At 56.9% G+C, this 45,325-nt stretch carries 50 protein-coding genes and 2 pseudogenes; 27 read left to right on the top strand and 25 right to left on the bottom strand.

What is annotated here, in order from left to right; all coding sequences use genetic code 11:
• A pseudogene (locus KGA97_RS16665) lies at window positions 1-1,284 on the bottom strand (hypothetical protein); the annotation flags it as partial.
• A gap of 126 nt (window positions 1,285-1,410) precedes the next feature.
• On the opposite strand from KGA97_RS16665, the gene KGA97_RS16660 reads away from it, so the two are divergent.
• Entirely contained in the window at window positions 1,411-1,677 is a 267-nt protein-coding gene (locus tag KGA97_RS16660; RefSeq protein WP_008038842.1) for a ParD-like family protein, read from the top strand.
• Entirely contained in the window at window positions 1,674-2,465 is a 792-nt protein-coding gene (gene map, locus KGA97_RS16655; protein WP_223435616.1) for a type I methionyl aminopeptidase, read from the top strand. The genes KGA97_RS16660 and map overlap by 4 nt, the downstream gene beginning before the upstream one ends.
• A 73-nt stretch (window positions 2,466-2,538) precedes the next feature.
• On the opposite strand, the gene KGA97_RS16650 is transcribed toward map, so the two are convergent.
• The 3 genes from KGA97_RS16650 to KGA97_RS16640 form a co-directional block, all read right to left on the bottom strand.
• Window positions 2,539-2,994: a VOC family protein gene (locus KGA97_RS16650; RefSeq protein WP_207284484.1), complete on the bottom strand. Its 456-nt coding sequence runs from the start codon at window positions 2,992-2,994 to the stop codon at window positions 2,539-2,541.
• Window positions 2,995-3,176: 182 nt separating this feature from the next.
• Window positions 3,177-3,599 (bottom strand): MAPEG family protein, encoded by a 423-nt coding sequence (locus tag KGA97_RS16645; protein WP_008038836.1) that lies wholly within the window; start codon window positions 3,597-3,599, stop codon window positions 3,177-3,179.
• A gap of 72 nt (window positions 3,600-3,671) precedes the next feature.
• Entirely contained in the window at window positions 3,672-4,625 is a 954-nt protein-coding gene (locus tag KGA97_RS16640; RefSeq protein WP_223481120.1) for a diiron oxygenase, read from the bottom strand.
• Between the two features lie 198 nt (window positions 4,626-4,823).
• Here KGA97_RS16640 and KGA97_RS16635 point away from each other — a divergent pair, with 198 nt between their 5' ends.
• A complete protein-coding gene (locus tag KGA97_RS16635) occupies window positions 4,824-5,780 on the top strand; it encodes an AraC family transcriptional regulator (RefSeq protein ID WP_223481119.1) in 957 nt (318 codons plus the stop codon).
• Between the two features lie 47 nt (window positions 5,781-5,827).
• Here KGA97_RS16635 and KGA97_RS16630 read toward each other — a convergent pair whose 3' ends face one another.
• The gene (locus KGA97_RS16630) at window positions 5,828-6,715 is read right to left on the bottom strand and encodes an NAD(P)/FAD-dependent oxidoreductase (RefSeq protein WP_223481118.1); all 888 of its coding nucleotides are present in this window, start codon (window positions 6,713-6,715) and stop codon (window positions 5,828-5,830) included.
• Window positions 6,716-6,856: 141 nt separating this feature from the next.
• On the opposite strand from KGA97_RS16630, the gene KGA97_RS16625 reads away from it, so the two are divergent.
• Window positions 6,857-7,285, top strand: a complete 429-nt coding sequence (locus tag KGA97_RS16625) for an Rrf2 family transcriptional regulator (RefSeq protein WP_223481117.1) — start codon at window positions 6,857-6,859, stop codon at window positions 7,283-7,285.
• 204 nt (window positions 7,286-7,489) lie between these two features.
• Here KGA97_RS16625 and KGA97_RS16620 read toward each other — a convergent pair whose 3' ends face one another.
• The 7 genes from KGA97_RS16620 to KGA97_RS16590 all read right to left on the bottom strand — a co-directional run bounded on the left by KGA97_RS16620 (window position 7,490) and on the right by KGA97_RS16590 (window position 13,810).
• Window positions 7,490-8,071, bottom strand: coding sequence for a hypothetical protein (locus tag KGA97_RS16620; RefSeq protein WP_177318171.1), 582 nt, complete (start codon window positions 8,069-8,071; stop codon window positions 7,490-7,492).
• A 79-nt stretch (window positions 8,072-8,150) separates the two neighbouring features.
• On the bottom strand, window positions 8,151-8,582 hold the full coding sequence (locus KGA97_RS16615; protein ID WP_223481116.1) for a bleomycin resistance protein: 432 nt from the start codon (window positions 8,580-8,582) through the stop codon (window positions 8,151-8,153).
• 158 nt (window positions 8,583-8,740) lie between these two features.
• Window positions 8,741-9,142: a GFA family protein gene (locus KGA97_RS16610; protein ID WP_223481115.1), complete on the bottom strand. Its 402-nt coding sequence runs from the start codon at window positions 9,140-9,142 to the stop codon at window positions 8,741-8,743.
• A 138-nt stretch (window positions 9,143-9,280) separates the two neighbouring features.
• A complete protein-coding gene (locus tag KGA97_RS16605; RefSeq protein WP_223481114.1) occupies window positions 9,281-10,186 on the bottom strand; it encodes an alpha/beta fold hydrolase in 906 nt (301 codons plus the stop codon).
• A gap of 138 nt (window positions 10,187-10,324) precedes the next feature.
• On the bottom strand, window positions 10,325-11,473 hold the full coding sequence (locus KGA97_RS16600; protein ID WP_223481113.1) for a hybrid-cluster NAD(P)-dependent oxidoreductase: 1,149 nt from the start codon (window positions 11,471-11,473) through the stop codon (window positions 10,325-10,327).
• A gap of 3 nt (window positions 11,474-11,476) precedes the next feature.
• A complete protein-coding gene (locus tag KGA97_RS16595) occupies window positions 11,477-12,733 on the bottom strand; it encodes an aromatic ring-hydroxylating oxygenase subunit alpha (protein ID WP_223481112.1) in 1,257 nt (418 codons plus the stop codon).
• A 138-nt stretch (window positions 12,734-12,871) separates the two neighbouring features.
• Complete coding sequence (locus tag KGA97_RS16590) at window positions 12,872-13,810, bottom strand: LysR substrate-binding domain-containing protein (RefSeq protein WP_223481111.1); 939 nt, start codon at window positions 13,808-13,810, stop codon at window positions 12,872-12,874.
• A 414-nt stretch (window positions 13,811-14,224) separates the two neighbouring features.
• Here KGA97_RS16590 and KGA97_RS16585 point away from each other — a divergent pair, with 414 nt between their 5' ends.
• The 11 genes from KGA97_RS16585 (at window position 14,225) to KGA97_RS16535 (ending at window position 26,600) form a co-directional block, all read left to right on the top strand.
• Complete coding sequence (locus tag KGA97_RS16585) at window positions 14,225-14,938, top strand: GntR family transcriptional regulator (protein ID WP_008033405.1); 714 nt, start codon at window positions 14,225-14,227, stop codon at window positions 14,936-14,938.
• Window positions 14,935-15,846 carry a dihydrodipicolinate synthase family protein gene (locus KGA97_RS16580; protein WP_008038810.1) on the top strand — a complete coding sequence of 304 codons (912 nt, stop codon included), beginning with the start codon at window positions 14,935-14,937 and terminating at the stop codon, window positions 15,844-15,846. Before KGA97_RS16585 ends, KGA97_RS16580 begins: the two co-directional genes overlap by 4 nt.
• Window positions 15,839-17,356 carry an aldehyde dehydrogenase gene (locus KGA97_RS16575; protein WP_008038808.1) on the top strand — a complete coding sequence of 506 codons (1,518 nt, stop codon included), beginning with the start codon at window positions 15,839-15,841 and terminating at the stop codon, window positions 17,354-17,356. The genes KGA97_RS16580 and KGA97_RS16575 overlap by 8 nt, the downstream gene beginning before the upstream one ends.
• On the top strand, window positions 17,353-18,699 hold the full coding sequence (locus KGA97_RS16570) for an NAD(P)/FAD-dependent oxidoreductase (RefSeq protein ID WP_223481110.1): 1,347 nt from the start codon (window positions 17,353-17,355) through the stop codon (window positions 18,697-18,699). The genes KGA97_RS16575 and KGA97_RS16570 overlap by 4 nt, the downstream gene beginning before the upstream one ends.
• 72 nt (window positions 18,700-18,771) lie before the next feature.
• On the top strand, window positions 18,772-19,620 hold the full coding sequence (locus KGA97_RS16565) for a glycine betaine ABC transporter substrate-binding protein (protein ID WP_008038804.1): 849 nt from the start codon (window positions 18,772-18,774) through the stop codon (window positions 19,618-19,620).
• A 74-nt stretch (window positions 19,621-19,694) separates the two neighbouring features.
• The gene (locus tag KGA97_RS16560; RefSeq protein WP_008033396.1) at window positions 19,695-20,813 is read left to right on the top strand and encodes a glycine betaine/L-proline ABC transporter ATP-binding protein; all 1,119 of its coding nucleotides are present in this window, start codon (window positions 19,695-19,697) and stop codon (window positions 20,811-20,813) included.
• A complete protein-coding gene (locus tag KGA97_RS16555) occupies window positions 20,810-21,658 on the top strand; it encodes an ABC transporter permease (RefSeq protein ID WP_008038802.1) in 849 nt (282 codons plus the stop codon). Before KGA97_RS16560 ends, KGA97_RS16555 begins: the two co-directional genes overlap by 4 nt.
• On the top strand, window positions 21,655-22,506 hold the full coding sequence (locus tag KGA97_RS16550) for an ABC transporter permease (RefSeq protein WP_008033394.1): 852 nt from the start codon (window positions 21,655-21,657) through the stop codon (window positions 22,504-22,506). The genes KGA97_RS16555 and KGA97_RS16550 overlap by 4 nt, the downstream gene beginning before the upstream one ends.
• A gap of 12 nt (window positions 22,507-22,518) precedes the next feature.
• Entirely contained in the window at window positions 22,519-23,517 is a 999-nt protein-coding gene (locus KGA97_RS16545; RefSeq protein ID WP_223481109.1) for a 4-hydroxyproline epimerase, read from the top strand.
• A 114-nt stretch (window positions 23,518-23,631) separates the two neighbouring features.
• On the top strand, window positions 23,632-24,615 hold the full coding sequence (locus tag KGA97_RS16540) for a GlxA family transcriptional regulator (RefSeq protein WP_008038798.1): 984 nt from the start codon (window positions 23,632-23,634) through the stop codon (window positions 24,613-24,615).
• A gap of 587 nt (window positions 24,616-25,202) precedes the next feature.
• Window positions 25,203-26,600: an MFS transporter gene (locus tag KGA97_RS16535; protein WP_008033386.1), complete on the top strand. Its 1,398-nt coding sequence runs from the start codon at window positions 25,203-25,205 to the stop codon at window positions 26,598-26,600.
• A 94-nt stretch (window positions 26,601-26,694) separates the two neighbouring features.
• Here KGA97_RS16535 and KGA97_RS16530 read toward each other — a convergent pair whose 3' ends face one another.
• Together KGA97_RS16530 and KGA97_RS16525 are read right to left on the bottom strand one after the other, a co-directional pair.
• The gene (locus KGA97_RS16530; RefSeq protein WP_223481108.1) at window positions 26,695-27,396 is read right to left on the bottom strand and encodes a hypothetical protein; all 702 of its coding nucleotides are present in this window, start codon (window positions 27,394-27,396) and stop codon (window positions 26,695-26,697) included.
• Window positions 27,397-27,528: 132 nt separating this feature from the next.
• On the bottom strand, window positions 27,529-28,446 hold the full coding sequence (locus KGA97_RS16525; RefSeq protein ID WP_223481107.1) for a LysR substrate-binding domain-containing protein: 918 nt from the start codon (window positions 28,444-28,446) through the stop codon (window positions 27,529-27,531).
• Window positions 28,447-28,828: 382 nt separating this feature from the next.
• Here KGA97_RS16525 and KGA97_RS16520 point away from each other — a divergent pair, with 382 nt between their 5' ends.
• The 4 genes from KGA97_RS16520 (at window position 28,829) to KGA97_RS16505 (ending at window position 31,824) form a co-directional block, all read left to right on the top strand.
• Window positions 28,829-29,281: an Ohr family peroxiredoxin gene (locus KGA97_RS16520; protein WP_223481106.1), complete on the top strand. Its 453-nt coding sequence runs from the start codon at window positions 28,829-28,831 to the stop codon at window positions 29,279-29,281.
• A 240-nt stretch (window positions 29,282-29,521) separates the two neighbouring features.
• Window positions 29,522-29,980 (top strand): MarR family winged helix-turn-helix transcriptional regulator, encoded by a 459-nt coding sequence (locus KGA97_RS16515; RefSeq protein WP_008033385.1) that lies wholly within the window; start codon window positions 29,522-29,524, stop codon window positions 29,978-29,980.
• Between the two features lie 161 nt (window positions 29,981-30,141).
• Entirely contained in the window at window positions 30,142-30,837 is a 696-nt protein-coding gene (locus KGA97_RS16510; RefSeq protein ID WP_280164027.1) for a tRNA (adenine(22)-N(1))-methyltransferase, read from the top strand.
• A gap of 216 nt (window positions 30,838-31,053) precedes the next feature.
• Complete coding sequence (locus KGA97_RS16505; protein WP_223481105.1) at window positions 31,054-31,824, top strand: GIY-YIG nuclease family protein; 771 nt, start codon at window positions 31,054-31,056, stop codon at window positions 31,822-31,824.
• An 86-nt stretch (window positions 31,825-31,910) separates the two neighbouring features.
• On the opposite strand, the gene KGA97_RS16500 is transcribed toward KGA97_RS16505, so the two are convergent.
• The 4 genes from KGA97_RS16500 to KGA97_RS16485 are packed head-to-tail and all read right to left on the bottom strand — an operon-like array spanning window position 31,911 to window position 33,692.
• Window positions 31,911-32,093, bottom strand: a complete 183-nt coding sequence (locus KGA97_RS16500; protein ID WP_008033373.1) for a DUF1289 domain-containing protein — start codon at window positions 32,091-32,093, stop codon at window positions 31,911-31,913.
• Window positions 32,094-32,095: 2 nt separating this feature from the next.
• The gene (locus KGA97_RS16495) at window positions 32,096-32,452 is read right to left on the bottom strand and encodes a hypothetical protein (protein ID WP_223481104.1); all 357 of its coding nucleotides are present in this window, start codon (window positions 32,450-32,452) and stop codon (window positions 32,096-32,098) included.
• A 39-nt stretch (window positions 32,453-32,491) separates the two neighbouring features.
• A complete protein-coding gene (gene dmeF / locus KGA97_RS16490) occupies window positions 32,492-33,400 on the bottom strand; it encodes a CDF family Co(II)/Ni(II) efflux transporter DmeF (protein ID WP_223481103.1) in 909 nt (302 codons plus the stop codon).
• 16 nt (window positions 33,401-33,416) lie between these two features.
• Complete coding sequence (locus KGA97_RS16485) at window positions 33,417-33,692, bottom strand: metal/formaldehyde-sensitive transcriptional repressor (RefSeq protein ID WP_008033367.1); 276 nt, start codon at window positions 33,690-33,692, stop codon at window positions 33,417-33,419.
• Window positions 33,693-34,196: 504 nt separating this feature from the next.
• Here KGA97_RS16485 and KGA97_RS16480 point away from each other — a divergent pair.
• Window positions 34,197-34,469: a hypothetical protein gene (locus KGA97_RS16480; RefSeq protein ID WP_008030842.1), complete on the top strand. Its 273-nt coding sequence runs from the start codon at window positions 34,197-34,199 to the stop codon at window positions 34,467-34,469.
• A gap of 117 nt (window positions 34,470-34,586) precedes the next feature.
• Here the strand turns inward: KGA97_RS16480 and KGA97_RS16475 are convergent, their stop codons facing one another.
• The 3 genes and pseudogenes from KGA97_RS16475 to KGA97_RS16465 all read right to left on the bottom strand — a co-directional run.
• Window positions 34,587-35,396 carry an NYN domain-containing protein gene (locus KGA97_RS16475; protein WP_192229325.1) on the bottom strand — a complete coding sequence of 270 codons (810 nt, stop codon included), beginning with the start codon at window positions 35,394-35,396 and terminating at the stop codon, window positions 34,587-34,589.
• Window positions 35,397-35,708: 312 nt separating this feature from the next.
• Window positions 35,709-35,900: a hypothetical protein gene (locus KGA97_RS16470; RefSeq protein ID WP_192229324.1), complete on the bottom strand. Its 192-nt coding sequence runs from the start codon at window positions 35,898-35,900 to the stop codon at window positions 35,709-35,711.
• Between the two features lie 155 nt (window positions 35,901-36,055).
• Window positions 36,056-36,178: pseudogene (locus KGA97_RS16465) on the bottom strand (IS5/IS1182 family transposase); the annotation flags it as partial.
• Window positions 36,179-36,578: 400 nt separating this feature from the next.
• Between KGA97_RS16465 and arsN2 the strand changes: the two are divergent.
• From arsN2 to KGA97_RS16445, 4 genes are all read left to right on the top strand, one after another.
• Window positions 36,579-37,025, top strand: coding sequence for an arsenic resistance N-acetyltransferase ArsN2 (gene arsN2 / locus KGA97_RS16460; RefSeq protein WP_192229323.1), 447 nt, complete (start codon window positions 36,579-36,581; stop codon window positions 37,023-37,025).
• Between the two features lie 908 nt (window positions 37,026-37,933).
• Window positions 37,934-38,212: a DUF2790 domain-containing protein gene (locus tag KGA97_RS16455; RefSeq protein WP_008033362.1), complete on the top strand. Its 279-nt coding sequence runs from the start codon at window positions 37,934-37,936 to the stop codon at window positions 38,210-38,212.
• 238 nt (window positions 38,213-38,450) lie between these two features.
• Window positions 38,451-39,098 (top strand): hypothetical protein, encoded by a 648-nt coding sequence (locus KGA97_RS16450; protein WP_223481102.1) that lies wholly within the window; start codon window positions 38,451-38,453, stop codon window positions 39,096-39,098.
• A gap of 89 nt (window positions 39,099-39,187) precedes the next feature.
• Window positions 39,188-39,394 carry a co-regulatory protein PtrA N-terminal domain-containing protein gene (locus KGA97_RS16445; protein WP_008033360.1) on the top strand — a complete coding sequence of 69 codons (207 nt, stop codon included), beginning with the start codon at window positions 39,188-39,190 and terminating at the stop codon, window positions 39,392-39,394.
• Window positions 39,395-39,755: 361 nt separating this feature from the next.
• Here KGA97_RS16445 and KGA97_RS16435 read toward each other — a convergent pair whose 3' ends face one another.
• From KGA97_RS16435 to KGA97_RS16425, 3 genes are all read right to left on the bottom strand, one after another.
• Window positions 39,756-40,376, bottom strand: a complete 621-nt coding sequence (locus KGA97_RS16435; RefSeq protein ID WP_008024109.1) for a LysE family translocator — start codon at window positions 40,374-40,376, stop codon at window positions 39,756-39,758.
• Between the two features lie 48 nt (window positions 40,377-40,424).
• Window positions 40,425-40,919, bottom strand: a complete 495-nt coding sequence (locus KGA97_RS16430; protein ID WP_008044189.1) for a PaaI family thioesterase — start codon at window positions 40,917-40,919, stop codon at window positions 40,425-40,427.
• Window positions 40,920-41,008: 89 nt separating this feature from the next.
• Window positions 41,009-41,413, bottom strand: coding sequence for a RidA family protein (locus KGA97_RS16425; protein ID WP_008024112.1), 405 nt, complete (start codon window positions 41,411-41,413; stop codon window positions 41,009-41,011).
• 132 nt (window positions 41,414-41,545) lie between these two features.
• On the opposite strand from KGA97_RS16425, the gene KGA97_RS16420 reads away from it, so the two are divergent.
• From KGA97_RS16420 to KGA97_RS16410, 3 genes are all read left to right on the top strand, one after another.
• Window positions 41,546-42,472, top strand: coding sequence for a LysR family transcriptional regulator (locus KGA97_RS16420; protein ID WP_223481101.1), 927 nt, complete (start codon window positions 41,546-41,548; stop codon window positions 42,470-42,472).
• 136 nt (window positions 42,473-42,608) lie between these two features.
• Window positions 42,609-43,277: an ATPase gene (locus KGA97_RS16415; RefSeq protein ID WP_223481100.1), complete on the top strand. Its 669-nt coding sequence runs from the start codon at window positions 42,609-42,611 to the stop codon at window positions 43,275-43,277.
• A gap of 121 nt (window positions 43,278-43,398) precedes the next feature.
• A complete protein-coding gene (locus KGA97_RS16410) occupies window positions 43,399-44,181 on the top strand; it encodes a DeoR/GlpR family DNA-binding transcription regulator (RefSeq protein ID WP_008044193.1) in 783 nt (260 codons plus the stop codon).
• 24 nt (window positions 44,182-44,205) lie between these two features.
• On the opposite strand, the gene KGA97_RS16405 is transcribed toward KGA97_RS16410, so the two are convergent.
• Window positions 44,206-45,105 (bottom strand): bestrophin family protein, encoded by a 900-nt coding sequence (locus tag KGA97_RS16405; RefSeq protein WP_223481099.1) that lies wholly within the window; start codon window positions 45,103-45,105, stop codon window positions 44,206-44,208.
• Window positions 45,106-45,325: the final 220 nt, after the last annotated feature.

Below are 45,325 nucleotides of genomic sequence, written 5' to 3'. Positions count from 1 at the left end.
GGGTGGGTATGTTCTGCTGCATTCTTGCCTGTCCTTTGTAAGCGTCACCGTCCAATCCCAGCCTGCAGCCTCATAGGCATCAATCGAATCCTGTTTGGGATGGCCGTAGCTGTTTCCGTCGCCCACTGATAGAACGAGTTTTTTCGGACTGCCTCGCATTGGCTTGGGAACGGCTGCCGCAGTGATCGTTGATCCATGATGGGGGGCCACCATGCCCGCCAATTTAAGCCGGTGGTTGGTCGCCAGGGAGGGAATGGACGGGAAGTCGGCGTCTCCGGTCATGAGAATTGCCGGCCCTTTACCCTTCGGTCGGACAAACATCGCAATACCGGTGTTGTTCCTGTCCCTTGTCTGACGTGTATCGGGCTCACAGGCTTCCAGCCAGCCATCGGCAAAACGAATTCGTTCGCAATTGTCTGGCCATAAAAGCATTGCCGAGATGCCAGGCATTAATTGTTTGCGTGTCAGCGCATCATAAAAACTTCGCGCCAGCGGGCCGATTTGATGTTGTTCTATCTCAGGTGCACGAGCAATCCAGAAACGCTTAAGTGCCTCCTGGTTCCATTCGTGTTTGGTTGTCAGGTTTACGGGATCGTATTTGCTTCTGGCGATTGCATAACACCAGTGATCCATATCCCAATGGGAAAGCACGACAGGGGCAGCCGTATGATGATTGCAAGCGAAGAAAGCAGGCTGGTGGGACGGACGCGTACGCGCGTGAAAGTTCGGCGCCCAGCCCAAATCAAAAAAGACGCGTGGGAACTCGTGTTCGTCGACGATGGCGTTGCAGTTCCCCTGACCCACATCGTACGCAGCAATCGCGAGAGTGCCTGATTCGCGTAGCGAAACATCAAGCACTCCAGCGATAAAGCTTGCAGGTGAGCGCACCTCACCAGCAAGCATGAAGATGGCGCTTTCCCAATTGCTCAACTCAATGGGCGACACGCTGGCAATGTGAAGCAGGACTGGCTCGGCATTGTCTCCAAACATCACAACGTCCGCCGAGATCGTATTTTCCGAAATTTGCGAGGCAACCTCGATTTTTACCCAGCGGCCCTCCGACTCCCCAATGCTTGGGAATAGTCCTGCTACGGACGCAAAAGAGACTCGTAAGGTAAGTAGATCAAGCTCAGTATCGCGGGGAGAGTAACCCCTCGGTTGTTTTCTGCTGAAACAGTCAAAAGTTACCCAGCCGCCATTTTCCTTGTTTTGCTCGTCACGCTCTATTTCAACCAGAGCCGTGAATTCTCTGCGTCTGTACTCAAGCAAATCATGATCCTTCATATCACTCTCTCTCATGGCGCCACCTTGGCCGGATTCATCACCGTCTGGAAATTACAGTATCCGTTCTTGATTTCAAGCTCGAACCGGATAATATACGTTCCATATCCATTTCATATAGTGAGCCTCATGGGCATCGTAAAAATTTCTGAAGACATGCATGAGCATCTGCGCGTCGCGAGCGATGCGTTGAGTCGCTCGATCAACGCTCAGGCCGAGCACTGGATGCGTATCGGGATGCTTGCCGAATTACACCCCGATCTGGATCACAGCGACATTTGCCGCATGCTGATTCGCGCAGAACTGCAAGGCGGTCTTGATTTGAAGAAGCTCTGCGCCCTCGAAGAAAGTTCGCAAGGCCCACAGGTTCATGCAGCCATCGGAGCCAGGAAATGAGGGCGAACGTGCGCATCAATACCCGGGCAGACATCGCCAGCTCGCGTGCCGCTGCAACGCTGGCGGCCGAGGTGCTGGCCATGATTGGGCCTTATGTGAAAGCGGGTGTCACCACCGACGAGCTCGATCAGCGCTGTCACGATTACATCGTCAATGTGCAAAAGGCCATTGCGGGGAATATCGGGTATCTCGGCTACCCGAAAACCGTGCTGACGTCCGTCAATCAAGTGGTCTGCCATGGCCTGCCTTCGGCCACTGTCCTGAAGGATGGCGACATTGTGAATATCGACGTCGCTGTCAAAAAGGACGGTTGGTATGGCGACACCAGTCGAATGTATTTCGTGGGTGAACCCAGTCCGCAGGCTCGGCATTTGGTCAAGACCACCTATGAAGCGCTGTGCGCCGGTATTCGAGTCGTTCGCCCCGGTGCCACGCTGGGCGATATCGGTTATGCCATTCAGTCGGTCGCCGAAAGGGATGGATTCAGTGTTGTGCGCGAATACTGCGGTCACGGTATTGGCAAGGTCTATCACGATGAGCCGCAGATCCTCCATTACGGCTACCCCGGCCAGGGATTGCAGTTGAAAGCGGGCATGATTTTCACCATTGAGCCCATGTTGAACGCGGGTAAGCGTCATGTGAAAACCCTGGCGGACGGCTGGACCGTTGTCACCAAGGATCACTCCCTTTCAGCCCAGTGGGAGCACATGGTGGCGGTCACTGACGATGGCTTTGAGGTTCTATCTGCCTGGCCTGACAGCGTCGAAGAGTTCCCGGCTATCCGATAACCCGGCCCTGGACGGGCCTTTGGCATTTGTGCGGTGGCGGCAGGCCGATGGCGAACATTCACCCCGGCCTCTTTCAGGCAAACGCCTCCTCGATAAATGCTTCCAGCGCCTTGTCTTCCAATATCTCGATGGAAAAGTGCCCGAAGCGTTTGGGCAACCAGATGATGCGGGCCCCGGACGGGGATTGCAGGTTCGCGCGGGCCAGTGGTTTGCCGTTTTCGTCCTCTGGCTGAACACCCGTGGCGATCAATTCGTCATAGGCCTGCTCGATGTCCGGCGTGGAGTAGCAGTGGCGATAAATCATGCCTTCACCCGAAGAATCCAGGAGCTCCTTCAGGTTCCCCGCCAACGGTTGCACCAGCATGAAACGCTCCTGACCAATCAACGCAATCGCGTAGCGCACGTGCAGGCCACCGCGTTCCCAGACGAGCGTTTTAGAGATCCTGGCCTTCAGTGTCCGTGCGTAGTAAGCACAGGCTTCTTCAAGATTCGTGACCAGTACATCGACGTGACTGAACTTCAGTTCCATTGCATTTCTCCTGTCAAACCGGCGTCCATGATAACGACGTCACCCTCAGGATCAGAAGGGGTTACATGGGGTTTGTTTGCGAGCCGAACAGCGTCGCTGAGATGGGGCCGTGCCGCATGCTTGCCGAGAGCGGCAAAGCATTGCCCTCGACGTTTTCGGCAAGTAAACACTTCATCCCTTACTCATACGCCGTAACTCGCCGCTATCACAATGAGCGCAAGGAAACAGACCAACTGAATGCAAAAGAAGGTAAACCGAACCGCCACGAACCTGTTTGTCTGCACATGAGATACGTGAACCAGAGACTGGCACACGCGAGCGATCAGGACGAGCATGGACAAGTAGTCAACGGCGGGTGTGTTGATACCAAGGGCTGAAATCACGAACACGATGGTGCCAAAGACCGGCAGGTTTTCCACACAGTTCGCATGCGCTCGTGTTCCGCGCCGATACCAATCTTCGCCATCGGGCTGATCGCTTCGGAAAGAGGCAATCGGAACATTCGAGAACAGGATTCTGACCCAGCGATACACCCCGACGGTTGCCATCAACAGCAGCAAAGTCCAGGTCGCGAACCCCAGCAACATCCACATCGGTATCGTCATGGCTGCCATCCTCAATCCAGCACCTCATTGCACATCCACGCGGCCGACGCGAGGTCGGCCGCACCCTGTAGATCAGTTGCTCATGATGGGAGCCAGTGCGGTCTGAATCCTGGACATCTGTTCGGGTGTTGTCATGCGCGCAAGCAGTTGGCCAAAATGTGGATGCTGCACGCCCGAGATAATGTACTGCCAGCGGTAGGCGCCCAGCACGGAGGCATTGATTTGCGCGGTCTCGTCAACACTGAACGAGCGTGGAACATTGCGAATGAAGTAGTTGGCATCGGATGCCGATTGCGCCTGCAGGATTGCATCGACGGCTGCCACCAGCGCAATCAGATCGCTCACTGCCTGGTCGCGCTCGACTGGCGAAAGTTTCGCATGCTCCGCTTTCCATTCCAGCTCATCGAGTACGACGTGCCGGCTTTCATCCTTCCAGTGAAATTTGAAGACATCCTTGAAGAGCGGGCACAACTCCTCGCGCGGGGCGATGCTTTTTGCGTAATGCGTTTGAACAAACAGCTCGATATGACAGGTCAGCGCCAGCACCGACCAGGTGCTGGCCGCCAGTACCGCACGCGCCACATCGTTTGGATCGGCCACTTGGCGATATCCCGCCGGCAATTGCGCATCCATCATCGTTTCTATGCGCCGGAACAGCTCCTGATGCTTGATCTCGTCATTGGAAAATCGCACCAGCGCTTCAAGCGCGAGCTGATCGTCAAAGACATGGGCCCGACCTTGATCGAGCATTTTGGCACTGATGAAACGCTCGACCAGGCCAAAGATATACGCATAGGTTCGGCCCTGAATCTGGCTGAGCAGGCGCGCCTCTTCCAGGGTGAGAAAGGTCAGGCGGTCGATCCGCGAGAGTCCGTCGGGCAAGAATTTGCGCGAGAAGTCGAAGCGGCGGTCCTGGAGCAAATCGCGATCGATCTGCCATTCGGCTTTTTTCGAGGACCTGACGAGTTGAGCATAACGGGCGGCGTTGCCCGAATCTGCGTCGGGTAAGGTTGCGACGGTGTTCATATCGATCTCCTGCTTCCTGGTCGAACTGGAAGGGGGCCATTACGGTTAACGTCGGAGCCTGTGACCATGAGTGAAACCTCTGGGGGGCGTCCTGATCACTGAGTCCGCGTTGGTGCTAATCTAGGCCTCGCCGTTCAGGCGCAGAATGACCGGTGCGCCTGATTACATGCTCCGGACTCCGGAAAGGAGGGCTGGCAATTGCTGGATGCGCTTTCTGATGTCTTGCGTGTCATTCGGCTCTCTGGAGGAGTCTTCCTCGAGGCGGAATTCACTGCGCCCTGGTGCCTCAGCGGAAAAATCTCTGCGGACGATTGCAAACCGTTCCTGGCGGCCCCTCGACATGTCATTGCGTCGCATTTTGTCGCTGCGGGGCACATGCAATTGAAAATCGCCGGTGAAGCCCCCCTCGACGTGGGGGCAGGCGAACTCATTCTGCTTCCGCGCAATGACGTTCATACGTTTGGCAGCGACCTGAGCGTTGCTCCCATGTCGGCGCGCGACGTTATTCAGCCGCCGGAAGTCGGTGGCATTTCACGTATCAAGTGCGGCGGGGGCGGCGAGGTCACGCAGTTATTGTGTGGGTTCCTCGGCACTGAAACCCCTTTCAGTCCATTGCTCTCGTCGCTGCCATCCTTATTGAAACTGGACATGCGCGCGACGGCTTCGGGAGCCTGGATAGAAAGCTCATTCCGATTTGCTGTCAGTGAGATCGCGGCGGGGCGCGTCGGCTCGACAACGGTCATCGCCAAGCTATCGGAATTGCTCTTCGTCGAAGCCGTCAGCCAGTATGTCGCGAGCCTCCCCGCTGAACGGCGCGGGTGGCTGGCGGGTTTGCGGGATCCGCATATCGGGCGCGCATTGGCGCTGCTTCATGCTCGCCCAACCGAGGGCTGGACGGCAGAAGCCCTGGCGCTTGAAGTGGGCATGTCGCGCTCGGTTTTCGCGGAACGATTCACGGCATTGGTCGGCCAGCCACCAATGCAATACCTGACGCTCTGGCGCATGCACGTGGCGGCTCAACACCTGCGCGAAGGTCGCGGCAATGTGGCGCAGATCGGCTTTGCAGTGGGCTACGAATCCGAAGCCGCGTTCAGTCGCGCATTCAAGCGCCAGTTCGGCACATCACCCGGCACCTGGCGCAGGCAATCGGCATGAGAAGGTCGGGTGCCGGCGGACGCACTTAATCCGCTTGCGACTCATATTCAGCGAAAGATCAGCGACTGGTGTGCCGCGCCGCCCGTGCGTGCGCCGTCACCCACTGCGACGGCCACATTGCCTGCGGCTACTGCTGCATCCCCGCAGGCAAACACGCCGGGTACACTGGTTTCGCGCATCGCATCTACCTTGATGAACTCACCCGTCGGCCCGGCTTCAAACTCGCAACCAAGCAGCGCTGCCAGCGGGCTGCCCATACGCGTGAGAGGCTGAGTGAACAGCCCTGCAAATTTGATCACACGACCGCTGGCCAGTGTCACATCGGCTTGTTCCCCGCCAACCGACAAGACAGGTTCGCGCTCCACCGCAACCCCACGCCTGGCCAGCTTCGCCAACTGGTCGGCATCAGGCTCGAATACCTCGTTGAGGAAGAGTGTCGTTGGCCCCCAGTCGGGCAACATCAGCGATTGGTGGATGGCAACTGGCGAGGCCGCCAATACTCCAATCGGTCCGCCGTACAGTTCATATCCATGGCAATACGGACAATGAAACACTCGCTGCCCCCAGCGCTCTGACAGCCCGGGAATCGCAGGCAACTCATCCACCACCCCTGTGGCCAGGATCAGACGCCTCGCCGCGAATTGTTCCCCGTTCGCGGCTGTTATCACAAATCCACCATCGCCCGTCTTTGCCTGGACGGCGGGTTGCGAAAGCCACTCGACTGTTGGATAGGCCAGCAACTGGGCACGTGCCTCGCTGGCTATCGTGCCGGGATCACGACCGTCCTGCCCAAGAAATCCATGTGAATTGTGAGCAAACCGATTACGGCGCTGACCTGCATCGATCACCAACACCTTTCGGCGCGCCCGTGCCAGTTGCAAGCCTGCGGAAATACCGGAATAGCTGCCGCCAACGATGATCACGTCGTAAACCATTGATCAGTCTCCCTGGGTCTTCGACCTGCTCGAAAACTCTAGATACAACGTAAGTTACGTGATGTCAGGGTGTCAACAGTCTCGTAACTTATGCTGTGTCGAGCGATACTCGGCACACGCAACTTCAGGAAACCGCCATCCATGAGAAATGACACTCGCTTGTCCCGCATGCTGCACGTGCTGATCCACATGGCTCGCCACGAACAGCCCGCCACGTCCGATACCATCGCGCAGATGCTCGGTACCAACCCGGTGGTGGTCCGGCGGACCATGGCGCTGCTCAAGGACGGGGGGTATGTGCGCTCGGAAAAGGGGCACCGTGGGGGGTGGACGCTGGCGAAATCGTTAGCGGATATAACACTGTTGAACATCCATCAGGCCTTGGGCTCGTCCTCGCTTTTCGCCATCGGTCTGTCGACCGACCATCCAGAATGCCTGGTGGAGCAAGCGGTGAATGCTGCGCTGACCGAAGCGTTTGATGCGGCGCAGGCACTGCTTATAGATCGCTTGGGAAGCGTCACGCTTGAACAGTTGGCCAGTGATTTCGAACGGCGCTACCAACGTCTGTAAACCTGTGGTCTACAAAGTGGCGTCTGGAAGTAGCTGTATGTTTGGTTCTAGCCGGAAAGCGACGGTCCAGTAGACTAAGGATCGCATCCTTGGGCATTTCCCATTTGGGCCACTTAATCTTGTAAAAAAGATGAATGGTTTCGCCCGATGGGCAAATTATGTTGCTCAAAAAAGCACCTCCAGCCTACCTCCACTTTGTCTGTACTACGTTAGCTGAAAACGCTCTAACGCATAATCCTTGCCTGCCAAGGTAAGTTCAAAAGTGGTGGCGCCAAACGTGCCCCGTGTCACTTTTTGTTTGATAAGGCGTTTGTCTTGAAGTTGCTTTAGATCGGCTTCAACTTCTGCTGTGCTGAGTGAGACAAGTTTGCAAATTGAGTTCAGGTTTGCAACTTTCCTGAAATTTGCATGATAGGCCAAAGCTTCCATTAATAGCGTTTGGTTATCTGTTAGTCGTGGGAACTGAGGGTTGTTCATTTTGTAAACTTTTCGCTCTATCTCATGTAGCTCGTCGTAAGCTCCATCAGTGTTGCGGGCGTAGTAAATCGCTGCAGACAGAGTGCTGATTAAAATCGCGATTATCATCAGCAGCGACCAATTCGGCATTGGCGTTTCCAGCGAAAGCCAATCCGAAAAACGTTGCGGCCAGCTCGTGCTATCTGCCAACAATCTCAGGTCCAGGTGAGTGTCGAGCAGCTTTATGACAGCCCAAGCGACAAGGAAAATCCCAGCCCAGCAGGCCATAACCTTGAGCGTGAATGGGGAATGCTTGCCTTGTGCTGCCATGCTACTCGTCCCCAGTGCAGAAACAGGTCTTATCAGCATAGCAGTGGAAAACTGGTCGTCAGGCAGCTGACCTGCAAGGTCAGCTTTTGGCCGCCGGCCGCTCACCCAACCGCTCAACCAATCTGACGAGATAACCATCGGGATCCTGGACGATGAACTCGCGCTGGCCTACTTCTACGTTATCAGCCCGATACCAGGTGTCTTTGCATGCTCGATAGAGTGGAAATCCGGCTTGGCCAAGTTTTTGGGTGATGGGGGCGACAGCGGCAACGTCGATCTGCAGGTTGATTCCTCTTCCAAATGGCTTCGTCAGGGGGGCCGTAAGCCATTGGCCTGCGTCCGGATCAATCTGCTCGAGCATCACCTGAGCACCGTTCAAGTCGAGGTAAGCGAATCCATCTTCGGGGCGTTGATACGCTACTTCGAAGCCAAGGCAATGCACCCAAAAACCCAGGCTGTTACCAAGGTCGGTGACCATTAACTCTGGAACCAGTTTGCTACGTTCAAACATGAGATGACTTCCATTTCGATAGGTTTCTCCCCTGGGGCTGGCAGTGTAAATGCCTGATGCGTGGTAGCAGGCTCTGCACTGTTGGCACGAGTGCCTCGGGAAAGGGGAGCGAGCGGCATGATGCAGGGGGGGATGAGTATTCTCGAGCCACAAAGCGATTATCGGGACTGCGGCCAGTGATCCTGAATGTCATGCCATACAGCCTTGGACGTCACCTCGACATGCTTTTGTTTATCGCAAGTAAAGGGCGTGTCCAGCGTACCGAGGGCTATGGAGATCCAGTCGGAGTACTCGCCCTGGCTATTTGACCAGAAGAGCGACGAGCCGCAGCGAGCGCAAAACTGGCGCTCGACAGATTCAGAGGAAGGGTAAGAACGGATGTCGTCGTTACCCTGTACCAGATCAAAGTCGCCCCTCAAGACACTGCCGTAGCTCGCAAATGCGGCGCCATGGCTTTTGCGGCATTGGCTGCAATGGCAGTGCGAAACAGCTTTGGGTCGTGACCGGAGTTGGTATTGGATGGCGCCGCAAAGGCAACTGCCCTGGAAGGTCTCAGTCATTTTTGGTGGCAATCCATTGTTGAGGGGGCAGCACTTTAAGTGGTGGGTAGATGCAGTGTCGAGCGAGTGCCCGTCGAACAGGCAGGGCGGCAGGCTTCGACAACGATCCGTAGACAGTTTTTGCCCTGCCACAGACGGTCACTGCAAAAAGTCGCGAATCGCCCGAATAGTCTGCGTAGGTGCCTCTTCCATCAACCAATGTCCTGCCCCCGGAATCACCACTTCCGTGACATTGTCCGCGGCGTTGCGCATGACGATGGCTTCGTTGTTGCCAAAGGATTTTTCCCCGCCGACGGCCAGCACGGGCATGGTCAGGCGTGTCTTCATCGATGCTTCGTTGTCCACGGCGTCCTGGCGAATGCTGCGGAACTGCGCGAACGCCGCGTGCATCGCGCCGGGGCGGGCGTAGAGCTTGGCGTAATGCTGGCGGGTGGCTTCATCCACTTTGCTCGGGTCGCCGGCGAACTCGTTCCAGAAGCGGTCGAGGTAGATACGCTCACGACCGGCCACCAGGCGCTCGGCATCCGGACCGCCAAAATCGAAGTGCCACAGCATCGGTGAACGCACAATCTCGTTCCACGGCGGAATGCCCGGTACGGGCGCATCCATGACCACCAGGCGATCGGTTTGCTGCGGATAACGCGAGGCGTAGGCGAAGGCGACCATGGTGCCGATGTCGTGGCCGATGACCACCGAGTGGTCGATTTTCAAGGCTGCGAGTACCGCGCGTATGTCGCCCGCTTGCGTCTTCTTGTCGTAGCCGCCGTCCGGGATCGACGACAAGCCCATGCCGCGCAGGTCCGGCACCACGACCGTGTGGTCCTTGGCCAGGTCGGCAGCGAGAGGCGCCCACATGTCGCCGGTGTCGCCGAAGCCATGCAGCAGCACCACGGCAGGCCCTTTGCCGCCGACGCGCACGTGGATTTTCGCGCCTTCCACGGCGATGTCCTGGGTGCGGAACGAAGTGGGGAATGGCGTGACGCCGGCATGGGCGGGCAGGCTTAGCGCAAGCAGCAAAGAAGCAGTCAGCAGGGTGCGGATCATGTGGTTTTCCCGGAAGGATGCATGGAGAGTTGCGTACCGCATCCGCTGCAAACCACCGTGCCGAAAACGCACGTCGCCCGGGGCAGAACAAGGTACCCAAGGCTGGAGCGTAGACCACATTGAGCGTTCTGATGGACCCTACAAATCGATGACCAGGTCTGACGTTGGCTTACTGCAGCACAGCAGGCGCAATCCCTTGTCGATTTCACGCTGGCGAATGCCGCCGTTGTGGTTCATCGCCACCGTGCCTTGCAGCACCGCCGTTTTACAGGTGCCGCAGACCCCTTGGCTGCAAGAGGAGGGGATGATGGCGCCGGCCTTCTTCGCTGCGGTCAGCACGGTCTGGTTGCCCGGCATGCTGAAGGTTTTACCGGAGCGGGACAGCGTGATCGTAAACAGGCTCTCCGGCTGATCGAGGACGCAGGCCGTTTCGATCAGAGGGGCCTCATCCAGCGCCGTGATATCGAAGCTTTCCTGGTGATAGTGCTGGAAATCAAAGTTTCCCTGTTTGAGTAGCGACTTGACCGCGCTCATGTAGCCTTGCGGCCCACAAGTGAACACTTCCCGCTCCTTGAAGTCCGGCACCTGTTCGCTGAGCAAGGCCAGATCCAGGCGGCCAATCGGCCCGGCCCAATCCGTGCTGTCGCCGTGTCCTTCGCAGATATTCACGACACGAAGTCCCGGCATGCAGGCCTGCATCCGTGTCAGTTCTTCATGGAAAATAATATCGTCGGGGGTTCGAGCACTGTGCACGAAGACGATATCCAGTCGGGCTGCCAGGTCGAAACCCGCACGGGTCATGGACATCAGCGGTGTCACGCCGGAGCCCGCCGATAGATAAAGCAGCTTGTCGGCTGGACGGCCTATCGGTGTGAAGCTGCCCGCAGGGCCTGAGGCAAGCAGCCTGTCGCCTTCGCGCAAGTGATCGTGCAGCCAGTTCGATACGGTCCCGCCGGGAACACGCTTGACCGTGATCGACAGCGCAAAGGGGCGGGTGGGCGACGATGACAACGTGTAGCAGCGCGACACGCGTTGCCCCGAGATGGTCGGCGATACAGTAATGAACTGTCCTGGCTCAAAACTGATGGCGCTGAAATCCGCACTTCGAAAGGTAAAGGTTTTTACGTCGTGGGTTTCGTCGCGTACGGCGCAACAGTGCAGCGCTTTTTGCTCGCCACTGTTCCACTGCGCACCGTAGGTGGCCCACGTGTCCGGATGGGCAAATACGTTCGGTGCAGACACGGCGCTCGCTGTAACCGGCGGCTTTTCAAGGAGGGTCATGGTCATTGCTCACACTCCCTGTGCGGCAAGCCGCGCGGCGTACCAGCGAGAAAATTGATCCACGTAGGATTCGGTAAATGCCGAGAATGGGCCAGGCGAGTAGCCGGGATCTTGCGTACCGCTGTGGGTGATCGCGACAAGGTTGGCGTCCTGCTGATTGGTGGCTTTCCAGACCTCGGTCAGTTTTTCGATGTCGTAATCCACGCCCTCGATGGCGTCGGCATGGACCAGCCATTTGGTGCGCACCAACGTCTTGTCGGGCGCGAGCGGGATGATGTACGAAATGACGGCGTGATCGCTCATCACATGCGTCCAGGAGTTATGAGTCCACAGGTGCACGTCGCCGAGATCGCGGCGGGTCAGGTCACCAAACAGCCGCGTGCAGGCCACCCGAGTGTCGAGCGTTTGCGATTCGCCATTGCCGGCAATGACCAGCCGCTGCGTGCGGAACTGGGTCACCGCGTCTGTGTCCAGGTGCTCCACTGCGTCGCAGATAAACCCGTCACGTTCCCAGCTGCGTTTGGCCGCCGCATTGCGTTCTTCATACTCATCCAGCGCTTGCAGCGATTCCTCACTCAGACCTTCAGCGCAGAACCCAAAATCCTCCGGCAGGAATGAAGCGGTTAATTCAGGGTGCGTCGCAGAGCAGTGATAACACTCGCGATTGTTTTCGATGACCAACTTCCAGTTACCGTCTTCAATGATCTCGGCTTCATAAGCAATCTTCGAATACGTGAGGTTGTAGGGTGCCAGCCGGGGCGCCATGGTTTGTTCCAGATAGGCGATGTCTGCCGGTGGTTGGTCACCCAGGCAAACAAACACATGAGTGCCGACCACTTTCGTATGAACACGAGTCAGGCTTTTGCAGGTCGGATCGAAATCCTTGCCCATGTGAGCGGCATGCTTGAGGCTGCCATCAAGGTCGTAGGTCCACTGGTGATACGGGCACACGAGCATGCCCACCGTTGATTTGCCGGCCTGCTTCAGGCGTGCCCCGCGATGGCGGCAAACGTTGCGAAACGCTTGCACCTGCTCGTCGTCATCACGCACGAGGATGATCGAGGATTTGCCGATGTCTATGGTCGAAACATCCCCAGGCTCCGGGATGTCCGCCGTCACGCCGACCAGAATCCAGTGCCGGGTGAAAAAGATATCGACGTCGCTGTCGAAAATGTCCTGACGCCCGAACAACGCGCCATGCATGCCATGGCCTGGGGTGCGTGCAGTCATCAGTTCTTGTTGGGATTTCGCGACAGTAGTTGTCATCTGTTGCCTCACGGGGGCGATGTTGAATCGTCAGCAAGTGACGGTGAGGCAAGTATCAAAATGGTCCGGATTTGCGTCAATGCGCTTTAATTTCACCCTCGCATAGCTAAAAGTTATGCGAAGAATCGACAACTGACCTTAGTGTGAAAGTAGCGACTCATCCCGTAACCAATCGACGATGGCGTTCACCAACGGGGTTATTTCCCGGCCGTTCGGAACAATCAGGTAATAGGCATCTTTCGGTTTCACCGCATAGTCAGTAATCCGCACCAGTTCGCCGCTCTGCAATAGTGGACGCAACAAACGGTTCCAGCCCAGCGCGACGCCATAGCCCTGCAACGCGGCCTGCACCGTGTCGTTGTAACTGCTGCAGCGCAGGCAGTAATTCACCTTGGGACGACTCTCGCCCAGTTCCTTGAACCAGCTGTTCCACGTCATCCAGCCTTCGAGCGTGGTGTCCGAATCGATCAGGTCAATGTGCAGGAAGTCGTCGACTGATAGCGGGGCAGGGTGCGTGGTCAGCCAGGAGGGGGAACACACCGGGAACACTTCTTCGTCAAACAGGAATATCGCGGTGCCGTCCTCCCATTTTCCATTGCCGAAGCGCACGGCGATGTCGACGTCCTGTCGGTGCACGTCCGGATTGTGGACTTGGGTGATCAGGCGCAATTGCAGCTTGGGTTGCGACAGGCGCAATGCAGCCAGCCGGGGCAGGATGCGCAGGTGTGAAAACGCCGCGGTGCAGGCGAGCACCAGTTCCTGCTCGGGAATCCCCTCGGAAATCTTGTCGAACACGTTCGCCATGCGCTGCATGGATTCGGCGACCACCGAATACAGCACGTAGCCTTCGCTGGTCAGTTTGATCGCCCGGTGCAGTCGATGAAACAGACGGGTGCCGAGGGTTTCCTCCAGGTATTTGACCTGCTTGCTGACGGCCGCCTGGGTCACGCCCAACTCTTGCGCCGCCAGCGTGAAGCTGCTCAACCGCGCAACGGCCTCGAATTCCATCAAGGCCGTCATGGACGGTATCAGTCGGCGGTAACCCTTGACCTTCTTACTGGTTTCTTCACTGCCCATCTTGGTCGATCCTGAAGGAGAACGGAGCCGCTCAACCGGCGACACACTATCGCCTGTTCCGTTACTCGCCGGGAAGTGCTCGCAAAGCCGTGTCGCAAACGCCTTGCGCCATGTCGCTACGGGTCAACCGGGCTGCTGGCAAAGTGCGCTTGGCAATAAGCTTTATGATGGAATGTTCTAGAAATAAGCATTCCAAAAACGACGTGTTTCTTTTCTGTAACCGACTAGTTCATTTTTGAGGTGAACGCATAACTAAATGAATTAAAAAGAAATTACTCGAAATTTCGTTGTGTTTTTCCTGTGTTTTCTATGTATACACAAGAAATACAATCTATTGACCGACCCAAAAACCCGTGCGAGTCTCGACTCATCAGTCAGCCGCACCTGACCGCAAAACTGCCCTTGGAGGTCGTTGTGAAAAACGGCAAAACCAGTCTTTACGAAGATCTGAAACGTCAAATCCTGACGATGGAACTGGACCCTGACGAAGCGCTGGATGAGGTCATTCTCAGCGAGCGATATGGCTTGTCCCGCACGCCGGTCCGGGAAGTATTCCGACGCCTGGCCGGTGAAGGTTATGTCGACATTCGGGAAAACCGCGGTGCCCGGGTGATTCCAATGAATCACTCGACCCTGCGCAATTTCTTCCTCGTCGCACCGATGATTTACGCAGCCGTTGGCCGTCTGGCCGTTCAAAACTACAAGCCGCGCCAACTGGTCGACTTGAAGGACACGCAGCACCGGTTCCGCATCGCCACTACCTCAAGGGATGCGCTGGCCATGGTCGTCGAGAACAACCGCTTCCACGCGATCATGGGCGAAATGGCCGGCAATCAATACCTCCAGCCCAGCCTGGAAAGATTGCTGATTGATCACTCCCGTATCGGCAATACCTTTTTCCGGCCTCAAAACGAGGACATGGAAGAGCGTCTTGAGCTGTCGGCGGGGCACCACGATTTGTTTATCGAGGCGATTGAACGCCGCGATGAATCCGCAGTAGTCGATCTCGTGTTTGAACACTGGGAACTGTCCCGGGAAAACATGGAGATTTTTATCGCGCCCCAAGGCATCAAGGCGGACGCGCTCGTTGATCTTCCACGCAATTCATTTCCGGAGAAATCATCTTGAAATTTGAAGGCATCTACACACCCGCAGTGACACCTCATAAACCGGATGGGGAAATAGACTGGAGCGTGTACTCCGAAGTACTGGAGTCGCTGATCGAGGCGAAAGTGCACGGCATTATCATCGGCGGCTCGACCGGCGAATATTATGCGCAGACCTCGGAAGAGCGTACCGAGCTTGCCGCTTATGCCAAGGATGTCATCGGCAGCCGGGTCCAGTTGATCGTCAGCACCGGGGCCATTCGTACCGAAGATTCGGTGCAATACGCCAAGGATGCCAAAGCGATCAAAGCGGACGCCATTCTCGTCACCAGCCCGCCGTACGCGCTGCCGACTTCCCAGGAAAACGCGATTCACGCGCTGACCATCGATCGCGCTGCCGACCTGCCGATCATGCTTTACAACTACCCCGGCCGCATGTCCGTTTCGATGGACGAGGATTACCTCACCCGTGTGAGCGCCTCCAAAAATGTAGTTGCCATCAAGGAAAGCTCCGGCGACATGGGCCGCGTTCATCTGCTGGCCCGTGAGTTCCCGAACATCGCGCTGTCCTGCGGTTGGGATGATCAGGCACTGGAGTTTTTTGCCTGGGGCGCCCGAAGCTGGGTGTGTGCCGGCTCCAACTTCCTGCCGACCGAACACGTGGCGCTTTATGAAGCCTGTGTGCTCGAAAAGGACTTCGACAAGGGCCGCCGGATCATGTCGGCGATGATGCCGCTGATGAATGCCCTGGACGGCGGCAAGTTTGTTCAGTCGATCAAATACGGTTGTGAACTGGCCGGGCTGAAAGTAGGGGACGTGCGCTTGCCGCTGCAACCTCTCGACCTGGAAGAAAAGCAAAGCCTGCAAACCATCATTGCCAATGTGAAGCGCGACGTTGCACGCATCACATCAGGAGCCAGCCATGGGTGATCTCCTGACCAAGGCCGAATATGCCGCCATCGCCAAAGACATTTCGTTCCCCTGCAATGCCTTCATCAACGGCGCGTTCAAACCCGCAATTTCGGGCAAAACCTTCGCCACGAACAATCCGGCGACCGGTGAGTTTCTGGCGGACGTCGCCGCTTGCGCGTCGGCAGATGTCGATCTTGCGGTCAGCAACGCCAAGGAAGCGTTTGAGGATGGCCGCTGGAGATCCATTTCTCCAAAAGAGCGCAAAACCGTCCTGTTGAAGTTTGCCGATTTGCTTGAACGGCATAGCCACGAACTGGCCGTCCTTGAGAGTCTCGACAGCGGCAAGCCAGTCAGCGAGTGCCAGTTGGTCGATGTGCCGGACACCATTCATACGCTGCGCTGGCACGCCGAGTTGATCGACAAGATTTATGACAACACCGCCCCTGTGGGCAGTGACGCGCTGACCATGGTCGTGCGTGAGCCTATCGGGGTGGTGGGCTGCGTGCTGCCCTGGAACTTCCCGCTGCTGATGCTGGCCTGGAAAATCGGCCCGGCACTCGCCGCAGGCTGTTCGGTGATCGTCAAACCCGCCGAGCAGACCACGCTGACGACGTTGCGTGTGGCGCAACTCGCGTTCGAGGCGGGCGTCCCCGCCGGTGTGCTCAACATTGTCACCGGCACCGGGAAAGAGGTCGGCGAGCCGATCGGCCTGCATCACGACGTCGACATGGTGAGCTTCACCGGCTCCACCGCGACCGGCCGCCGTTTCCTGCACTACGCAGCCGATTCGAATCTGAAACGCATCGTTCTCGAGTGCGGCGGGAAAAACCCGGCCGTGGTGATGGACGATGCGCAAAACCTTGACCTTGTCGCTCAGCATGTCGTCAACGGCGCGTTCTGGAACATGGGCGAAAACTGCTCCGCAACCTCGCGGCTGATCGTCCACGCGTCTGTGAAAGATGAACTGCTGGAACGCATGGGCGCCTACATCCGCGAATGGAAAATGGGTGATCCACTCGACCCGCAAAACCGCGTCGGCGCGTTGGTCAGCCCCGAACATTTCGCGAAAGTGAAGTCGTACCTTGAGCATGCCAGCGCCGGCAAACTTGATGTTGTGTACGGCGGTGGTACCGAAGACGGTGCGTTCGTCGAGCCGACCGTGATTGACGGTGTCGCGCCAGAGAGTCGGTTGTTCCAGGAAGAGATCTTCGGTCCGATCCTGTCGGTCACCACGTTCAGCTCGATTTCTGAAGCCATTGCCCTGGCCAATGACACGGTGTACGGCCTGGCCGCCTCGGTTTACACCGGCAGCCTGCGCCGTGCCATCAAGTTGGCGAGGGAGATTCGCGCCGGGATCGTCACCGTGAACTGCTTCGGCGAGGGCGATGCTTCCACGCCGTTTGGCGGCTACAAGGAGTCCGGGTTCGGCGGTCGGGACAAATCGATTTTTGCCCACGATCAATACACCGAAATCAAAACCATCTGGATCGATGTGTCTGATCGGTCGGATGAAGAGAACGAAAAATGAGCACCCATACCATCAAGCGCCTTCCGGTAGACACCGGGGTTTCAGGTTGGGAGGCAATTTCCGTACGCACTGCGCCTGTTCGCCTGCTTGATGGCAACGTCACGGCGGACTGGCTGATCATCGGTGCGGGTTTTGCCGGGCTGTCTGCGGCTCGCAGGCTGGCTCAACTGCATCCGGGCTGCCGCATTGCGGTGGTGGATGCCCATGAAATCGCCAAGGGGCCGGCGGGCAGGAACTCGGGGTTCATGATCGATGTGCCGCACAGCCTTTCCTCCGGGGAGTATTCGGTGGGCGGTGAGTCGGCAACGGCACTGGAAATTGCCCAGAACCGTTTTGCCATTGCGTTTGCCGCCGACGCTGCTCGTGAATATGGCATGTCTGCGCAGACGTTCGACCCTTCCGGCAAGATCAACGCCGCCGCCACCGAGCGGGGGACGAAACTCAATGACAACTATGCCAAATCGTTAAAAGGCATTGGCGAGCAGTTTGAAGTGCTGGACGCCGCGCAGATGCGGGACATCACCGGCTCCACTTATTACCACAACGGGCTGTATACGCCTGGTGCGGTGATGATTCAGCCAGCGCAATATATTCGGGATCTTGCAAACGGACTTGATCGGCAAATTGAACTGTATGAGCGTTCACCGATTGTGGAATTGTCCCGGGCGGGAATTGGCTGGAAGGCGAAGTCTCATCGTGGTTCCGTTAGTGCGCCTAAAGTCATTCTTGCGGTCAATGGCCATATTGAAGACTTCGGTCACTTTCAAGGCCGGTTGCTGCATGTCTTTACTTACGCCTCAATGACGGCTGCTTATAGTCATGATGAGTTTTCAAGGCCGGTTACCGGTAAAGATCGTTGGGCCTTATTGCCAGCGGACCCGATGGGCGCGACAGTTCGCAAGATAACTTCGAATGGACTTTCGCGGATTGTTATCCGCACCAAGTTTACCTACGACCCGAGTATTCAAGTCACACCGATGCGTGTCGCGGCGGTGGCCGAAGAACAACGGCACTCTCTGGATGCGCGTTTCCCGGAGTTGAAATCAACGCCGCTGGAATTCAGCTGGGCAGGGCGGCTTTGCCTGAGTCGTAACAGCGCGCCCGCCTTTGGCGAAATCGAGGAAAACCTCTATTCCGCTTGCTGCGAAAACGGGCTGGGCACGGTTAAAAGCACATTGGCAGGCGTGATGGCTGCCGAGTTGGCCAGCGGTCACCATTCACAGGTTTTGCAAAGTTTCAGTCAACTGCCAGGGCCTAGCCGGCTTCCACCAAAGATATTGACGATGTTGGGTGTCAACTCGGTTATTCGCTGGCAGGCGCTCAGAGCAGGGCGAGAAGGCTGAATAGTTTCAAACCACCGGCTTTTATTTCATAAAGGCCTAATCTCTAGTTTTAACCGTAGATCGGAGCACGCCATGAAAAAGATTTGGAAGGCAGTCTGCGCTGTCGCTGTGGCCGGCGTTATGTGTTTGCCAGTTCACGCCGAAGAAAAAAATATCACCATGGGTACTATGACGTGGGAGGACTTGACGCCAATTACGGGTATTACCAAGAAGGTGCTTGAAGACTCTGGTTATACCGTAAAAGTTGTGGAGTTCTCCGAGTGGGGCATCGCTTATGCGGCATTAAGCAAAGGTGATGTTCAAGTGCTGGCGTCGCAAACGGACTACGCGGCAAACGATTACTGGAACAAAAACAAGAACAAAATCGAGAAACTCTCGCCGGTTTCGTTTGGCCTCTACCAAGGGCTTGCGGTACCGAGTTATGTCGACATCGATTCCATCGACCAGTTGAACGCCAATTCGGAAAAACTGGGCGGCAAGATCATCGGTATCGAACCGGGTTCTGGCCTGATGAACGATGCGACCAATGTGGTTAAGGCCTATGACCTCAAGCTGAAACTGGTGGAAGGCAGTACCACGGCAATGACGGCGGCGTTGAAATCGGCAGTCGACCGTAAAGAGCCGGTGGTCGTCACCGTTTGGGATCCGTCCTGGATGACCAAGAAATTCGATCTCAAATTCCTGAAAGATCCAAAAGGCATTTTCCCGCCGCTGCAAGGCTACTACTGGATCGGCCACAAAGGCTTCGCTGAAAGCAATCCGCGTGCGCGTGAACTGATGGCGAGCGTCTACGTGCCAATCGCCGACATCACCGCGATGAACGCCGAAGTCAAAGATGGCAAAACCATGGAACAGGCCATCAAGGGCTGGACCGATAGCCACAGCGAGCTGCTCAAGCGCTGGGAAAATATCAAGAACTGATTGCTGATGCCTTACGCCACTGCCGCCCTTTGATTCATTAGAGAAACCAGAAAACTGGTTCACGGGTTACGAAAATGACAACGGCCAAAATAGACACTAACGAAGTGCTGATAGATTGCCAGTCAGTCTGGAAAATCTTCGGGAAAGCCGCACCGGCAGCGATGAACGCTGTCACTCAGCAAGGGCTGACCAAGACTCAGATCCTGCAAAACTACGGCTGTGTGGTCGGGGTCTCCGACGTCAGCCTCCAGGTTCGAAGAGGCGAAATCTTCTGCATCATGGGCTTGTCCGGCAGTGGCAAATCCACCTTGATCAGGCTCCTCAACAAACTGATCACACCGAGCTCAGGCAAAGTGCTGGTCAAAGGCAAGGATCTGTCTTCCCTGACACCGGCGCAGCTTCGAGAGGTGAGGGCGCGTCACATCGGCATGGTCTTCCAGAGTGTCGCGTTGTTGCCCAATCGGACGGTGCTGGAGAACACGGCATTCGGCCTGGAAGTGCAGGGCGTCGGCAAGGCTGAGCGGTACAAAGTGGCCGAGCAGGCACTGGCCAAAGTGGGGCTGAGCGAATGGTCATCGCGTTACCCCACGGAGTTGTCTGGCGGCATGCAGCAACGTGTCGGCCTGGCCCGTGCGATTACCGCCGACCCTGAAGTGATTTTGATGGATGAACCGTTCAGTGCGCTTGATCCATTGATTCGCCGGCAGTTGCAGGACGAGTTTCGCCAGCTGACCAAGGAGCTTGGCAAGTCGGCGGTCTTCATTACTCACGACCTGGACGAGGCCATCCGCATCGGTGATCGCATCGCGATCATGAAGGATGGCGTGATCATCCAGGTCGGCACCGCCGAGGAAATCGTGCTTAACCCGGCGGACGATTATGTCGCGGAGTTTGTGGCAGGTATTTCCCGGCTGCACCTGGTCAAGGCGCACTCGGTCATGACACCGGTCGAGCCTTTCAAGGTCGCTAACCCGGGATGCGACATTTCCAGGCTGAGCAAGACTTCGCTGGGCGCAGACATCAACGAACTGATCGGATTGACGATGAAGTCCGAGCGCGACGCGCTGGCAGTCATCGACAACGGCGTGGTGGTGGGCATCATTACGCCGCGCGATTTGCTTCGCGGCGTTCAGGGCATTCCGAATGAATTCTCGGCTTCAACAACCGACACCGTTCTGGAGGCATCGACATGAGCATTCCGGACTTTTCCGATCAATTCGACGCGACCATCGACTCGAGTCTGGAATGGCTCTCGGACCATGGCGAGTTTTTGTTCGACGGCGTCAATGCCCTGCTGACGGGCGTTTATAAAAGTGTGCTTTGGTGCATTGCCTATCCGCCGTATTACCTCGTCGCGCTGGCCATCGCCCTGATTGGATGGCGGGTGGTGGGCGCCCGGTTCGCGATTCTCGCGGGCCTCGCGCTGGTGTTCTGCGACGTGATCGGCTTGTGGCCAGAGACGGTCAGCACGCTTGCGCTGGTGCTGACGGCCACCGTACTGGCGCTGGTGGTGGCGATTCCATTGGGCGTGCTGGCCGGCCTCGCGCCGTCGGTTGATCGCGTGGTCGATCCGGTGCTGGACCTGATCCAGACCATGCCGCCCTACATCTACCTGTTGCCGGCCATCGCGCTGCTGGGCTACGGCCCGGCCACCGCACTGCTCGCCACTTTTATCGTGGCCGTGCCGCCGGCGATACGCCTGACATCCCTGGGGATTCGGATGACCCCGCGAGAGTTCATCGAGCTGGGCGATGCCAGTGGTGTCACGGGCTGGCAAATGTTTTTCAAGATTCGCCTGCCGTTCGCCAAGCCCAGCATCATGGCCGGGGTGAACCAGAGCTTGATGATGGCGTTCGGCATGGTGGTTATCGCCGGCATCGTCGGCTCCGGCGGGCTGGGTGAGTCGATCTACGGCGCCGTTCGCACACTGGATATCGCCAAGTCGATCAACGCGGCCATCGCCATCGTCATTCTGACCATGATTCTGGATCGGTTGGCGCAGCACGCTGCCCGTTCGCGGATGGGAGAAAGCCAATGAGTGCCTCAGAACTGCAATTTTCCCCGGGTGAATTCCTGGCGCCCGCAGTCGATTGGCTGAACGCCAATCTGCACGGTGTGTTCAAAGGCATCAGCCAAGTCATCGAGGCGGTGCTGGGCGCGGTGGAGTCCGCGTTGCTGGCGCCGCATCCTTATCTGTTCATCGCCATCGTCGTGGTCGGCGCGTTCTTTTTCGCCAACAAACGCGTCGCGGTATTTGCCGCCTTGATGTTGGCGTTTTGCCTGTTCGCCGGCCTTTGGGCGGCCTCCATGCAAACCATCGCGCTGGTCTCGGTGGCGGTGTTGATCTCGGTGGCCATCGCCTTTCCGCTTGGTGTGCTGGCTGCACGGGTAAAGCGCGTGGATGAAGCCTTCCTGCCGATCCTCAACATCATGCAAACCGTGCCACCGTGGGTTTACCTGATTCCCGCCGTGATGCTGTTCAGCCTCGGGCGAGTGCCGGCGATTATCGCGACCATCGTCTACGGCATTCCGCCGATGCTCAGGCTGACCACCCTGGCGTTCAAACAGTTGCCGAAAGACCTGCTGGAACTGGGCCAGGCGTCCGGCGCTTCACCCCGGGACATTCTGTTCAAGATCGAACTGCCGACCGCCGCGCCGACGCTGTTGGTCGGGCTCAACCAATGCATCCTCATGTCCCTGGCAATGGTGGTGTTGGCGGGCCTGGTCGGTGCCGGTGGACTCGGTGCAGAAGTGACGCGAGGTCTTTCCAGAATGGAGATGGGCCTGGGGCTGCGCGCCGGTCTGGCGATCGTCGCCGTGGCTCTGTTGCTGGACCGGCTGACACGCGGCGCGTTGCAGCGTCACTCCCCACGCGCACTTCTTTGAGAGACCTTCAGAATGAGACGTAGCTTTTTTTGTGTTGACTCCCATGCGTGCGGGAACCCGGTGCGGGTCGTGACTGGCGGCGGGCCTCTGCTGCCGTCCGTTTCGATGGCCGAACGCCGTGAGATTTTCGTGCGTGACCATGACTGGGTTCGCACCGCGCTGATGTTCGAACCCCGTGGGCACGACATCATGTCCGGCGTGATCATCTACCCGTCGAACCGCGACGATTGCGATTTTGGCGCGTTGTTCATCGAAGTCAGCGGCTGCCTGCCAATGTGCGGGGCGGGTACGATCGGCTTGTCCACCGTGGTGATTGAAGAGGGCCTGGTCACGCCGCGCGAGCCGGGTCGGCTGGCCATCGAAACACCGGCCGGGCGTGTCGATGTCGATTACGTCATGAGCGGCGAATACGTGGACTCGATCCGACTGTTCAACGTGGCCAGCTACCTGCACAGCGCCGACGTGGTGGTCGAGGTGCCGGACGTTGGAACCTTCACCGTCGACATTGCCTATGGCGGCAATTTCTATGCGGTGGTTGAACCGCAAGAAAGTTGGGCCGGCCTGACAGGGATGACGACCGCAGACATCGTCAGCCTGAGTCAGAAACTTCGTTCGGCATTGGCAGGCGTGTGTGATCCCGTGCATCCCGAAAACAGCCGGATCAGTGGCGTTCACCATGTCATCTGGTGCGACGACGAACATGGCACCGCCGCCGATGGCCGCAGTGCGGTGTTCTACGGCGACAAGGCGATTGACCGCTCTCCCGGCGGCACCGGGACGTCGGCGCGGATGGCGCAGCTGGTGGGGAAGGGCCGGTTGCGCGTGGGCGAGACGTTCCGCAATGAGAGCCTGATCGGCACGATTTTCGAAGGCAAAGTCGAGTCTGCGGTGAAAGTCGGCCCATTCGACGGCATTCGCCCCAGCATCGGTGGCTGGGCGCAGATTACCGGGCACAACACCATATTTGTCGATGACAAGGACCCGCTTCGTCATGGCTTCCAGTTGGCATGATCAGGTGTAAATGGCGCTAGGGTGTTTTGAGCGCCAGCAGGTAGCATTAGGTTTTATCTACGCCGTAACCGAGTGCCTAAAACTTTGATCGAACGACGCCAATTTAGCGGAGGCATGAAGGGGAAAAATCTTCGCTATCTGAACGACAACCCCGATGAGCCTGTTCAACTGACACGGACAGGCTTTTTGCTGCTCGAACATTTTTCGCTGCCGGCATTTACGCAGGCACTGGATACGATCATCACGGCGAATCTGCTACGGCCAAAACTGTTCTCGTCGCGCACGTTCGGCTTGCACGACGGGGAGGTCATCAGCGATCTGGGGCTGGTCATCCGGCCGGATGCGCGCATTGATTGCTCCGTCGTGCACGACCTCGATCTGTTGGTCATTTGCGGTGGCTACAGGACCGAGCTGAAGGCCTCTGACGAGTTGACCAGTCTGTTGAGAGCGGCCGCCGACCATGGCGTGAGCCTGGCCGGATTGTGGAATGGCGCCTGGTTCCTCGGGAGTGCCGGCTTGCTCGACGGCTATCGCTGCGCGATTCATCCCGAACATCGCCCCGCGCTCGCGGAAGTGGCGAAAGCGGCGCATGTCACCAGCGAGCCTTTTGTCATTGATCGAGACCGGCTCACCGCGTCCAGCCCTTCGGGCGCGTTCCACATGGCGCTGGACTGGATCAAGAGCTTGCACGACAAGGCTCTTGTCGAAGGGATCGAGGATATCCTTGCGTTCGAAGAGTCGCGTTACCGGCGGATCAAACCGACGGAAAATGTCTGCGTGAGCGCACCCTTGCGCGAGGTGGTGAAGCTGATGGACGCCAACCTCGAAGAGCCTCTGGAGTTGGAGCAATTGGCCGTCTACGCAGGCCGTTCTCGCCGCCAGCTCGAGCGTCTGTTCAAGGAACAGCTCGGCACCACGCCTCAGCGCTATTACATGGAATTGCGCATTACCGAAGCGCGACGCCTGCTGCAGCACACGGAACTGTCCCAGGTGGATGTGCTGGTGGCCTGTGGTTTTGTGTCACCGAGTCATTTCAGCAAGTGCTACAGCTCGTATTTCGGGTACAGGCCGTCGAAGGAAAAACGGCTGGTCAAATAAGCCCCTTCAATACTTGTAGGAGCGAGCCGGCTCCGGGCGGCGTTCCGACGATGGACTTCAGAACACCGCGTTTATCCAGATAACACGCGTTTTCGTTCACGTCCATCGCGAGCAGGCTCGCTCCTACAGTTGAAGTGTTCGTAACGACATGCGTTGTCGTACGACTATCTGATTTTCAAATACCCACGGCCACACCCGGACCACTAATCTCTTCAAGGGCGGCACAGCCTTTGCCGTTCGGCGGGTTGTCTGTCGAGACGAACGGCCATTTTCCGGATTGACAGCCGGGTAGGGGAATCGTTATAAAAGGCGCAGTTGTACGACGACATACGATGTTACACCCCTAAAAACAAAAACCGGGTCCCATCATGAACTCAATCCGCTTTCCAGCCTTCCCGCATACCGCTTCTTGTGGTCCGGTCCTGATTGCCTGCCCAGGCGCTCAGTCATCCCCGTTATCTGTAGCAACCTCCCGATTGCACGTGCTACTCGTCTGACGATTGCCACGGAGCAGTTCGCTGCGCGTAAGAATTGATCTCGCTTGAAACCGAGAGATCATCACCACAATCCAATAATAAAGTGATGCCATGAATCTGAACGAGCCCATCAATGCGCAACGTGTCGGCCAGTCCGTCGGCAAATATCGCTGGACGATCTGTGCACTGTTGTTCTTCGCCACCACCGTCAACTACCTCGACCGCCAGGTGCTCAGCCTGTTGGCGCCGGATCTGTCGACGCAATTTGGCTGGAGCAACAGCGACTACGCCAACATCGCTTCCGTTTTCCAGTTTGTGTACGCGATTTCCATGCTGTTTGCCGGCCGTTTCGTCGACAAGATCGGCACCAAGAAGGCCTACATCATCGCGATCGCTGTCTGGTCGACCGGCGCCATGATGCATGCCTTTTCAGTGCCGATGGGCGAGGGCATCGCGGCGGTGAGCAGTGCGTTCGGCCTTGCCGTGATCCCGGTCTCTATCGCCGGTTTCATGCTGTCCCGCGCCGTGCTGGCGATAGGCGAGGCGGGTAACTTCCCGATTGCGATCAAGGCTACGGCCGAATACTTCCCGAAGAAGGAACGCTCCTTCGCCACCGGTATCTTCAACTCCGGCGCCAACGTGGGCGCGATCCTGGCGCCGATCTGCGTGCCGCTGATTGCCGCCCTGTGGGGTTGGGAAGCGGCGTTCATCGTGATCGGCATGCTGGGCTTTGTCTGGGTGGCCGTGTGGATTGCGCTGTACGAAAAACCTGAAAATCAAAAACGCCTCTCGGCAGAGGAACTGGCCTTCATCCGCAGCGATGCGCAGGTGATTGCCACCCCTGCACCGGGCGTTGCCGAGAAAAAAGTCTCGTGGTTCAAGTTGCTGACCTACCGTCAGACCTGGGCGTTCGCCTTCGGCAAATTCATGACCGACGGTGTGTGGTGGTTCTTCCTGTTCTGGCTGCCAACCTACCTGTCGGCGCAGTACGGCATGAAGGGCGCGGCCATCGTGTTGCCTTTGGCCGTGCTGTACAGCATGACCATGGTCGGCAGTATTGGCGGCGGCTGGTTCCCGAGCTATTTCATGGCACGTGGCGATGCGCCGTATGACGGCCGGATGAAAGCCATGCTGGTCATCGCCTTCTTCCCGCTGCTGGTGTTGCTGGCTCAGCCACTGGGTTACATCAGCTTTTGGGTACCGGTGATATTGATCGGCATCGGGGCGTCGGCGCATCAGGCGTGGTCGTGCAACATCTTCACCACCGTGTCTGACATGTTCCCGCAAAAATCCATCGCGTCAGTGGTCGGCATTGGCGGTTTGGCCGGCGGCATGGGCGGTGTTGCGATGACGAAGCTTGGCGGTTGGGTGTTCGACTACTACAAATCGATCAACGATATTCACACCGGCTACATGATCATGTTCGCCATCTGTGCGGTGGCCTACCTGGTGGCGTGGAGCGTGATGAAACTGCTGGTACCGCGCCACAAGGAAATCACCGATCTGTAATCGGCTGGCTTGAGAGGTTGAACCGGTGACGGCGCTTGTAGCCGTCACCGGTTCCGTTTCACCATTCACCGCCCTTCAGTTCAGGGGGCGCAGGTCAGGTACGACTCGCCATGCGCCGTTTCACCCTGTAGCAGTCATTGATATCGAGCGCTTTCTGGTAAAACTCCCAGCGCTGCGCGCGGTTACTGTCACCCTGCAGCCGGTAAATCTCCGCTTGATAATCACGGCTGCTGCCCCATTGCATTGCCATGCCCATGGGCTCTTCGCGTCGACACTCAAGCTTTACAACCGGCTGCGGAAAGTATTTCTCATAGAGGGGCATGCTGGTCTCGATCGCCTGCAGCGCTGTCTGGTATTGGACGGTGTCCGTGAACGCCACGCACCAGGACGAAATCTCGAGTGCCGCTGGAGCAAAGCCATGCACCAGACTTTGTTCGAACAAGGGGCAAGCCTTCTCCTTTATCACGTCACTCGGATGGAGCATCACGTAGATCAACGCCAGACGATACTGCGCTACCGGATGCTCAAGCGCTGCGGCTTGCTCCAGTAATGTGATCGCAGGCCTGAGCAACACTCCCGCTTCGTCGACCAGCGCCATTGAGCGCTGCTTCTCCTCGGCACTCGCCGTGGGAAAATTGGAAGGTACCGCTTCAAGCTTGCTATTGGCTTGCTGCAGATACGGGACAGCCTGTTGGTAGAGACTCTCGGAGCGAGAATCTATGGAAAACGAACTCGCCATGCACAGCGACGGCATCAGACTCGCCAGCAAGGTGATGCAACTGCGATGGATAAACATGGGGACTTCCTTGTGTCACGCGTCTTCAGTGTTGCGCAGGATACTGAGAACTTTGCATGGGGACCACTTTCAGGCGTGAGCGATCAGGATTCTGGTGACGGTAATGGACGCGCGTGAATGACGACTCGAGCCTTACCCCTTGGCTCGGTGACGCAAGCGTGAGTACGAAATCAGCATGCTGGTCAGTTCTTGTGTCACTTGGGTGAAGGGTGACACTCGACGGCTGATCAGGCACACCTCGCACGACTCCAACGGCTCGCGAATCGAAATGCTGGTCAGCGACGAGGAAAACAGCTTCATGCCGGCAAGCATGCCGGGCTCAATGGTCAGGTAGTCTGTCTCGGAGATGATGTGCAGGATTTCCAGCAGCGACTCGGTCGTGATCGCGATTTTCGGAGGCGGCAAGCCTTGGGCTTTGAACAGCTCGATCAGTTGCTTCTCCGCGCTACCGGCAATCCCCGCCGGGCGGACGCTGATCCACTGGCAATCGGCAAGATCGCGCACTGAGCGAGCCTCTGCCAGGGGATGCCCCTTGCGTGCAATGACGCTGGCTTTCGAGCGGTAAAGCCGCTCAATCTGCAAGTCGATATCGCAAACGTCGGCACTCAGTGGACACATCACAAAGTCGAGCCGGCCCGCGCGAATCATTTCGATCAACTTCTTCGTCTGGCCACCGGCGACGTGCAACTGCACGTTTGGAAATCGGCGGGTAAAACTGTTGAAGACCGGCATCAGGCACGCAGCCAACGGTTCCGTCGTGACACCCAATGCGATCTGACCTTCGGGCGCACCGTTGCATTGTCGGACGTCCTGTACTGCGCGATCACAATCCAGAATGATCGAGCGTGCCCTGGTCAGGAAAACCTTGCCGGCCAGGGTCAGGCTGATGCCTTGATTGGAGCGCACCAACAAGGTGGCCCCCAGTTCTCTTTCAAGACTTTGAATCGACTCGGTCAAGGTGCTTTGAGCCGCTTCCAGCGTTCGCGCCGCCGAACGAAAACTGCCCATGTCGACCACTGAGCAGAACGCCCGAAGCTGGATCAGTTTCATGCAGCAGTGATCCAGTTGTTGCCGTTGTGGCCATGGGCAGCGTGAGAGATAGAGATTGTGCGGCTGCTTGCGGTGTTCATGGCGGATTCTCCAAACGGCAAGGGATGTAGTGGCTTGTTATCGCTATCGATTAGATCGTATGCGATGTATTAATATTCAAGCAAAAACCCCTTGATGTCAAAGCTCATGTCGCGACTTGGCGACGAGCGGTGATGGGCTTCATCTCAACTGGCGAAGGGCAGCAGGGTGGCCGGAAAAGCCGAAGGTGATCGGTTTTTCCGTCATTCCTGGTGCTCTTTTCTCGTCTATAAAATGAGCCAAGTCAGATAGTTACGTGTTTTTTGTGCTATTTGACTTTAATAAAAAACTCAAGGAATCACTGATGAGCAAAATTGAAAAAGTCTTGGCTACCGGCAAGACTCACACCACCCTGAGCAGCTCCGGCAACACTTCGCGCGGGCACAACGGCAACCTCGACATCGAACTCTCAACGCCGGGGAGCGCCAAACCGGCCCACGTATTTGCCGCCACCCAGCCGCACCCGACGGCCGAGCAGTTGTTTGCCGGCGCATGGTCGGCTTGCTACATCGCAGCGCTTGGCCTTGCGGCCAAAGAGTTGAAGGTGGCTATTCCGGCCGACGTGTCCGTCGATATCGAGATTGATCTGGGGCAAACCGGGAATGCTTACTTCCTGCAGGCCGGGTTCAACGTCAACCTGCCAGGCCTGCCTTATGAGGTCGCTTGCGCTGTTGCACATGCGGCGGATCAAATTTGCCCGTACTCGAAGGCCACGCGCGGCAACATTGATGTGTATTTGAATGTTCAGACGTCGTGAGTCGATATAAAAAGCCGGGTTCAAGTCGCTGAGGTAAGTGAAAAGCCCAAAGCATGAAGACTTGATGCTGACGGCGGCAGTGTCCGTCGACGCACGACTCCCTGGTGAGCCGTGCGTCGACCGTAACCGGCCAGCTGCACTTGGATAACGAACATCAGAGGAACGAGCACTTCCGATACCATCGCATGCGATGTATAGTCGGGCCTTGCGATCCATTTGTCTTTGGCCCGGAGAATGCTCATGAAACCCACTGAAAAGACATCCGCCCTCGACCTGAAGCTTTCCGACTTCCTGTGTTTTGCGGTCTATTCCTCCAACCTCGCCTTCGGCAAGGCTTACAAGCCAATGCTCGAACGGCTCGGACTCACTTACACGCAATACATCACCCTCGTGGCGCTGTGGGAGGAAGACAACCAGACCGTTGGCAGCCTCGGCGAAAAACTGTTCCTGGAATCCAACACCCTCACTCCGATCCTGAAGAAGTTGGAAGCCATGGGGTATGTGCTGCGCCAGCGCGACCCGGAAGACGAACGCCAAGTGCGGATCAGCCTCACAAAAGAGGGGCGAAAATTGCGTGAAGGTCTCTCCGAAGACGGCTTCCCGCAAACCGGTCTGGATGCCGACGACTTCGTGCAATTGCAGCAGGCAATCGTGAAGTTACGGGGCAACCTCATCCGTACGACGAAAGATCGGGAGTAGGGCGACTCAACCGTTCAAGCCTGTCTACCCGAAGGCAAGACGACAGGCAGTTCATCACACAACCCGTGCCGGCGCTTTACCCTGCCACCCTCACCAAGCATCATGTGCGGCCCGCACTCATGCCAACGGTGCCGGACATCCGTGGTGAAAAGGAACTGCAGTTGAACGAACAGACATTGTCCATGCGCCTGGAGCGCGTGGCTGCGCATATGCCAGCCGGTGCGCGCCTGGCCGATATCGGCTCGGATCATGCCTACTTGCCGGTGGCGTTGATGCGCCGTGGCGCCATCGCATCGGCGGTGGCGGGCGAGGTGGCATTGACGCCGTTCCACTCGGCCGAACGCACCGTGCGCGAAAACGGTCTGGACCAGCACATCACCGTGCGCCTGGCCGATGGCCTGGCGGCAATCGAGCCGGGCGACGGGATCACCGCGATCAGCCTCTGCGGCATGGGCGGCGAGACGATCCGCGACATCCTCGACAGCGGCAAGGCGCACCTGAGCGGCCAGGAGCGCTTGATCCTGCAGCCCAACGGCGGCGAGCAGCCACTGCGCCAATGGCTGATGGAAAATGGCTACCGCATCCTCTGCGAGGAAGTGCTGCGCGAAAACCGTTTCGACTACGAAATCATCGTCGCCGAGCGCGCCGGACCGGTGACGTACACCGCCGAAGAACTGTACTTCGGCCCGCTGCAGATGCAGGCACGCACCCCGGCATTCCTGGTCAAATGGCAGCGCATCCTGCGTCACAAGCAACAAACCCTGACCCAGTTCGCCCACGCGCGGCAGGCTGTGCCGGAGGAGAAGGTGCAGGATGTTGCCAGGCAGGCGCGGTGGATTAGCGAGTTGTTGGCTTGAGTGCGTTTCCCCGGGTTTGTATGGAAGCTAGCCGGGCGGATATTCCTCAACGGTGTAGACGCATCTGAGGGCCATTAATGGTTGATAGCGGCCTGTCGCGAGGGGCGGCGAACGACCCATTGCGGACATTCCTTGTTGATGGAAATATCCATAGCGCTCAATGTGATGGCCCTTGCCAGGAAAGCGCTGCGGAGCTTAACGGATGGATCATGATCAATGACTACGGACAGAGAAGCGATCAAGCACGCCAGGACTCTGAAGCTCTCGCTACAAGCGGCGATTGACTTGGGCGAAATCACCAGCAGAGAACAACTGCTTAACCTGGCTGCCGGGTGCGGATTGACAGTTACGAGAAATGGGAAGGGCTACGCTGGCTTTCGTTGTGAAAGCGGAAAACGGCTACGCGTACACTTCAATTTTGGAGGCCACCCAGTTCGGATATCCAAAGAGCGTAAATCTAGAAAGTCCACACTTGGAGGCACTTGGATTTATGCCCTCACCGCTCAAAGCCAAGATGGCACACGCAAGGCCTGTTACGTCGGACAAACCGTCAATCTGAGAAAGCGCTTCAGAGACCATTTCATGCGGCCTCGTCCTGGCTACTCCTCATTTGCTTTGGTTGAATGGGCCGCATTAGAAAAAGTCGATATTCGAGTAACGGTGTTGAGCTGGATTGTGGGTGGTCAGTCGATTAGAACTCGATTTGAAGGCTACTGGATTAGCCTGGCCTCCCAAGCTGGCTTCGAAACACCAGATGTCCATCGCTGGGGAAACCTCCCTGCATCGGACAACCCGATAGGCCAACCAAAAATCTGGCCCACCGCAGACATCGTTGCAGCGTCAATTCCGCTCGCCATAGCAGCAACGGAAAAGCTCGATTTCTACCCACTTTTCTCTAATGAGGAGCTGTCTGAATTAGATTCTGGGGGGCAACTGGATCTACATCTGGGGTTGGCCGAAACACCAGACCACATCGTATTTTTTTAAGATTTTTGAAGTTGAAGCGCACCCATTTTCCTAGCCAAATGTAGTCTGCCCCTGAAATCCCAATCGCGGTCTTCCAGTTCAAGCGACTATCCCTGCGCTTTCTTCAACCCTTTCAAGCGCACATTCGCCCGTTGCACAGCGGCCATTTTTTCAGGCCGCTTCATGCGTTTCCACTTTCTGATGTCTTCCTTGCTCCGCCCACAACTCACACACAGATCGCCACTCAGTTGGCAAACCGAGATGCAGGGGTTTTCGATTTCTTTAGCCATCGTCAATAACCCTTGGCCAGACGCTTCTGCCAATCGCCACCGTGAGTGCGCTGGCATTCTTCCTCGGAGTCAAAGCGGACATTAATATCTGAAGGGCTCAGATCGATGTTGGCCTCATTCAAGGCGATGGCCGTCAGCTCAAAGATGCGTGTCTTCGCGTTAACCTGGGCGAGCTTTTTGTCAGCGAGGGTTTCGAACACCCAGATCACCTTCAGGGTTTCAACCAATGCGTTCAGGTCAGTGATGTGGGTGAGCCAGGTAAAACCCTTGATTTCACCTTTTGCTGTTTCGCACGCATCAGTGAGCGTGGCAATCAATCGGCGTTCGATCCGCGCCAGTTCACGTTTCCCTGGGGGCATTACGGTTTCCTTTGGAGGCAGTGGAGGGGAGGCGCTGAATCAGGCCGGTCGAAACTCGACCGTCAGATGGCTGACTTCATGAACCGGCTTCAGACGTTCACGAATGCTGTCGGCGTTCGCAGTGGCTTCACCAAGGACGCTGACGATGGCCGCATGAGCTTGTGGTCCAACTCGCCAGACGTGCAAGTCAGTGATGGTGGCATCCCCAGGTTTCTCAACCAGTTCACGGATTTCCTCGGCAACGTGTGCGTCTGTCTGATCCAGCAGTACACCTGCGGTGACCCCCATCAAGATCCATGCCCAGCGCGCGATAACGATAGCGCCGACAATGCCCATGACCGGGTCCAGCCACACCCAACCGAGATACCGGCCGGCGAGCAGTGCAGCAATGGCCAGAACCGAAGTCAGCGCGTCCGCGATGACGTGGACGTAGGCCGATTTCAGGTTGTTGTCGTTCCCATGATGGGCATGATCGTGATCGTGCCCATGACTATGTCCGTGACCCAGCAGCAGAGCACTGACAATGTTGACGATCAAGCCGGCAATCGCGATGAGCGTCGCGGTGCCGAACTGAACTTCCGTCGGCTGCAAGAGACGTATGACGGACTCAACGCCAATTCCCAGGGAGACCATACCGAGAATCAGCGCCGAGGCAAACCCGCCCAAGTCTCCAACCTTTCCGGTGCCGAAACTGTAGCGCTGGCTGAAAGCGTGGCGTTTTGCGTATCCATAAGCGGCCGCCGCGATGCCCAATGCGCCGGCATGGGTTGCCATGTGAAAGCCATCGGCCAGTAACGCCATCGAGCCCGTCATGTACCCGGCGGTGATCTCGCCAACCATCATCACAACGGTCAGTATCACAACCCAAAGCGTACGCTTGGCATTTTCGTCGTGCGCTGAGCCAAGGAACATGTGGTCGTGTGTGTAGTTGATGTTGGAGCTGCTCATGAGTGTGTACCTGCGTTCACTTGGAGTAACGGCGAATGGCCTCAAGAAGTTCTTCGACGCCCTTGTTACGCTCCTCTTCGCTGAGAGCTGGGTTCGCGACATGCTCCCGCGCGTGGTCCTCGATGATTTCCTCCATCAAACCGTTGATGGCTCCGCGGGTAGCGGCAACAAGATGCAGTGTTTTGGCACAATCGAGATCCGATTCCAATGCCCGTTCAACGGCTTGGATTTGCCCGGCGATACGTTTTACGCGTTTGAGAAGATCGCCTTTGTTTGCTGCAATATGGCCCATGGGATACCCCCCCTACCTATATATTGCGCATGATAGGCATACCCCCTATACCTATGCAATGTCAGGGGCGGAGAGGGCATCTATAACCCCTGGCAGGAAAAAGGCGTCATTTGCGTGGGGGAAATCGAGAGGACCTGGAATGAGCGCTTCAGTCGATAGCAGTCGCCCACGGAAGGGGCGTAAAGGTCCTAGGACGCTATAAAAATTCCTACACAAACCTCGGAATGCGTCACCTTTCCCGCCGTTCTGATGAAGCCTATATTCCTACCCGTCGCCCAAAATGGCGATCAGGTTTGGCGACCTGATATACGAGTGCGAGGGCTGCCTGCTCATTTGCAGGCGTCATCGCATCCGCAAAACCGTTGTACTATGGCGGTTGCGCGCGGGAGACCTTCGGGTCTGCCGGTTACTCGTTCCCGGTTCGCCAACCTGCGCGCAACTGCCACCCTATTCGTTTGGCGACGATCTGTTGGCGGTCTCCTCTAACTGAACGAGATCTCACCTATGGAAAGATACATGCCCCTCACCGGAATCGACCTGGTTCCGGCCTCGCTGCTCATCGACACCGAAGCCCCACTCGACGTACTACAAGCCGCCGCTGACTACCGAATTCGCGCGGTTACTCAGGTGCTGGAGAACATTGCCTTTCGCGCCGAGATTGGTTGCGACACGGTGGTGTTGTCGGACTTCTCCAAACTGCTGGCCATTCCGTTGCGCGATGGCTGTGATTTAATGGATGTTATTGGTCGGCGATTGCGGGCGCAGACGAAGGAGTGAATGAAAACGGGCGCTGAAGGCGCCCGTTTTTTTCAACTATAAAAAAGATCTGACATCTTCATTATGCGGCATAATTTTTCTCCGCTTTCGGCCAAAAGCGGACGTTGGTGGCAGGTGCTACGAGCTTGGCTGTCGGTGCCGGGCATAGAGTATTGAACCGCTCACTCCCGACGTTCCTCTCATTTGCAGTTCAAAAATATCCGGATACCCCTTGATCAACTCACTGAGTTTTTTATAACCATGGGTGCGGGGATCGAATTCAGGTCTCAATTTGCTGATGTTGGCGCCCAGCGCACCCAAGTGAGCCCAGCCGTCCTCGTCGGCAATGTCATCCAAGATCTTTGCAATGAAACTTACGGGTGCCTTGGGTAGCTTCTTTACCTCTAGGGTACTGGCGACTTTGACGGCCTGGATTGCGGCGGATGACTCGGGATCGGGTCGATCATGCCCATTGCTCGAAGCAACAAGCACTTCACTGCGCAGCAATTCGGTATAGATGAACTTGTCGCAGGCTGACACAAACGGTCTTGGGGTTTTTTCTTCACCAAACCCGTAGACGGTCAAACCTTCTTCACGTAGCCGCGAAGCGAGGCGTGTGAAGTCACTGTCGCTCGAAACCAGGCAGAAGCCGTTGAAGCGTCGGGTGTACAGCAGGTCCATTGCGTCGATGATCAAGGCGCTGTCTGTTGCGTTCTTACCTTTGGTATACGCGAACTGTTGGATGGGCTGAATCGAATGGTCGAGTAGCACCTTTTTCCATCCACCCAACTGAGGACCAGTCCAGTCGCCATAGATCCGCTTGACGTTGGCGACGCCATACTTGGCGATCTCTTCGAACAAACCTTCAACAATTGCTGCGGGGGCATTGTCGGCGTCGATCAACACTGCCAAATGTTTTTGGGTGGGAGTGGGAGCGTGGATGGCCATGGGTCGTCCTTGAGTTGAGGGCTCCAACATACCGTTAAATCACGGATGAACAAAGGGTCCACGACTTCGCGCTAGTGTGATGTTCGCGAAATAATTCTCTCCATACGTGCACTAGACTTCAGGTGCCATTCCTACCTTGGAGAATTCCTGGTGAGCGCCTTGAAAATTACGCACCGGCGAACACACGATGTAATGGAAACTCAGGTACGTGGGTAAGTTATTTTGAAAACAGCATGATAGGGATATCGGAGTATCGAATTCTGCACTAATACTGGAAATCAGCATGCGACATGCATTATGAGTACCTTAATATTAGGATCTAGCGATAAACATCCAGACGAAGAAAATAAGCTCTAGTACAACCAGAACGGCCAGCGCCTTATTAAAAAATTTGAATGCTTCACCTATAGGCTTTCCTGTGGCCTTTCTGTGATCGACAAATGAGTGGGTCGCGAATGCTAGTGCCGGTATAAAACCTAACAAGAACCACGCAAAATCAGCCATTAGCGACACTCCTCAACCTTTCTTTACGGAAGCTCAGATCAACTTGCAAGGTACCTGCCACGAGTTGAAAGTTCCATGACGTTCAGTGCCAAGTTATCGCGAAAGCATCCTATTCTCGGGCTTTTCAGCCCATTTCTATGCGCTACACGCGCAACTCACCCATACCCATCAGCCATCCACAGGTTGGACACGGCGAACAGAGTGGCCAACTGAGCGGTGTTCTTCATCACTCCACGATAGCGTACCTTCAGGTAACCGAACTGGCGCCTGATCACCCGAAGCGCGACCGCCCCGGTACGTTTGGAACGCAGAGGGAGAGGAAATCTTGAGTAAGATCCGGTGAGCACACGAGGTGATGGAGGCGAAGGTGCGTGGGTAAGTTATTTCGAAAACAGCACACTATAGTGCGTGTTTACCAACGGCTACGAGTTTGCGGTAATGTGCAAAACGGAACCGGTTAAACAATGACTTTCAATCGACCGACAGCGGTCGGTAATCAGAGGCTGCTTTGGGTCGGTTGCGTCCTTCGCGACAGACAACATTCGACCCATAGCTGCCGGTGGCGAAAGGCAGAAAACGACCCGAAGCAGACGAATTCCAGTGCCGTTCTCGATTGATCGGGGATAAAGATTGAGCGTGCTAGCATTGAGGTCAGAGAGCCTAGTAAGAGCACTGACGATGCAGATGATTAAAGTAGGAGCGAGCGGTTTGAATCAGCTCCGTGCGTCTTTGAGTCAAGCTGGATTACCCTACGATGATGTGAGCGATCCCGGGCGGCAGTTCTACCGATTCGACGTGGATGGGGAATTGGTTGCTTATGGTGGGTTGGAGGGCTCGGGCCCCGATCTCCTACTGCGCTCTATGGTCGTTTGCGAGAAACATCGCGGTGCGGGACTGGGTACGGCGGTGTTGTCGGAACTGGAACAATACGCGGTCTCCCGAGGCGCAGCTCGACTGCATTTGCTGACCCAAAGTGCTGTTAATTTTTTCACGGCAAATGGGTACGAACTGCTTGATAGGGGTAAGGCGCCTGTCGCAATTACCCAGACAGCTCAGTTCAAGCATTTGTGCCCTTCGTCAGCAAGCTACCTGCGGAAAACTTTAAGCAGATCCCTTCTGCGCTGAGTGAACCATCGAAACGCTGCTGTTTCATTGCTAGTGTTGGTAGCCAGCGCCCGCTTCTGGCCTATTGTTGCCGTTCACGAGCGACTGCATTCGGCCAGATACCGTCATCAATGGCTCAGTGAAAATCATACAAACCATCATCATCAATGATGCTCGCCAGCTGCCCCCTTGGACTCGAGCAATGGATATCGCTTGGATGAATGGCAGTTCCTTACCCTGCGGGACGTCTGGAAATCAGCTGTACTTAAATTCTGACATCGAGTTCCTGGAGATCAGATTATGAGAAAGCACAGGACGTTTGGTTGGGTAGCGATGATTTTTCTTCTGGTGGCGAACGGGGCAGCTTGGGCGGCCACCGAACGAGCCGAGACGCGTCGTTCCGCGCGCGATGTCAGGCAGGAGACGCGCCAGGGTGCGCGTGAGACGAAACAGGATTGTCGAGCAGCCGATGCCCAGAGCAATCCCGGTTGCCGACAAGACAAGCGACAAACGAAGCAGGAAGGACGTCAAAAAGCCCGGGATATCAAGTACTGAACCTGGACGCTCGAACGACGGAAACTGGCCGATTTCGGCCAGTCATGGACGGCAGAAATCGGCCAATACCCGATACTTCTCACCCTGGCTCGCAGACGTTTTCGGTCCATGTGCCGTCACAGCCAGCACGTGAAATCTTGCTCGAAAATCCGTCATAACATGTTATGACCTCACTCAAAAATGCCGTTTGGCCCAACAAATACGGCGTTTAATGGACGAATGGTCGTAAGGCGTCAAGCGCGGGGAATTGCTAGGGGCCTGAAGCCACTACAGGCGACTCAGATCGGCGCGTTCGTCGCGGTGAAGTGAACTTCACTTTGATCACGTGTCACATTAAGTCCTCGTTAAGAGAACTTCAGTGGAGGTATAGCCTTATGAACATGGCCACAATTGTCAGTGCCGTGATTTCCAGTCTCGCGCCAACTGTCTTCGACCAGAACGGCCTGCAAGAACCCGGCGCGCATGTCTCAGCCGTCGATTACCACTACGGTATGGAAATCGATGTGAAGCGGGTACTGCAGCGCACTGATACATCCAACAAGACAGGCGTGGTACCGGTGACCCTGGTCTATGAAGACAGCCTGGGTGAGGTTCACAAGATCCGTTTCCTCGAATGGGGCGCAAGCCCGGCAAATCCCACCAGCATTGCCTGATCCGCTCGCCGATAGGGTTCTGGATCTCGCCGACCCCAGAAGCGGAAGTTAAACCTCATATGCACTAAGTACGGATGATTAAAAGTTCATTCGCGAAAATAACTATTATCCTGGCAGCGTAACACTGCGAGATTATTTAATAATAATTGTTGGATCCTAATTACAATCAGCAACGGCAAACTCCAATCAGTCTGTGCCGAGAACTATGTTGATTCACTATTGAAGTCAAGAGGTAACCATGGAACTTAGTATGATTTCTTCGTCCACCGTGGAATATTTTCGTTTGGGCGTTGTATATTTCCATCTTATCGCCTGCTGTGTTGCAATCGGTCTTGTCTTGACCAGTGACGTTGCAATGGTCAAGCAACTCCTGAAGGGGGACGTGTCGGGTCACCATGATGACGCACATATGGAAAGCCTTCAAAAAACCGTCGTACTTGCACTTGTAGCCCTTTGGATTACGGGCATTGGCATTATCGGGATCGATTATGCCGGCAAGGGGATGGAGTATTTCCAGAATCCAAAGTTGCAAGCAAAAATCGGGATCGTTGTACTGCTGACATTTAACGGCTTCCTGTTGCATAGCGCTGTATTGCCAGCGCTGAAAAAAGCCGGTTCGTTACTTGAACTTTCCTTCAGCCTTCGCATGCTGGCGCTGTTCTCGGGTGCGCTCTCTGGTGTGTCGTGGTTCTATGCCGCCATGTTGGGTGTTGGTCGTCCTCTCGCCTGGAAATACTCGCTGATCGAGTTGCTGGCAGCCTATCCGGTTCTCATCGTTGGTGGATTCGCAATGATGGTGTTGCTCACCGCCTGGGCAAAAAGCAGAGATACCGACGGGCGTATGGAGCAAGGCACCTGGACGCAACAAAACGCCGCCCTGGCTTAATGCTAAAGCCAGGTTGAATAAGCAAGTAATGCTTTAGCAAATAACTACCACTGTTATCTATTAATAAACTCTTACTTGAGGATACCCAAATGAAATCCATGAAAGTTCTTTTCGTCGCCGCCGCTCTGACCGCTTCCACTCTGGCTATGGCCACAGGTGGCGGTGATCGGACCTTCACACGCATGGAGTCGGCCCGGAAAGTCTCGATGGAAGCCTTCCAGGTTGCACAGAAACAGAAGGCTGAAGCCGCTGTTGCCGAAAGCAAAGCCAAGGCGACCGATCGCACCAACGGCTGATCTGTGTAGCGCGTCCCCAGGCTGACAGAAGTAGGCGGGTTGCGCTCAACGGCAACAACCTGTTCGACAAGCGCTACTACGCCACCATCGGTACCGAAACCTTCGGCAACTACTACGGTGATCCACGCAACTTTATGGTGTCGGTCAAAGCGAGTTTTTAACGCAGGCCGCGCAGTAAACAACGCGTAACCCGTGAACGAAATGCCCGCTTCGCAAGAGGCGGGCATTTTTTTGGGTTCTTCACACAGTCCCGGGAAACACAAAACTGTAGGAGCCGGCTTGCCGGCGATGTGGTCTTGAACTTTACGTTGCCCGTTCGGACGTCATCGCCGGCAAGCCGGCTCCTGCAGGGGAGCGCTGTTCATCGCTTGCTGAACGCCAACCGCGCTGCAAACAGAACAAAGATCATGCCCGTCGTGCGGTCCATCCACTTGATGACTTTTTCACGCCGCAGCACCAGGGCGAGTGGTTGTGTAGCGCGAATCAACGTCAACGACCAGATCAAACCGAGCACCACGTGAATGCTGACCAGGCCAAAAGTCCAGGCAATCAGCGAATGGCCCTGGGGAATGAACTGTGGGAGAAAAGAGACGTAAAAGATGCCGATTTTCGGGTTGAGCACATTCCCCATCATGCCTTTCAGGAACCAGTTGGCCGTTGGTTTTGCGTCGGTTTCGAGGGGCGACAGCGAGCGGCGCGGGCGCAACAGCATGTTCAGGCCCAGCCACGCCAGGTAAGCGGCGCCGCAGTATTTCAGGACGTTGAAGGCCAGTTCCGAGACCGCAATCAACGCGCCCAGACCAAAAGCGACCGCAGCGCCCCACAGAAAGCAGCCGGCATTGATGCCCAATGCCGCGCGGAAGGCCTGTTGTCGGCCTTCCACCGTTGCGGTTCGCAGGATCAATGCGGTATCGAGGCCGGGCGTCAGTGTCAGCAACGTGGCCGCGAAGGTAAACGCGAGAAGATTGTCGGCGATGGACATGGGCGTGCGCTTCCAAAAGAGGATGCGCGCACGTTATCACGCGGCGACCTATCGGTTGTGCGCGACGTCGGCCAATTGAGCGGTGTCCACGCGAACAAAAGTGGAGTCGCCCACCGCCGTGAGCACATCCCCGGCGTAGATCTCGCAGATGACCCGGGTCTTGCGCCCGACATCACCTTCGACCTTCGCTCGCAGGGTCAGCGGAACGCCCATCGGCGTCGGCTTGATGAACTTGATGCCGAGGTTGCCCGTGACGCAATTGATGCGCGGAAGGCTGGCGGCGTCGCGGTTTTCCGCCCGGTAGTGATAGGCCATGGCGGTCCAGTTGGAATGGCAATCCACCAACATCGCGATCAAACCGCCGTAGACCAGATCCGGCCAGCCGCAATACCTGGCGTCGGGCACGTGCTCGGCGATGACATGCTCGCCGTCTTCATGCCAGTAGCTCTTGACGTGCAGCCCATGCGGGTTGCGGCTGCCACAGCCATAACAAACGCCTTCCGGCGCCGCGGTGTCTTGCAGGGAAATGTCGGGTGTGGACATGCCTGGGTCATCCTCAAAAGTGTGGGCTGAACATTTTCCGATTCTAACGCCGAACGGAAAACGCGTTCATCCCCTGTGCAGGCGTCAGTTCATTCCTCGGCGGTGTCTGGAAGCCTGGCAATCACCTTGATCTCGAATTGAAAGCCATACAGCCACGTTACGCCGACTCCGGTCAACGTCGGGTGCGGTGCGTTACCCCAGAACTCCGGCACGATCTTCCAGATGGTTTCGAAGGTCGATTCGGGGTCGACGATGAACACGGTGACATCAATCACATCGTCGAAGGTGCAACCGGCCGCCACGAGGATCGCGTTCAAATTGGTGAAGGCGAGCCGCACCTGTTTCTCCAGATCCGGTTCGGGCGATCCATCCTCAGCGCTGCCGACTTGCCCCGAGACGAACAAAAAGCCGTTGGAGCGAATAGCCGGCGAGTAGCGATTGCGCTCATATAGCGCCTGGCGTTTGGCTGGGAAAACAACATCGCGCTGCGTCATGAAAGGCCTCCATCAAGGGCTCTGTGTGAACGATGAAGGGACTGTAAGGACTTGCATCGGGGCGATAAACGAGCAACCTTGGCCAGCACTGTTTGTGATACCCAAACAATCCTATCGATACCTGGGGCTGCAATGGACCGTTTTGATGCAATGCAGGCATTCGCGCGCGTGGTGGAGGCGGGCAGTTTCACCAAGGCGGCCGAAACCCTGCACATGAGCAAGACCACCGTGACCCAACTGGTGCAGCAACTGGAGGCCCGGTTGCGCGTCAAGTTGCTCAACCGCACCACGCGCAAGGTCAACGTCACGGCTGATGGCGCGGTTTATTACGAGCGGGTGTTGCGGCTGCTGGCCGACATGGACGATGCCGAAACCAGCCTGTCCGGTGCGTCGACGTTGCCCAGAGGCCGGCTGCGCGTGGATGTGCCGAGCCCGCTGGCGAGGATGATTCTGGTGCCGGCATTGCCTGCGTTTTATGCGCGATACCCGGACATCCAGATCGACATGGGCGTCAGCGATCGCATCGTCGACATCATCGATGAAAATGTCGATTGCGTGGTGCGCGGCGGCGAGCTGATGGACCAGTCGCTGATGGCCCGGCGTGTCGCTGACCTGCCGCTTGGGGTGTTTGCAGCACCGAGCTATCTGGCTCGCGTCGGCGTGCCTTTGCATCCGCAAGAGCTGGAGGATTCGGATCATCGAGTCGTCGGCTTTTTGTGGGCGCGCACCGGCAAACCGGTGCCCTACGCGATGTACAACGAACGTGAGCGTGTGCAGGTCAAAGGACGTTATGTGCTGGCCGTCGATGATGGCAACGCATTTCTTGCGGCGGGCCTCGCCGGGCTCGGTGTGCTTTGGCTGCCCAAATACATGTCCCGGGACTACGAGGCTCGCGGTGAATTGGTACCGCTGTTCGAGGGCTGGAGTCTCGAGACGATGCCCTTGTATGTGGCCTTCCCGCCGAACCGGCACATCAGCCTGAAGCTGCGCGTGTTTATTGATTGGGTGGTCGAGTTGATGGCGCAGCATGCGCCGGTTGCTGATCGGCCGGGGGCATGAGGCTAGGGGGTAACGATCCCTTTTGCCGCAACCATTCGTTTGATCAATAACCATCATCAAGAATCGCAAGTTCTGTTTTTTCGCCAAGGGAGGAGGATAGCCACATACCGAATTCGCCACCGAAGGAACCTGCGCGATGAGAATCTCTACCCTGCTGGCCCTTGTCGCTGTCCTGACCGGCAGCGTTGCCGCCACCGTGCCGGCATACGCTGCCGAACAGTCCTGCCACTTCCCGCCGGTCGCCGACAGCGCCGCGACTTTGCAACACGCGCAATCAGTGGGCGTGCTCTACAGCGAAAACACCGTCAGCACCCTCGAATACCTTGAGCAGTACCACTCGGTCGCGCTGAACGGCGCGAAGAACCCGGAACTGGATTCACGCATCAGCAGCGCCTTCGTCAACAGCTCCGATCCGAAACGGGCGATCAACTGGCTGATGGGGTCGTTGCAGAAAGAGTTTGCCTCGGTGACGGTCTACGACAACCTCGATGCGCTGGTGCAGGCGCACCCGGACGTGGTGGTGATGCTCGACACTTACAGCCGTCTGGTGTCCAAGCGCAACAACCAGGTTGAAGCACGGTTCATGGCCAAATTCTACGACTCGAACCTGCAATACATCGGCAAGGCCGAGGGCTCGCGCACACAACAAATGCCTTCGGTCTGGGTGCATGGCAAAGCCGCACCGGAGATCGCCGCGCAGATCGATCAGCAAACCGTATTGCAAGTGAATGCACTGAAACAGTTCGACACCTCGCTGAAGGCGCTGGTGACCTCGGGCCATGTGGCTCAGGTCGCGATCAACTGACGCTTCACCGCAATCCTGTAGGAGCCGGCTTGCCTGCGATGGGGCCTCTGAACCCTACATCGATTGTGTTTGCACGAAGGTTTGGCTAATCTCGCACAAACCCGCAAACTCAGGCATAAACATGCACGACCATCACTCGGCCGCCGAACTCCCTCATCTGCGCCGGCAGAAAATCCTGCTGATCCTCGAACGTGACGGCAAGGTCATGGCCTCCGAGTTGAGTCAGCATTTCGCCGTCTCGGAAGACACCATCCGCCGCGATCTGTCGGAGTTGGCCACGGCAGGCCTGGTGCAACGTGTGCACGGCGGCGCGCTGCCTCGGCCCAAGGACACGGGCAAGGATTACTTCACGCGGGTCAGCGAAACCGATGAGGTGAAAACCCACCTCGCGCAGCTCGCCGCCAGTCGCGTGGAGAATGGCCAGATCGTGATGTTCGATTCCGGCACCACCACGCTGCAGATCGCGCGTTCGTTGCCTTCGGACATTTCCATCACCGCCATCACGACCTCGCCGATGACCGCCATCACCCTGGCCGAATACAAAGGCATCAAGGTGATTCTGGCAGGCGGGCAACTCAACCTCGCGACGATGTCAGTCAGCGGACACGAGACCCTGCGCTTGTTGCAGGGCATCAAGGCGGATGTGCTGTTCACCGGGGTTTGCGCGATTCATCCGCAAGTTGGCATCAGCTCGTTGCACTTCGATGAGGTGCCGGTGAAACAGGCGCTGCTCGACAGTGCTTCGCAGGTGATCGCCGTCACCACGGCGGACAAACTGGGCGCGGTCGAGCCGTTTGTGGTCGCGCCGTGCAACCGCATTCATACGCTGATCACCGAGCGCCATGTGGCGTCGGGCGATGTCGGGGATTATCGGAAACTGGGGATCGAGGTGGTTCAGGCGTAGGCCTGAACCTGTCCCTCTGGCGTTTCAGCTCAACACGAAATCGACGGGTTCAAGGGCCGGGGGAAGTTGCGTTTCACCCAGTGCCGCGAGGATTTCGCGCTCGATGTTGCGCACCATCGCATGGGTCGGCAGATCGTTTTCGTCACGCCCGAACGGGTCCTCCAATTCATCGCCAATCGCATCCAGGCCGAAGAACGTGTAGCTGACGATGGCGGTGAAAACCGGTGTCAGCCAGCCCAGCGACTCTGCCATGGCGAAGGGCAGCAAGAGGCAGAAAAGGTAGGTCGTGCGGTGCAGCAGCAGGGTGTAGGCGAAGGGCAGTGGGGTGTGCTTGATCCGTTCGCAAGCCGCTTGCGAACGGCTCAGGCTCGTCAGGTGGTTGGCCATGATCGTGTAGCGAAACTCACTGATGGCTTCGGACTCGCCGAGTGCTGAACATTGCTCACCGACATGGTTGAGAATACGTCCACTGATGTCCGGCGCGTTGTCGTCCGGCCTCGGCTCAAGCCACTCACCAGCCGCGTCCAATTCGCGCTTACCGTGCAATTTTGCGTTCAACGCGTGGGCGAACCCGCAAAGGTTGCGCAGGATGTTCTGCCGCGCGTGTGCGTCCTTGATCACTTGGGTTTCGCGGATCATCGAGCGGATCGCGACGATCATTTCGCCCCAGGCTTTACGTGCTTCGTACCAGCGGTCGTAACAGGCGTTGTTGCGAAAGCTCATGAAAATCGAGAGCGACAGGCCGAGCAAGGTGAATGGCGTCGCGTTCACTTTGGAGAAGTAGTTGGGGTGCAGGGTTTCCACGAGCACGATGATGGAAGCCAGCAGCGTCACCATCAGACAACGCAGCGCAATTTTCCTGGCAATCGAGCCCTTGAGCGAAGTGAGGATGTTGATCAGATTGGGTTTGGGGCGGACGATCATGGTGCTTTGCCTGTGTCGGAGGGCGCTGTTCACGAAATGAGTGCGCGCAGGCTAGAAGCAACGGGCCGGGGCGTCCAATCACTTTAGATGACCAGTTGATTGACAGAGTCTATGACAACGCCAAACGCCGACCTGTATCTGTAGGAGCGAGCCTGCTCGCGATGGACGTTAACGATAACGCGTTGTCCTGAATGAGCGCGGCGCCCTGAAGTCCATCGCG

The organism is Pseudomonas sp. BF-B-15, assembly GCF_019946675.1.
GTDB classification, from domain to species: Bacteria; Pseudomonadota; Gammaproteobacteria; order Pseudomonadales; family Pseudomonadaceae; genus Aquipseudomonas; species Aquipseudomonas migulae.
The sequence above is the reverse complement of the archived record's forward strand: the minus strand, read 5'-3'. Positions and strand labels throughout refer to the sequence as shown.

Bases quoted from the DNA above. Each gene is read 5' to 3' on its own strand.
- KGA97_RS16540 (WP_008038798.1), top strand. From the start codon at position 23,632: ATGAAGGGGAAAAATCTTCGCTATCTGAACGACAACCCCGATGAGCCT.
- KGA97_RS16480 (WP_008030842.1), top strand. From the start codon at position 34,197: ATGGAAAGATACATGCCCCTCACCGGAATCGACCTGGTTCCGGCCTCG.
- KGA97_RS16485 (WP_008033367.1), bottom strand. From the start codon at position 33,692: ATGGGCCATATTGCAGCAAACAAAGGCGATCTTCTCAAACGCGTAAAA.
- KGA97_RS16420 (WP_223481101.1), top strand. From the start codon at position 41,546: ATGGACCGTTTTGATGCAATGCAGGCATTCGCGCGCGTGGTGGAGGCG.
- KGA97_RS16560 (WP_008033396.1), top strand. From the start codon at position 19,695: ATGACAACGGCCAAAATAGACACTAACGAAGTGCTGATAGATTGCCAG.
- KGA97_RS16500 (WP_008033373.1), bottom strand. From the start codon at position 32,093: ATGGCTAAAGAAATCGAAAACCCCTGCATCTCGGTTTGCCAACTGAGT.
- KGA97_RS16435 (WP_008024109.1), bottom strand. From the start codon at position 40,376: ATGTCCATCGCCGACAATCTTCTCGCGTTTACCTTCGCGGCCACGTTG.
- KGA97_RS16630 (WP_223481118.1), bottom strand. From the start codon at position 6,715: ATGGTTTACGACGTGATCATCGTTGGCGGCAGCTATTCCGGTATTTCC.
- KGA97_RS16530 (WP_223481108.1), bottom strand. From the start codon at position 27,396: ATGTTTATCCATCGCAGTTGCATCACCTTGCTGGCGAGTCTGATGCCG.
- KGA97_RS16555 (WP_008038802.1), top strand. From the start codon at position 20,810: ATGAGCATTCCGGACTTTTCCGATCAATTCGACGCGACCATCGACTCG.
- map (WP_223435616.1), top strand. From the start codon at position 1,674: ATGAGGGCGAACGTGCGCATCAATACCCGGGCAGACATCGCCAGCTCG.
- KGA97_RS16650 (WP_207284484.1), bottom strand. From the start codon at position 2,994: ATGGAACTGAAGTTCAGTCACGTCGATGTACTGGTCACGAATCTTGAA.
- KGA97_RS16475 (WP_192229325.1), bottom strand. From the start codon at position 35,396: ATGGCCATCCACGCTCCCACTCCCACCCAAAAACATTTGGCAGTGTTG.
- KGA97_RS16640 (WP_223481120.1), bottom strand. From the start codon at position 4,625: ATGAACACCGTCGCAACCTTACCCGACGCAGATTCGGGCAACGCCGCC.
- KGA97_RS16660 (WP_008038842.1), top strand. From the start codon at position 1,411: ATGGGCATCGTAAAAATTTCTGAAGACATGCATGAGCATCTGCGCGTC.
- KGA97_RS16455 (WP_008033362.1), top strand. From the start codon at position 37,934: ATGAACATGGCCACAATTGTCAGTGCCGTGATTTCCAGTCTCGCGCCA.
- dmeF (WP_223481103.1), bottom strand. From the start codon at position 33,400: ATGAGCAGCTCCAACATCAACTACACACACGACCACATGTTCCTTGGC.
- KGA97_RS16430 (WP_008044189.1), bottom strand. From the start codon at position 40,919: ATGTCCACACCCGACATTTCCCTGCAAGACACCGCGGCGCCGGAAGGC.
- KGA97_RS16525 (WP_223481107.1), bottom strand. From the start codon at position 28,446: ATGAAACTGATCCAGCTTCGGGCGTTCTGCTCAGTGGTCGACATGGGC.
- KGA97_RS16550 (WP_008033394.1), top strand. From the start codon at position 21,655: ATGAGTGCCTCAGAACTGCAATTTTCCCCGGGTGAATTCCTGGCGCCC.
- KGA97_RS16515 (WP_008033385.1), top strand. From the start codon at position 29,522: ATGAAACCCACTGAAAAGACATCCGCCCTCGACCTGAAGCTTTCCGAC.
- KGA97_RS16445 (WP_008033360.1), top strand. From the start codon at position 39,188: ATGAAATCCATGAAAGTTCTTTTCGTCGCCGCCGCTCTGACCGCTTCC.
- KGA97_RS16405 (WP_223481099.1), bottom strand. From the start codon at position 45,105: ATGATCGTCCGCCCCAAACCCAATCTGATCAACATCCTCACTTCGCTC.
- arsN2 (WP_192229323.1), top strand. From the start codon at position 36,579: ATGCAGATGATTAAAGTAGGAGCGAGCGGTTTGAATCAGCTCCGTGCG.
- KGA97_RS16415 (WP_223481100.1), top strand. From the start codon at position 42,609: ATGAGAATCTCTACCCTGCTGGCCCTTGTCGCTGTCCTGACCGGCAGC.
- KGA97_RS16425 (WP_008024112.1), bottom strand. From the start codon at position 41,413: ATGACGCAGCGCGATGTTGTTTTCCCAGCCAAACGCCAGGCGCTATAT.
- KGA97_RS16645 (WP_008038836.1), bottom strand. From the start codon at position 3,599: ATGACGATACCGATGTGGATGTTGCTGGGGTTCGCGACCTGGACTTTG.
- KGA97_RS16620 (WP_177318171.1), bottom strand. From the start codon at position 8,071: ATGGCAGCACAAGGCAAGCATTCCCCATTCACGCTCAAGGTTATGGCC.
- KGA97_RS16595 (WP_223481112.1), bottom strand. From the start codon at position 12,733: ATGACAACTACTGTCGCGAAATCCCAACAAGAACTGATGACTGCACGC.
- KGA97_RS16600 (WP_223481113.1), bottom strand. From the start codon at position 11,473: ATGACCATGACCCTCCTTGAAAAGCCGCCGGTTACAGCGAGCGCCGTG.
- KGA97_RS16575 (WP_008038808.1), top strand. From the start codon at position 15,839: ATGGGTGATCTCCTGACCAAGGCCGAATATGCCGCCATCGCCAAAGAC.
- KGA97_RS16565 (WP_008038804.1), top strand. From the start codon at position 18,772: ATGAAAAAGATTTGGAAGGCAGTCTGCGCTGTCGCTGTGGCCGGCGTT.
- KGA97_RS16520 (WP_223481106.1), top strand. From the start codon at position 28,829: ATGAGCAAAATTGAAAAAGTCTTGGCTACCGGCAAGACTCACACCACC.
- KGA97_RS16410 (WP_008044193.1), top strand. From the start codon at position 43,399: ATGCACGACCATCACTCGGCCGCCGAACTCCCTCATCTGCGCCGGCAG.
- KGA97_RS16610 (WP_223481115.1), bottom strand. From the start codon at position 9,142: ATGACTGAGACCTTCCAGGGCAGTTGCCTTTGCGGCGCCATCCAATAC.
- KGA97_RS16625 (WP_223481117.1), top strand. From the start codon at position 6,857: ATGAGAAATGACACTCGCTTGTCCCGCATGCTGCACGTGCTGATCCAC.
- KGA97_RS16605 (WP_223481114.1), bottom strand. From the start codon at position 10,186: ATGATCCGCACCCTGCTGACTGCTTCTTTGCTGCTTGCGCTAAGCCTG.
- KGA97_RS16535 (WP_008033386.1), top strand. From the start codon at position 25,203: ATGAATCTGAACGAGCCCATCAATGCGCAACGTGTCGGCCAGTCCGTC.
- KGA97_RS16470 (WP_192229324.1), bottom strand. From the start codon at position 35,900: ATGGCTGATTTTGCGTGGTTCTTGTTAGGTTTTATACCGGCACTAGCA.
- KGA97_RS16450 (WP_223481102.1), top strand. From the start codon at position 38,451: ATGGAACTTAGTATGATTTCTTCGTCCACCGTGGAATATTTTCGTTTG.
- KGA97_RS16570 (WP_223481110.1), top strand. From the start codon at position 17,353: ATGAGCACCCATACCATCAAGCGCCTTCCGGTAGACACCGGGGTTTCA.
- KGA97_RS16545 (WP_223481109.1), top strand. From the start codon at position 22,519: ATGAGACGTAGCTTTTTTTGTGTTGACTCCCATGCGTGCGGGAACCCG.
- KGA97_RS16495 (WP_223481104.1), bottom strand. From the start codon at position 32,452: ATGCCCCCAGGGAAACGTGAACTGGCGCGGATCGAACGCCGATTGATT.
- KGA97_RS16615 (WP_223481116.1), bottom strand. From the start codon at position 8,582: ATGTTTGAACGTAGCAAACTGGTTCCAGAGTTAATGGTCACCGACCTT.
- KGA97_RS16590 (WP_223481111.1), bottom strand. From the start codon at position 13,810: ATGGGCAGTGAAGAAACCAGTAAGAAGGTCAAGGGTTACCGCCGACTG.
- KGA97_RS16505 (WP_223481105.1), top strand. From the start codon at position 31,054: ATGACTACGGACAGAGAAGCGATCAAGCACGCCAGGACTCTGAAGCTC.